The organism is Achromobacter sp. 1011811831 (assembly GCF_059760905.1).
In genome coordinates this window covers 1-55,226 of the sequence record NZ_JCBANG010000014.1, presented here as the reverse complement: position 1 = coordinate 55,226, position 55,226 = coordinate 1, and the positions used below count along the sequence as shown (strand labels likewise).

Annotated in this window: 56 protein-coding genes and 1 pseudogene (1 of these 57 running past the window's edge); 19 read left to right on the top strand and 38 right to left on the bottom strand. The window is 68.8% G+C overall.

Features of this window, described 5'->3' with window-relative positions:
- Positions 1-584, top strand: the 3' portion of a protein-coding gene (locus tag AC6LJ9_RS08110; RefSeq protein ID WP_498147159.1) for a C45 family autoproteolytic acyltransferase/hydrolase. 553 nt of this gene lie to the left of the window's left edge; only the last 584 of its 1,137 coding nucleotides appear in the window; its start codon lies beyond the left edge, outside the window; its stop codon occupies positions 582-584.
- Positions 585-610: 26 nt separating this feature from the next.
- Positions 611-2,165, top strand: a pseudogene (locus AC6LJ9_RS08105) (ABC transporter substrate-binding protein).
- A gap of 8 nt (positions 2,166-2,173) precedes the next feature.
- Here AC6LJ9_RS08105 and AC6LJ9_RS08100 read toward each other — a convergent pair.
- On the bottom strand, positions 2,174-3,061 hold the full coding sequence (locus AC6LJ9_RS08100) for a LysR family transcriptional regulator (RefSeq protein ID WP_498147158.1): 888 nt from the start codon (positions 3,059-3,061) through the stop codon (positions 2,174-2,176).
- A gap of 147 nt (positions 3,062-3,208) precedes the next feature.
- Between AC6LJ9_RS08100 and AC6LJ9_RS08095 the strand changes: the two genes are divergently transcribed.
- A complete protein-coding gene (locus AC6LJ9_RS08095) occupies positions 3,209-4,420 on the top strand; it encodes an MFS transporter (protein WP_498147157.1) in 1,212 nt (403 codons plus the stop codon).
- Positions 4,421-4,483: 63 nt separating this feature from the next.
- Here the strand turns inward: AC6LJ9_RS08095 and AC6LJ9_RS08090 are convergent, their stop codons facing one another.
- From AC6LJ9_RS08090 to AC6LJ9_RS08060, 7 genes are all read right to left on the bottom strand, one after another.
- Positions 4,484-6,043: an ABC transporter substrate-binding protein gene (locus AC6LJ9_RS08090; protein ID WP_498147156.1), complete on the bottom strand. Its 1,560-nt coding sequence runs from the start codon at positions 6,041-6,043 to the stop codon at positions 4,484-4,486.
- Positions 6,044-6,279: 236 nt separating this feature from the next.
- Entirely contained in the window at positions 6,280-6,900 is a 621-nt protein-coding gene (locus AC6LJ9_RS08085; protein WP_212317571.1) for a GntR family transcriptional regulator, read from the bottom strand.
- A gap of 79 nt (positions 6,901-6,979) precedes the next feature.
- The gene (locus AC6LJ9_RS08080; protein WP_498147155.1) at positions 6,980-8,629 is read right to left on the bottom strand and encodes an ABC transporter ATP-binding protein; all 1,650 of its coding nucleotides are present in this window, start codon (positions 8,627-8,629) and stop codon (positions 6,980-6,982) included.
- Entirely contained in the window at positions 8,626-9,447 is an 822-nt protein-coding gene (locus tag AC6LJ9_RS08075; protein WP_498147154.1) for an ABC transporter permease, read from the bottom strand. Before AC6LJ9_RS08075 ends, AC6LJ9_RS08080 begins: the two co-directional genes overlap by 4 nt.
- Positions 9,444-10,388: an ABC transporter permease gene (locus tag AC6LJ9_RS08070; RefSeq protein WP_498147153.1), complete on the bottom strand. Its 945-nt coding sequence runs from the start codon at positions 10,386-10,388 to the stop codon at positions 9,444-9,446. Before AC6LJ9_RS08070 ends, AC6LJ9_RS08075 begins: the two co-directional genes overlap by 4 nt.
- Before the next feature lie 61 nt (positions 10,389-10,449).
- Positions 10,450-11,313 (bottom strand): alpha/beta hydrolase family protein, encoded by an 864-nt coding sequence (locus tag AC6LJ9_RS08065; protein WP_498147152.1) that lies wholly within the window; start codon positions 11,311-11,313, stop codon positions 10,450-10,452.
- Positions 11,314-11,503: 190 nt separating this feature from the next.
- On the bottom strand, positions 11,504-11,929 hold the full coding sequence (locus AC6LJ9_RS08060; RefSeq protein ID WP_212317554.1) for an Lrp/AsnC family transcriptional regulator: 426 nt from the start codon (positions 11,927-11,929) through the stop codon (positions 11,504-11,506).
- A 126-nt stretch (positions 11,930-12,055) separates the two neighbouring features.
- Between AC6LJ9_RS08060 and ocd the strand changes: the two genes are divergently transcribed.
- Positions 12,056-13,138: an ornithine cyclodeaminase gene (gene ocd / locus AC6LJ9_RS08055; RefSeq protein WP_498147151.1), complete on the top strand. Its 1,083-nt coding sequence runs from the start codon at positions 12,056-12,058 to the stop codon at positions 13,136-13,138.
- Between the two features lie 292 nt (positions 13,139-13,430).
- Entirely contained in the window at positions 13,431-14,210 is a 780-nt protein-coding gene (locus tag AC6LJ9_RS08050; RefSeq protein WP_498147150.1) for a putative nucleotide-diphospho-sugar transferase, read from the top strand.
- A gap of 117 nt (positions 14,211-14,327) precedes the next feature.
- Here AC6LJ9_RS08050 and AC6LJ9_RS08045 read toward each other — a convergent pair whose 3' ends face one another.
- Genes AC6LJ9_RS08045 through AC6LJ9_RS08035 form a run of 3 tightly spaced genes read right to left on the bottom strand, consistent with a single transcriptional unit; the run spans position 14,328 to position 18,254 of the window.
- Positions 14,328-15,749 (bottom strand): hypothetical protein, encoded by a 1,422-nt coding sequence (locus tag AC6LJ9_RS08045; RefSeq protein WP_498147149.1) that lies wholly within the window; start codon positions 15,747-15,749, stop codon positions 14,328-14,330.
- Positions 15,746-17,884 (bottom strand): hypothetical protein, encoded by a 2,139-nt coding sequence (locus AC6LJ9_RS08040; protein WP_498147148.1) that lies wholly within the window; start codon positions 17,882-17,884, stop codon positions 15,746-15,748. Before AC6LJ9_RS08040 ends, AC6LJ9_RS08045 begins: the two co-directional genes overlap by 4 nt.
- Positions 17,885-17,894: 10 nt before the next feature.
- Entirely contained in the window at positions 17,895-18,254 is a 360-nt protein-coding gene (locus AC6LJ9_RS08035; protein ID WP_498147147.1) for an STAS domain-containing protein, read from the bottom strand.
- Between the two features lie 178 nt (positions 18,255-18,432).
- Between AC6LJ9_RS08035 and AC6LJ9_RS08030 the strand changes: the two genes are divergently transcribed.
- The 6 genes from AC6LJ9_RS08030 to AC6LJ9_RS08005 all read left to right on the top strand — a co-directional run bounded on the left by AC6LJ9_RS08030 (position 18,433) and on the right by AC6LJ9_RS08005 (position 25,394).
- A complete protein-coding gene (locus AC6LJ9_RS08030; protein ID WP_498147146.1) occupies positions 18,433-18,846 on the top strand; it encodes an ATP-binding protein in 414 nt (137 codons plus the stop codon).
- Positions 18,847-18,904: 58 nt separating this feature from the next.
- Entirely contained in the window at positions 18,905-20,014 is a 1,110-nt protein-coding gene (gene alr / locus AC6LJ9_RS08025; protein ID WP_498147145.1) for an alanine racemase, read from the top strand.
- Positions 20,015-20,022: 8 nt separating this feature from the next.
- On the top strand, positions 20,023-22,029 hold the full coding sequence (locus AC6LJ9_RS08020; RefSeq protein ID WP_498147144.1) for a SpoIIE family protein phosphatase: 2,007 nt from the start codon (positions 20,023-20,025) through the stop codon (positions 22,027-22,029).
- Complete coding sequence (locus AC6LJ9_RS08015) at positions 22,026-23,246, top strand: ABC transporter substrate-binding protein (RefSeq protein ID WP_498147143.1); 1,221 nt, start codon at positions 22,026-22,028, stop codon at positions 23,244-23,246. Before AC6LJ9_RS08020 ends, AC6LJ9_RS08015 begins: the two co-directional genes overlap by 4 nt.
- A gap of 531 nt (positions 23,247-23,777) precedes the next feature.
- Positions 23,778-24,449 carry a response regulator gene (locus tag AC6LJ9_RS08010; protein ID WP_498147142.1) on the top strand — a complete coding sequence of 224 codons (672 nt, stop codon included), beginning with the start codon at positions 23,778-23,780 and terminating at the stop codon, positions 24,447-24,449.
- Positions 24,450-24,788: 339 nt separating this feature from the next.
- The gene (locus AC6LJ9_RS08005; protein ID WP_498147141.1) at positions 24,789-25,394 is read left to right on the top strand and encodes a sigma-70 family RNA polymerase sigma factor; all 606 of its coding nucleotides are present in this window, start codon (positions 24,789-24,791) and stop codon (positions 25,392-25,394) included.
- Between the two features lie 35 nt (positions 25,395-25,429).
- On the opposite strand, the gene sctC is transcribed toward AC6LJ9_RS08005, so the two are convergent.
- The 23 genes from sctC to AC6LJ9_RS07890 form a co-directional block, all read right to left on the bottom strand.
- On the bottom strand, positions 25,430-27,406 hold the full coding sequence (sctC, locus tag AC6LJ9_RS08000) for a type III secretion system outer membrane ring subunit SctC (protein WP_498147140.1): 1,977 nt from the start codon (positions 27,404-27,406) through the stop codon (positions 25,430-25,432).
- Complete coding sequence (locus AC6LJ9_RS07995; RefSeq protein WP_498147139.1) at positions 27,403-27,774, bottom strand: type III secretion system chaperone family protein; 372 nt, start codon at positions 27,772-27,774, stop codon at positions 27,403-27,405. The genes sctC and AC6LJ9_RS07995 overlap by 4 nt, the downstream gene beginning before the upstream one ends.
- A gap of 31 nt (positions 27,775-27,805) precedes the next feature.
- Positions 27,806-28,867 (bottom strand): type III secretion system export apparatus subunit SctU, encoded by a 1,062-nt coding sequence (gene sctU, locus AC6LJ9_RS07990; protein WP_498147138.1) that lies wholly within the window; start codon positions 28,865-28,867, stop codon positions 27,806-27,808.
- Positions 28,864-29,664, bottom strand: coding sequence for a type III secretion system export apparatus subunit SctT (sctT, locus tag AC6LJ9_RS07985; protein ID WP_498147137.1), 801 nt, complete (start codon positions 29,662-29,664; stop codon positions 28,864-28,866). The genes sctU and sctT overlap by 4 nt, the downstream gene beginning before the upstream one ends.
- Before the next feature lie 19 nt (positions 29,665-29,683).
- Positions 29,684-29,950: a type III secretion system export apparatus subunit SctS gene (gene sctS, locus AC6LJ9_RS07980; protein ID WP_498141593.1), complete on the bottom strand. Its 267-nt coding sequence runs from the start codon at positions 29,948-29,950 to the stop codon at positions 29,684-29,686.
- Between the two features lie 28 nt (positions 29,951-29,978).
- Complete coding sequence (sctR, locus tag AC6LJ9_RS07975) at positions 29,979-30,665, bottom strand: type III secretion system export apparatus subunit SctR (protein ID WP_498147136.1); 687 nt, start codon at positions 30,663-30,665, stop codon at positions 29,979-29,981.
- Positions 30,662-31,843 (bottom strand): type III secretion system cytoplasmic ring protein SctQ, encoded by a 1,182-nt coding sequence (gene sctQ, locus AC6LJ9_RS07970; RefSeq protein ID WP_498147135.1) that lies wholly within the window; start codon positions 31,841-31,843, stop codon positions 30,662-30,664. Before sctQ ends, sctR begins: the two co-directional genes overlap by 4 nt.
- Positions 31,844-31,849: 6 nt before the next feature.
- A complete protein-coding gene (locus tag AC6LJ9_RS07965) occupies positions 31,850-32,425 on the bottom strand; it encodes a hypothetical protein (RefSeq protein WP_498147134.1) in 576 nt (191 codons plus the stop codon).
- Positions 32,412-32,930: a type III secretion system stalk subunit SctO gene (gene sctO / locus AC6LJ9_RS07960; RefSeq protein WP_498147133.1), complete on the bottom strand. Its 519-nt coding sequence runs from the start codon at positions 32,928-32,930 to the stop codon at positions 32,412-32,414. The genes AC6LJ9_RS07965 and sctO overlap by 14 nt, the downstream gene beginning before the upstream one ends.
- A gap of 13 nt (positions 32,931-32,943) precedes the next feature.
- A complete protein-coding gene (sctN, locus tag AC6LJ9_RS07955) occupies positions 32,944-34,311 on the bottom strand; it encodes a type III secretion system ATPase SctN (RefSeq protein ID WP_498147132.1) in 1,368 nt (455 codons plus the stop codon).
- On the bottom strand, positions 34,308-34,946 hold the full coding sequence (locus AC6LJ9_RS07950; protein ID WP_498147131.1) for an HrpE/YscL family type III secretion apparatus protein: 639 nt from the start codon (positions 34,944-34,946) through the stop codon (positions 34,308-34,310). Before AC6LJ9_RS07950 ends, sctN begins: the two co-directional genes overlap by 4 nt.
- On the bottom strand, positions 34,916-35,566 hold the full coding sequence (locus tag AC6LJ9_RS07945; protein ID WP_498147130.1) for a SctK family type III secretion system sorting platform protein: 651 nt from the start codon (positions 35,564-35,566) through the stop codon (positions 34,916-34,918). Before AC6LJ9_RS07945 ends, AC6LJ9_RS07950 begins: the two co-directional genes overlap by 31 nt.
- Positions 35,563-36,414 carry a type III secretion system inner membrane ring lipoprotein SctJ gene (gene sctJ, locus AC6LJ9_RS07940; RefSeq protein WP_498147129.1) on the bottom strand — a complete coding sequence of 284 codons (852 nt, stop codon included), beginning with the start codon at positions 36,412-36,414 and terminating at the stop codon, positions 35,563-35,565. Before sctJ ends, AC6LJ9_RS07945 begins: the two co-directional genes overlap by 4 nt.
- Entirely contained in the window at positions 36,414-36,857 is a 444-nt protein-coding gene (gene sctI, locus AC6LJ9_RS07935) for a type III secretion system inner rod subunit SctI (RefSeq protein WP_498147128.1), read from the bottom strand. Before sctI ends, sctJ begins: the two co-directional genes overlap by 1 nt.
- Before the next feature lie 17 nt (positions 36,858-36,874).
- Positions 36,875-37,288, bottom strand: a complete 414-nt coding sequence (locus tag AC6LJ9_RS07930) for a hypothetical protein (RefSeq protein WP_498147127.1) — start codon at positions 37,286-37,288, stop codon at positions 36,875-36,877.
- A 4-nt stretch (positions 37,289-37,292) separates the two neighbouring features.
- A complete protein-coding gene (locus AC6LJ9_RS07925) occupies positions 37,293-37,778 on the bottom strand; it encodes a SycD/LcrH family type III secretion system chaperone (protein WP_498147126.1) in 486 nt (161 codons plus the stop codon).
- A 29-nt stretch (positions 37,779-37,807) separates the two neighbouring features.
- Positions 37,808-39,034 (bottom strand): type III secretion system translocon subunit SseC family protein, encoded by a 1,227-nt coding sequence (sctE, locus tag AC6LJ9_RS07920; protein WP_498147125.1) that lies wholly within the window; start codon positions 39,032-39,034, stop codon positions 37,808-37,810.
- 35 nt (positions 39,035-39,069) lie between these two features.
- Positions 39,070-39,972 (bottom strand): hypothetical protein, encoded by a 903-nt coding sequence (locus AC6LJ9_RS07915; protein ID WP_498147124.1) that lies wholly within the window; start codon positions 39,970-39,972, stop codon positions 39,070-39,072.
- 10 nt (positions 39,973-39,982) lie between these two features.
- A complete protein-coding gene (locus AC6LJ9_RS07910) occupies positions 39,983-40,483 on the bottom strand; it encodes a SycD/LcrH family type III secretion system chaperone (protein ID WP_498147123.1) in 501 nt (166 codons plus the stop codon).
- A 32-nt stretch (positions 40,484-40,515) separates the two neighbouring features.
- The gene (locus tag AC6LJ9_RS07905) at positions 40,516-40,821 is read right to left on the bottom strand and encodes a hypothetical protein (protein WP_498147122.1); all 306 of its coding nucleotides are present in this window, start codon (positions 40,819-40,821) and stop codon (positions 40,516-40,518) included.
- Position 40,822: 1 nt separating this feature from the next.
- Positions 40,823-41,422: a hypothetical protein gene (locus AC6LJ9_RS07900; protein ID WP_498147121.1), complete on the bottom strand. Its 600-nt coding sequence runs from the start codon at positions 41,420-41,422 to the stop codon at positions 40,823-40,825.
- Positions 41,423-41,530: 108 nt separating this feature from the next.
- Positions 41,531-42,001 carry a type III secretion system chaperone gene (locus tag AC6LJ9_RS07895; RefSeq protein ID WP_498147120.1) on the bottom strand — a complete coding sequence of 157 codons (471 nt, stop codon included), beginning with the start codon at positions 41,999-42,001 and terminating at the stop codon, positions 41,531-41,533.
- 41 nt (positions 42,002-42,042) lie between these two features.
- Positions 42,043-44,745, bottom strand: coding sequence for an inositol phosphate phosphatase SopB (locus AC6LJ9_RS07890; protein WP_498147119.1), 2,703 nt, complete (start codon positions 44,743-44,745; stop codon positions 42,043-42,045).
- Positions 44,746-44,928: 183 nt separating this feature from the next.
- Between AC6LJ9_RS07890 and sctW the strand changes: the two genes are divergently transcribed.
- Genes sctW through AC6LJ9_RS07850 form a run of 8 tightly spaced genes read left to right on the top strand, consistent with a single transcriptional unit; the run spans position 44,929 to position 51,239 of the window.
- Positions 44,929-46,068 (top strand): type III secretion system gatekeeper subunit SctW, encoded by a 1,140-nt coding sequence (gene sctW, locus AC6LJ9_RS07885; protein WP_498147118.1) that lies wholly within the window; start codon positions 44,929-44,931, stop codon positions 46,066-46,068.
- Positions 46,065-46,433 carry a hypothetical protein gene (locus AC6LJ9_RS07880; protein ID WP_498147117.1) on the top strand — a complete coding sequence of 123 codons (369 nt, stop codon included), beginning with the start codon at positions 46,065-46,067 and terminating at the stop codon, positions 46,431-46,433. The genes sctW and AC6LJ9_RS07880 overlap by 4 nt, the downstream gene beginning before the upstream one ends.
- A gap of 37 nt (positions 46,434-46,470) precedes the next feature.
- Entirely contained in the window at positions 46,471-46,869 is a 399-nt protein-coding gene (sctX, locus tag AC6LJ9_RS07875; protein WP_498147116.1) for a type III secretion apparatus assembly protein SctX, read from the top strand.
- 11 nt (positions 46,870-46,880) lie between these two features.
- Positions 46,881-47,234 carry a type III secretion apparatus assembly chaperone SctY gene (gene sctY / locus AC6LJ9_RS07870; RefSeq protein ID WP_498147115.1) on the top strand — a complete coding sequence of 118 codons (354 nt, stop codon included), beginning with the start codon at positions 46,881-46,883 and terminating at the stop codon, positions 47,232-47,234.
- Complete coding sequence (gene sctV / locus AC6LJ9_RS07865; RefSeq protein ID WP_498147114.1) at positions 47,227-49,320, top strand: type III secretion system export apparatus subunit SctV; 2,094 nt, start codon at positions 47,227-47,229, stop codon at positions 49,318-49,320. The genes sctY and sctV overlap by 8 nt, the downstream gene beginning before the upstream one ends.
- Positions 49,317-50,660, top strand: coding sequence for a type III secretion system inner membrane ring subunit SctD (sctD, locus tag AC6LJ9_RS07860; RefSeq protein ID WP_498147113.1), 1,344 nt, complete (start codon positions 49,317-49,319; stop codon positions 50,658-50,660). Before sctV ends, sctD begins: the two co-directional genes overlap by 4 nt.
- Before the next feature lie 29 nt (positions 50,661-50,689).
- Positions 50,690-50,947 (top strand): hypothetical protein, encoded by a 258-nt coding sequence (locus AC6LJ9_RS07855; RefSeq protein ID WP_498147112.1) that lies wholly within the window; start codon positions 50,690-50,692, stop codon positions 50,945-50,947.
- 40 nt (positions 50,948-50,987) lie between these two features.
- Positions 50,988-51,239 carry an EscF/YscF/HrpA family type III secretion system needle major subunit gene (locus AC6LJ9_RS07850; RefSeq protein ID WP_498147111.1) on the top strand — a complete coding sequence of 84 codons (252 nt, stop codon included), beginning with the start codon at positions 50,988-50,990 and terminating at the stop codon, positions 51,237-51,239.
- A 90-nt stretch (positions 51,240-51,329) separates the two neighbouring features.
- Here the strand turns inward: AC6LJ9_RS07850 and AC6LJ9_RS07845 are convergent, their stop codons facing one another.
- The 4 genes from AC6LJ9_RS07845 to AC6LJ9_RS07830 form a co-directional block, all read right to left on the bottom strand.
- A complete protein-coding gene (locus AC6LJ9_RS07845; RefSeq protein WP_498147110.1) occupies positions 51,330-52,274 on the bottom strand; it encodes a hypothetical protein in 945 nt (314 codons plus the stop codon).
- Between the two features lie 14 nt (positions 52,275-52,288).
- Positions 52,289-53,275 carry a hypothetical protein gene (locus AC6LJ9_RS07840; RefSeq protein ID WP_498147109.1) on the bottom strand — a complete coding sequence of 329 codons (987 nt, stop codon included), beginning with the start codon at positions 53,273-53,275 and terminating at the stop codon, positions 52,289-52,291.
- A gap of 122 nt (positions 53,276-53,397) precedes the next feature.
- Entirely contained in the window at positions 53,398-54,675 is a 1,278-nt protein-coding gene (locus AC6LJ9_RS07835) for a hypothetical protein (protein WP_498147108.1), read from the bottom strand.
- Between the two features lie 21 nt (positions 54,676-54,696).
- Positions 54,697-55,158 (bottom strand): type III secretion system chaperone, encoded by a 462-nt coding sequence (locus AC6LJ9_RS07830; RefSeq protein ID WP_498147107.1) that lies wholly within the window; start codon positions 55,156-55,158, stop codon positions 54,697-54,699.
- Positions 55,159-55,226: the final 68 nt, after the last annotated feature.

The following is a 55,226-nucleotide window of genomic DNA, read 5'->3' as shown; positions in this document are numbered from 1 at the left end:
ACTACCTGGAATCGGACCGCGACTTCCAGCAACTCGGCGTGCCGCTGTCGCTGATCCGCCGCAAGGTGCTGGAACAGGAGCATTTCGCGCTGGCCATCAAGGCGGTCAGCACCACGCCGAAATCCTGCTCCAACAACATCATGCTGGGCATGGCCGCCGGTTTCGGCGTGGACTACGAGTGCACCACCGACGAAGCCTTCCCGATCTACCCCGGCGCGGACGACCTGATCGTCCATGCCAACCACTGGGTCAGCGAAGTCGCGCTGGGCAAGCTGCGCGACACCGGCCGCGCCAGCACGCCCGAAAGCGCCTACCGCGACTGGCGCGTGCGCCGGCTGCTGAACGAAGCGCCCAAGCTGACGCGCGAAGATCTCAAGCGCGCGCTGTTCGACGACTTCGGCGCGCCGTATTCCGTGTGCCGCCCGCCACGCCCCGGCAGCCACGACAATCTGTCGGCCACGGTGGCGATGGTGGTGATGGAACCCGCCGCCGGACTGATGGAGGTGGCCCCGCTGCCCGCGCTGAACCGCGTCTTCACGCGCTACAGCCTGCAGGACGAACCCCTGCTGCTGCCCGCCGCCTGAACGCGGCCGCCACCGGAAACCCGCCCATGAAGACCATCCTGTCCAGCGCCGCGCTGGCGGCCTCGCTGGCCCTGGCCGGCGCGGCCCAGGCCGGCGCGCCGCTGCGCATCTCGCTCACCGCCGACATCCGCTCCACCGAGCCCGGCGTCAACCGCGACAGCAACAGCGACGCCGTCGTGCTGCACATCGTCGAAGGCCTGGTGGCCTACGGCGAGGACGCCGAGGTCCGCCCCCCTGCTGGCGCAGTCGGTGGACATCAGCCCCGACGGCACGACCTACACCTTCACGCTGCGCGACGGCATCCGGTTCCACAACGGCGCGCCGCTGACGTCCGCCGATGTGCTGTGGTCCTGGCAGCGCGACACCGCGCCCGCCACCGGCTGGCGCTGCGCCAGCGAATTCGATGGCCGCGGCGCGGTCAAGGTGCTGTCGGTGCAGGCGCCGGACCCGCGCACGGTGGTGTACCGGCTGGAGCGCCCCAGCAGCCTGTTCCTGGCCACGCTGGCGCGCACCGACTGCGGCGGCACGGGCATCGTGCACCGGGACTCGGTCAAGCCGGACGGCGCCTGGGACAAGCCCATCGGCACCGGCCCCTTCATGCTGGCCGAATGGAAGCGCGGCGAGTACATCCGCCTGGCGCGCTACGCCGGCTATGCCAACCGCGACGGCAAGCCCGACGGCTATACGGGTTCGAAACGGCCGCTGATCGACGAAGCGCGCTTCGTGATCGTGCCGGACGATTCCACCGCCAAGGCTGCCCTGCAGCGCGGCGACATCGACATCATCGAGGACCTGTCCAACAGCGACGTGCCGGTGTTGCGGCAGGATCCCAATGTGCGCGTCGCCTACGCGCCCGTGATGAGCATGACGGCGCTGCTGATGCAGACCCGCGATCCCCTGCTGGCCGATCCGCGCCTGCGGCAGGCGCTGGCGCACGCCATCGATTACGCGCAGCTGGCCGCCGCCGTGACCGAAGGCCTGGCCCAGCCCAACAATTCGATCGTGCCGCTGGTGTCGTCCTATCACGGCGCGGCGCAGCGCCAAGGCTGGCAATACGATCCCGCGCTGGCCGCCAGGCTGGCGCGCGAAGCCGGCTACAAGGGCCAGGAGCTGACCATCCTGACGACCAGGCGCTATCCGCAGTCCTACAACTCGGCCGTCATCGTGCAGGCCATGCTGCAGGCGGCCGGATTCAACGCCAGGCTGTCGGTGCTGGAATGGGCCGCCCAGCTGGACCGCTACAACGCCGGCAACTACCAGCTGATGACCTTCCCCTACTCGGCCCGGCTCGACGCCGCGCTGAACTACGAGATGGTGACTGGCGACAAGGCCAGGCAGCCGCGCAAGGTCTGGGACAACCCGGAAGCCGCCAGGCTGATCGAGGCCGCCTCGGCGGAAACCGACCACGGCAAGCGACAGGCGATCTTCGATCAGCTGCACCGCCTGTTCCTGGCCGATGTGCCCTCGATTCCGCTGTACAACGGCCTGGACATCGGCGCCTTCCGCAGCGACATCAAGGGCTACCGGCCCTGGGCGGTGAAGAAGCCGCGCGCGTGGGAAGTGGAAAGAAGCGGCTCCTAGCGCGCCGCTCAGTCGGCGAACAGCTCCGCCGCGACGAAGTCCACGAAGGCCCGGATCTTGGGCGACAGCTGGCGGCTGGACGGCCACAGCACGTGAAAGACCATCTCGCGCTTGTTGTAGTCGTCCAGCACGGTGACCAGCCTGCCCTGCCGCAGTTGCTCGCGCACCGCGATTTCCGGCACGCAGGCGATGCCCAGGCCCTGCTCGGCGAAGCAGACCTGCGGGTCCAGCGTGTTGGTCACCATGCTGGCGGGCAGTTCCAGCGCCGGCTCGTCCGACGCGCGGCCCAGCGGCCAGACATCCAGCTTGCCGGTGCTGGGAAAGCGGTACAGCAGGCAGGCATGGCGCGTCAGGTCCCGGGGCTCGCGCGGCCAGCCCGCCGCCTCGAAATAGGCGGGCGCGCCCACGATCACCTTGCGGCAAGCGCCCAGCCGCCTTGCCGTCAGGCGCGAATCGCCGGGCTCGCCGGTGCGGATGACGGCATCGAACCCCTCTTCGATCACGTCGACCAGCCGGTCCGAGTAATCGATGTCCAGTTCGATGCCCGGATGGCTGCGCTTGAACTCCCCCAGCTTGGGCATGAACAGCGTGCCGACCGACGGCAGGCTGATGCGCAGCTTGCCGCGCGGCTCGCTGCGGGTCTGCAGCAACTCATCCTCGGCGGCCTCCATTTCGTGAAGGATGCGGCGGCAGCGCTCCAGGAACAGCGCGCCTTCCGGCGTCGGGTTGATCGTGCGGGTGGAGCGGTGGAACAGGCGCACGCCCAGCCGTTCCTCCAGCCGCACGATGGCCTTGCTGACGGCCGATGCCGAAATGCCCAGTTGCTGCCCCGTCGCCGTGAAGCTCCGGGTATCCGCGGCACGGACGAACACGTGCAGCGCGCTGATGTTGTCCATGCCTGCCCGCCCCCATTCATGACTACAGAGTCATTAGTGTTTGAAACTTTAGCCTGTTTTTCATTTATCGGCCGTCCCCCACACTGCGTCCCAGCTATGGGCCTGCCGCCTTCCGGCGCGCCCGAACCTCGATGAAAGGACGAGAGCATGACGACGATGACCGCGCGGACCGCCGCGCATCCCGACGCGGACAAGCTGCCGCTGGGCGCGCTGCTGGCGCTGGCGATGACGGGCTTCCTGGCCCTGCTGACCGAGACCCTGCCCGCTGGCATGTTGCTGCGCATCAGCGCGGGCATGGGCATATCGGAAACGCTGGCGGGCCAGTTCGTGACGCTGTACGCCATCGGCTCGGTGGCCGCCGCCGTGCCGCTGACGGCGGCCACGCAGGGCTGGCGTCGCCGCCCGCTGCTGCTCGCGGCGCTGGCCGCGATCCTGGTGTTCAACACGCTGACAGCGCTGACCGACAACTACATCACGGCCCTGGCCGCGCGCTTCCTGGCCGGCATGGCGGGCGGCCTGATCTGGGGCATGCTGGCCGGCTATGCGCGCCGGCTGGTGGCCGATCCGCTCAAGGGCCGCGCGCTGGCCATCGCCGGCGTGGGCGCGCCCATCGCCCTGTCGCTGGGCGTGCCGCTGGGCACGCTGCTGGGCGATGCGCTCGGCTGGCGCAGCGCGTTCGGCGCGATCTCGCTGCTGACGCTGGCGGTCATGGCCTGGATCCTGGCGAAGGTGCCCGATTTCGCGGGACAGCCGGCCGGCAGGCGGCAGGGCGTCGGCCCGGTGCTGCGCAGCCCCGGCCTGCGCCCGGTGCTGGCCGTGCTGGTGCTGTGGGTGCTGGCGCACAGCATTCTCTACACCTATGTGGCGCCCCTGCTCGGCCCGGCCGGCCTGTCGGGACAGACGGACCGGGTATTGCTGACGTTCGGCGTGGCATCGCTGGCCGGCGTCTGGATCAGCGGGCTGCTGATCGACCGCAGGCTGCGCGCGCTGACGCTGCTGAGCCTGGCCGGTTTCGCGCTGGCCGTGCTGGCGCTGGGCCTGGCGGGCACGCATGCGCCGGCGGTCTATGTGGCGGTGGCGGCCTGGGGCGTGGCGTTCGGCGGTTCGCCGACCCTGCTGCAGACGGCCTCTGCCGAGGCGGCCGGCCCCGGGGCGGATGTGGCGCAATCGATCCTGGCCACGGTCTGGAACGTGGCCATCGCGGGCGGCGGCATCGTCGGCGGACTGCTGCTGGACGCCTCCGGCGCCGGCGCCCTGCCCTGGGCCGCGCTGGGACTGGCGATCGCCGCGCTGCTGCTGGCCGGATCGGCGCGCGCCCATGGCTTTCCGGCGGAGCCGCGCCACGCCCGGCGCGCATGAGAAGAGGCGCCGCATCCCGCCGGACGCCGGTGGCCGGCATGCCGGCCGGCCACCGTGTCGCGGTCAAGGCTTGATCGACGTGCCCCAGGCGCGCGGCTTGCCCTCCCAGACCGAGAAGCCCTGCACGCGCTTGCCGGTGGCCCAGGCATCGGCGCCGTTGTAGAGCACCAGCAGCGGCGTCTGCTCCAGCATCAACGCGTGCAGCTGGTCGAACAGGGCCTGGCGCCTGGCCGGATCGGATTCCAGGAAGCTCTCGTCGATCAGCTTCTGCGCCTGCGGATCGTCCCAGACCTTGCGCGGCTGCGCGGTCTTGTCGCCGGAGAACTGCTCGAAGCTCAGCGCGGGATCGATGCGCGAGGAGAACGTGAAGGAGCTGATCTGGTACTTGCCGGTGTTGTAGCGGTCCAGCTGCGTGGCCCACTCCAGCACTTCGATGCGGGCGTTGATGCCCACGGCCTGCATCATGGCCTGCGCCATCACGGCCACCTGGTAGCTCGGCACGTGGGCGCGCTTGTTGGCATAGATGACGATGGGCTCGCCCTTGTAGCCCGCTTCCTTCAGCAGCTGCTGCGCCCGCGCCGGATCGTGGCGGTAGGCGCGCTTCTCGGCCTCCTTGTAGTAGGCCGAGCCGGTGTGGACGGCGGAGTTGTTCAGCTCGCCCAGCCCTTCCGACGCCGCCGCCACGACCTGCGGAATGTCCAGCGCGGCGGCGATGGCCTGGCGCAGCTTGACGTTCTTGAGCACCGGATCCTGCGTCTGGAACAGCAGCGTGTGCTTGGTGGCGTCGTGCGGGGTCATGACCGCCACGGCGGGATTGCCCTTGAGCTCGGCCACGTCGGTATTGGTGATCTGGCTGGCGTCGATGGCGCCGGACACCAGTCCCGCCTTGGAGCTGGACGCGTCCGGCACCACCAGGAACTTGACCTCGTCGGCCAGCGCGCGCTTGGCGCCCACGTAGCCGTCCGGCTTGTCGCCGGCGCCAGGGGGGTGCGCGTAATCCTTGAAGGCCGTGAGCAGCACGTATTCGCCGCGCTTCCATTCCTTGAACTGGTAGGGGCCGGTGCCTATGGGCTTGTCCCAATTGCCATCGGCGCCCACCGAGTCCTTGTGCACGATGGCGGTCATGCCGCAATCGGTGCGCGCCAGCGAATCCAGGAACACGGCGGACCGGTGGCTGATCTTCATGACCACGGTGCGCGCGTCGGGCGCGGACACGTCGGTCACCTTCAGGCCGTTGCGCCCGTCGAAATCGCTGCGGCAACGCCAGTCGCTCTTGGGATCCATGTAGCGCTGCCAGTTCCACAGCACGTCGGCGGAACTCAGCGTGGCGCCGTTATGGAACTTCACCCCCTCGCGCAGCGTGAAGGTGTAGGTCAGCCCGTCCTCCGACATGCTCACCGATTGCGCCAGCAGCGGCGCCACGGTGCCATCCTCGCGATAGCCGACCAGGCCTTCCACCATGTGCAGCACCACGCCATCGGTGGTGTTGTCGCGGTTCACGCCCGGATTGATGGAGCGGATATCGGCCGGCTGCGCGATGGTCAGCACGGCCGCCGGGGCGGCGCCCGCCCAGGCCAGGGCAAGGCTGAGCGCGAGCGTTCGGGAAAGGGAAGGATGAGGCATGTGGGGCTCCGGGGCTTGCGGCGCCGGCTCATGCATTTTTGGCGCCAAAATTTGATGCACATTATGGATGCATCGAATCATGGCGCCATCGGGAGTATCCCTGAAGCGCGGCGGCAAGGCGCGCAAGACGGCCGGCCAAAAAGCACCACGGCGGCGATCCGTTGCCGGATGGCCGCCGCGTGCCGGGGGCGACAGCCCGCCGGATCAGGGAATGAGGCCGCGATTCGCGGCCGCGCTCAGGAAATGTCCTGGCCCACGTGCGCCGCGATGATCTTCTGCAGGCGCTTGACGTCGCGCGCCTCGAGCGCGTCGACCATGTCGAAATGCTCGCGCGCGGAGATCTCGATGCGCGCGCGCGTCACCCATTCCTTGGCCGGCGCCGCCGGCCCGCGCGCGCGCGTTTCCTGGATCAGCGCAACCAGTTCGCGGTTGCTGCACAGGTCGTACAGCGCCGCGTGGAAGGCCAGGTTGACCTCGTACTGTTCCAGCAGCGTGCCGTCCTGCAACAACTTGGCGAAACGCTCGGCCAGCGCGCGCAGCGCGCGCACCTTGGCGCTGGTGACGTTGGGCATCAGGTCGGCCGCCGCGCCGGTCTCGAGCAGGATGCGGATGTCGCGGATCTGCCCGTGCACGTCCGGATCCATGGCGTACACGTGATAGCCCCGGTTCGGGATGTGCGCGATCAGGCGCTTGGCCGTGAGCTGGTCCAGCGCCCGGCGCACTTCCAGGCGCGTGCAATCGTAGCGCTCCTGCAGATCGATCTGTTTCAGCCAGGCGCCGGCGCCATATACGCCCGACTGGATGTCGTGGGCGATACGGTCGACCAGGCCCGGCTGCGTCGCCGCCGCTTTCGGCATGGACCACTCCCGAGAATCAAATCCAAAGCGCGTATTTTATGCACACTCCCCGCCGGACATCGATCCCGGTTTCCCCCGTTCAGGCCCGGGCCGCCGCCGGCTCGTCCAGCCGCCAGCGCAGGCGCACGCCGCCCGACGGGGTGGACTCCAGCGCCGGGATCGCGGACAGCAGCTTGCGCGTGTAGTCCTCGCTCGGCCGGTCGAACACCTCGTCGCGCGCGCCCTGCTCCACAATGGCGCCGTCGCGCATGACCACCACGCGATCGGCCACCTGCTCCACCACGCCCAGGTCGTGGCTGATGAACAGGCAGGAAAAGCCGTGCCGCTCCTGCAGGTCGGCGAACAGGTCCAGCACCTGCGCCCTCACGGTCACGTCCAGCGCCGACACCGGTTCATCCGCGATCACGAAGGCCGGCCGCCGCACCACCGCCCGCGCGATCGCCACGCGCTGGCGCTGGCCGCCCGACAGCTCGTGCGGATAGCGGCCGGCGTATTCCGAACCCAGGCCGACCTCGGCCAGCACCTCGTCCACGCGCCGGCGCTTGTCCTGGACGGACAGGCCGCCCAGCATGCGCAGCCCTTCGCCCACCAGTTCGCCGATGGTCATCCGCGGATCCAGCGAGGAATACGGATCCTGGAACACCATCTGGCAATTGAGCCGATAGTCGCGCCAGCTCGCGGCGCGCCGGTCCACCGCCGCCCCGCGAAACAGGATCTGGCCGGACGACGGCGCCAGCAGCCCGGCGATGGCGCGGCCCAGCGTGGTCTTGCCCGAGCCGGAGCCGCCCACCACCGCCACCACCTCGCGTGGCCGCACCTGCAGGTCGATACCGTGCAGCGCGCGCTTGGCGCCGGTGCGCGAGAACAGGCGCTGGCGGCCGGCGTAGTCGATCACCAGCTCCTTGACCTCGACGATGGGGGCTTCCCGGTTGACCGCCCGCGCCGGCTGCCGGCGCGGCATGGCATCCAGCAGCTTGCGCGTGTAGGGATGGGCGGGCCGCTCCAGGATGGCGGCCGTGGCGCCTTCCTCCAGCACGCGCCCGTGCTGCATCACCACCATGCGTTCGGTGTAGCGCGCCACCATGGGCAGGTCGTGGCTGATCATCAGCACGGCCGTGCGATGCTCGCGGGTCAGCGCCACCATCAGTTCCAGCACGTCGCGTTGCACCACGGCGTCCAGCGCCGTCGTCGGCTCGTCGGCGATCAGCAGCGCCGGCTCCAGCAGCATCACCGAGGCCAGCATCATGCGCTGGCGCATGCCGCCGGAAAACTCGTGCGGCCAGGCCTGGACCGCCGCCTTGGGATCGCGTATGCCCACGCGCGCCAGCATGTCCAGCACCCGTTCGCGCCGCTCGGCCGCGCCCAGGCGGTTGCGATGCAGCTTCAAACCTTCCTCCAGCTGGCGGCCGATGGACATGGACGGGTTGAGCGACGTCATCGGCTCCTGGAACACCATGCCGATGCGCGCTCCGCGCAGCCCGCGCAACGCGGCGGCGCTGGCGCGCAGCACGTCCACGCCCTCGAACAGGATCGAACCGCCCGCCACCTTCAGGGGCGAGGGCGTCAATCCCATGATGGCGCGCGCCGCCTGGGTCTTGCCGCTGCCGGACTCGCCGACGATGCCGACCATTTCGCCCGGCGCGACCGAGAAGGACACGTCGCTGACGATTTCGCGCCCGCCGGCGCCCACGGTCAGGGTCAGCCCCGACACCGATACCAGTGCGCTCATTGCACGCCCCTCATGCGCGGATCGAAACGGTCCCGCACCGCGTCGCCCAGCAGGTTGATGCCCAGCAGCGCCAGCGCGATGGACAGCCCGGGAAAGATGGACAGGTAGGACGCCTGCGCCATGAACGGCCTCGCGGCGGCCAGCATGTTGCCCCAGGTCGGCGCGGGCGGCGGCACGCCCAGGCCCAGGAAGGACAGCGCGCTCTCGGCCAGGATGACCCAGCCGAACATGGACGTGGCCAGCACCGTCAGCGGCGCGATGCAGTTCGGCAGCACATGGCGCCACATCGTGTACAGCTCGGAATTGCCCAGCACACGCGAGGATTCGATGAATTCCTTTTCGCGCAGGGACAGCACCGTGCCGCGCACGATGCGCGTGACCGACGGCGTGTACGCCAGGCCCAGCGCCAGAATGATGCCGTACTTGTTTGCCCCCACCACCGCCAGCAGTCCCAGCGCCAGCAGCAGGCCCGGGAAGGCCAGCAGGGCGTTGTTGAGGGCCATGATGATGCGGTCGGTCCAGCCGCGCACGAAACCGGTCAGCGTGCCGATCAGCGTGCCGGCGACGATGGCCAAGCCCACCGTCAGCAGGCTGATCCACACGCTGCTGCTGGCGCCCGCCAGGAGGCGCGACAGCTCGTCGCGCCCGAACTCGTCGGTGCCGAGCAGGAAACCGCCGCCGGGCGGCTTGAGGCGCGCGGCGAAATTGATCTTCAGCGGATCATGCGGCGTCCACACCTCCCCCATGACGGCGGCCAGAAGGATCACGCCGACGATCAGGCCGCCGATCAGCGCGTTGGCTGGAATCTTCTTTTTCATTCGGCGGTCACCCTTGGGTCGAAAATGGGATAGCACAGGTCGATCAGCAGGTTCACCACCACATAGACCACGCCCACGAACAGCAGGCAGCCCTGGATCACCGGATAGTCGCGGGCGAAGATCGCGTCCACCAGCAGTCGGCCCAGGCCGGGAATGGTGAACACGGTTTCCACCACGGCGATGCCGCCCAGCAGATTGCCCAGCACCAGCCCGATCAGCGTCCAGGTCGGGCCGAAGGCGTTGCGGAACGCGTGGCGCATCAGCACCGCCGATTCCGGCAGGCCCTTGGCGCGCGCGTGCGTGATGTAGTCCAGCCGCAGTACTTCCAGCGTGCTGGCCCGCGCCATGCGCAGGAGCACGCCGATCTCGTGCAGGAACAGCGTGGCGATGGGCATGACCAGATACAGCAGCCCCGCCTTCCAGTCCTCGCCGACGGACACATAGCCGACCACCGGCAGCCATTGCAGCTTGAGGCCGAACAGGATCAGCATCAGCAGGCCGAGCCAGAACGTGGGGATGGACACCAGCAGCGTGGCCGTCGACACCAGCGCCAGGTCGGCGGCCTGGTTCTGCTTCCAGGCGGCGATCATGCCGGCCGGCACCGCCACCAGCGCGGCCAGGATCACGGCCACCACCACCACGCGGCCGCTGACCAGGAAGCGGTCCCATACCAGCGACAGCACGGGCTGGCCGGTATTGATCGACGAGCCCAGGTCGCCGTGCAGCATGTTGGAGAACCAGATGCCGAACTGGGCGGCCCAGGTCTGGTCCAGCCCCAGCCGCGCCCGCAGGTCGGCCAGCGCGGCCGGCGTGGCCAGATCGCCCAGCAGCAGCTGGGCAGGGTCGCCGGGAATCAGGCGGATCATCACGAATACCGCCACCGCCACGATCAGCAGCGTGGGCACGGCCATGACGATCCGGGACAGCGCAAAACGCAGCATGGCTCGCTCCTCTCAGTTCCGCCGGCCGGCGACGGTCCGGACGCGCCGGACAGATCCGGCCTTATTCATTGCGCAGCCGGCGCAGCGTGGCGGCCAGGAAATCCTGCACCTGCGGCACGCACTTCAGGCCGTCGTGCGGCACGTTGTCCACCAGGTCCAGCACCGCGTGCACGCCGGCCGCCTCGAACGAGCGACGCAGCGATTCCAGCCGTTCCGGACGGGTCCGCCCGGCCGAATTCGCGCCCGACATGTGGAACTTGCCGCCTTCGCGGTGCGTGATCTCCCAGGTCTCCAGGTCGGCCTTGCCCACGATCATGTGCACGGCCACCTTGCGCAGCGCCCCGGCGTCGACGGCCTTGCCGAAGCGCGCCTGCGCATCGCGCACGCCGACCCACCAATCCTGCTCGGGATCCAGCAGCGTGACCGAGCCCGGCGCGCCGATGGAAACGGCCCACAGCGTCTCGGGATGCAGCAGGGCGTAGCGGTTCACGAACTGGCCGCCGCCCGAGTAGCCGAACAGGCCGAAGCGCTCGAAGCGCCGGCCGAACTTCTCCCCAACCTCGGCCACCATGTCCTGCAGCACGTGGTCGTAGCGGATCTCGCCCTCGCGCAGCTGCTTGAAGCCGTCGCGGTTGCCATCGCCCAGCACGCCCACCGGAAACAGCGGGCACAGCACGATGCAGTCGTTCCAGCGCGCGAATTCGGCGAAGGCGTCGCGGTATTCGACGAAGGCGCGGCCGGTGCCATGCATGACCACCACCAGCTCCACCGGATGGCGCGCGCTGTCGATGTGCGGCGGCACGTACATGCAGTACGAGAAGCGCGGATCGCTGCGAGCCGCGAAGATGGTGCTGTGCCCCAGGTCATAGATGGCCCGGGCGCGGGCATTGTCGGAAGGAACGGCGGTGGCTGCGCTGGACTGCATGGCTCTCTCGGTTGGCCGGCGGCAAAGGCCGCCGTCCGCGATGGCGCGGAAATTATGAAACATAAATTGGCGCCAATTTTAGGAATGAGCAAACCCGCCCCACAAGGCTGGGAAATCCCTAGGTCGATCAGGAATCGTGGGAGGAAAGGGCGGGAATCGGGGCCAGACGCCCGCCGCCGGGCGGCCGCGCTCAGTCGAGCTTGTAGCTCTTGAGGTGGATGCTGGTCTCGGTGGCGGAGATCGCCTTGATGAGCCGGACGCGGTCCAGCGCCTGGGACATTTCCTCGATATTGGCCACGCTCAGCTCGGCCAGCAGGTCCCAGCGGCCATTGGTGTCATGCAGGCCCACCACGGCGGGGTCGCCCAAAAGCAGGCTGACGACGCGGCGGGTTTCGTTGCCGTCCACGGCGATGCTCATCCAGGCGCCGATGCGGTTGGGCTCGGATTCCGGCCGCAACCGCACCGTATAGCCCACGATGACGCCGGCGTCTTCCAGGCGCGTGATGCGGTTGTTCACCGTGCCGCGCGAGACGCCCAGTTTCTTGGCCAGCGTGGCCACCGTGCTGCGGGCGTCGGCGCGCAACAGGCTGAGCAATTGTTGATCCAGAGTGTCCATTGTTGTCATTTCGACAGGCGATTGGCGCCAATGTGAAATCTTATACGTGTTTTCCTGCCGAAATGGCAGCTTCCGGCTGACGTCGCCTTTGGTCAGAATTTTCATCAGAACAGAAGGAGACTCATCATGACCACGCTGCTCACCACCAAAGACGTCGCCACGCTCATCGCGACGCGCACCCTGCCCCGCTGCCTGGAAGACCTGGCCGCACGCATCCGCGCCGACTTCCTGCGCTGGCCGGAATTCGACAAATCGGCGCGCCTGGCCAGCCATTCCAGACTAGGCGTGATCGAACTCATGCCCGTGGCCGACGCCCAGTTCTACAGCTTCAAATATGTCAATGGCCACCCGCAGAATCCGCATGTCGGCCTGCCCACCGTCATGGCCCTGGGCGTGCTGGCCGACGTGACCACCGGCACTCCCCTGCTGGTGTCGGAACTGACCCTGACCACCGCGCTGCGCACGGCCGCCATGTCCGCCGTGGCCGCGCAGGCGCTGGCCCGTCCCGGCGCGCGCAGCATGGCGTTGATCGGCAACGGCGCGCAGAGCGAATTCCAGGCCCTGGCGTTCCATCACCTGCTGGGCATCACCGACATCCGCGCCTACGACCTGGATCCGGCCGCCACCCGCAAGCTCGCCGCCAATCTGGCGCGGGTTCCCGGCCTGCGCCTGCGGCCCTGCGCCAGCGCGGCCGAAGCGACGCGCGGCGCCGACATCGTCACCACGGTCACGGCGGACAAGGCCTACGCCACTATCCTCACCGCCGACATGGTGGAGGACGGCATGCACCTGAACGCGGTGGGCGGCGACTGTCCCGGCAAGACCGAGCTGCACCGCGACGTGCTGCTGCGCGCCAGCACCTTTGTCGAATACGAGCCGCAGACCCGCGTCGAAGGCGACGTCCAGCAGATGCCCGCCGACTACCCTGTCACGGAACTGTGGCGCGTGCTGGCCGGACAGGCGCCGGGCCGCCGCGACGCGGACGAGGTGACGCTGTTCGATTCCGTGGGCTTCGCGCTGGAAGACTATTCGGCGTTGCGCTACCTGGCCGACGCGGCTCGGGAGCTGGGCCTTGGCCAGCCGGCCGGGCTGATACCCGAACTGGCCGATCCGCGCGACCTGTATGCGCTGGTCGAAGCCAACCGGACGGCCGATGCACAGGGCGGGCTGGAGGTACAGGCCCGCGACAGCCACGCGCTCTGCGCCTAGCCTGGCTGTCCGACCTCGGGATGCCGAGAGAACCCGCCAGCCTCCTTGGCTGGCGGCCGCGCGGCCCTGGAATGCGCCATCCCGGGCCGTCGCGACGCGCATGCGAAGCGCCCACGCAATGATGTTCCAATGCATTGCCTCGCCGCAGACGCCAGGAGGGCGCGCGATATACTCGGCCACCGCGAGCCATGCCTCGAAGGCCGGCCCGGCGCACAGCACACGCGTTCTGCGCGCCCGCCCCTCCCCGAGCGCATCGGCACACTCATGAATTTCGGATTGTCACGACAAGCCCATGCTGCAATGGCTCAGACGCAAACTGTCCCCATGGTCGCCGGAACATCAGCGCTCGGTCGCGAAGTTTCCCGGCCAGGCTGAACTCGACCCGCCATCCGCCGCCGACCTGGCCGCGATGGGCATGACCGTGGCCTTCTTTACCCGCGACAGCATCTACGAAACGGAAAAGAACCGGCTGGTCCGCTCCGCTGAAAGACTCCAGCTCCCCATCGACGCCCAGGCCATCGACACCACCGGATCCTGGGTGCGCAACGCCGCCATGAAGCCCGGCGTGCTGGTCGGCATGCGGCGCAAGCACCGCGGCCCCATGCTCTATGTGGACGTGGATGCGGTGTTCCACCGCAATCCCTGGCCCAGCCTGGCCGCGCTGGATTGCGACATCGCCGCCTACCACGAGCCCGATGGCCATCTGCTGAGCGGCACGCTGTACATCAACGACACGCCGGCGGCGGGAGCCCTGCTGGACGAATGGGCGGCGGCTTGCGGCGCCAATCCCGATGAATGGGACCAGCTCGTGCTGGAACGCATCCTGACCGAGGATGCCGCCCGCGCCGAACCGCGCTATCGCCAGGCGCGGCTGCCGGTCGCCTATTGCTGGATCTTCGACAAGATCGACAACGTGGCATCGGCGCAGGTCTATATCGAACACCTGCAGGCCAGCCGTGAGAACAAGCCGCTCAAGGGGCTGCTCCGCAAGCCCGGCCGCAACGTGCGGCGGCGCCGCGACCGGATCCGCACGATAGAGAAGATTCTGTTCACCGGCGCGCGCGGCCGCTGACAGGCGGCCCGGACCGCTGATCGCGGACGGCCTCCGGTGTCCCATGACACGGGGCCCAGGCTCAAAAGACAGGTCATTCGCTCATGCATGGCCGCACCGCCGTCGCGTGATCCGCATCTACGAAGCGCGTGCGCCCTGCCCTGCGCCGTCGTCCTGCAGATCCTGGAAACGCGTCTGCCATATCGAGATCAATCTGGCCGCCTCCGCGAGCGTGCAGACATCAAGCAGATTCGGATCGTCCGGCACCACGGGCAGCAGGTCGGCCTCGAGCAGCAGGTGGTTCATGACCAGGAAGGCGATGGTGCGCAGGTTTCCATCCGCGTACAGGTGATGCTGCTCCAGCGCCAGGCAGCACTCGGCGATCGACTGTCGCGCGAGCAGGTCGCGCGCTTCGCCCGCTTGGCCGGACAAGCCGGACATCCGTTCATAGTGCGCGCGGATGATCTGGTCCGCCTTCTCCCGACACTGCGTCCGCGACTGCCGGGACGTCATGACATAGAGCCCGTCCATTCCCTGCTGCAGCCGGCTCCATTTTTCGCTGCCGGGATGGCGGTCCAGGCGCGCCTCCCATTCATCACGACGCATGGCGCTCAGCTCGCCTTCGCCAAAATCCACGCCGTAGCACACCGCCACGCCATCCCGATAGCCGGCATGCATGGGCTGGCCTTTCCTGTCCTGTACCCCCACCACCGCATGGCCGTGATACTGCTCGAACAGTTCGCCGTCCAGCGGCTTGCGCGCCCGCACCTGTTCCAGCATCCGCGCGAACGCGTCCATCATCGCGGCCATGTAGCCCCTTTCATCTTCGTACAGCGCGGGATTGCAGCGGTCGCCGTCATCGCCATCCATCAGCAGCCGATAGCCGTCCCGCAGCGGATTGCGCATGCGCTCGAAGCAGGCAAAACCACTGTCGCCCAGCGTCTGCGCGAACGCCAGCCTGGCCGCCTCCAGGCGGAACAGCTGCCGCACCACCTCGGCGTACTCGCCACCCAGCGATTCCGGCAGCGTTTCCGCATCGCGGCCCAGCCGCGCGACGGCCGCCCGCTGCGCGGACAGGTCCGCATCCGCGGGCAGCTCCGCATAGGCGTCGGATATTTTTTTCTGCACCATGGCCTGGATCCAGTCAAATGGCCCCGGAGAATCGGCGCCGCGCTCAGGCGCGATGCGTGCTTGCTCATCGAGACCCGGCAGCGTCGGCCAATCCGGTCCAAGCGACTGGCCGGACCAGAAATCGATATGCTGCCAGCAGGTTTTCACCGTGGACAAGCTCAGGCTGGACGCCGTCTTCTCGTTGAAGCCGACATCGCGCTCCACCATCAGCGCGGCCACGTCGTGCGAGGCCCCCCTGATCTGTCGCAACAAGTGCTGATACGGCGTTGTCCTGTCCGGACTCTGCCTGGCATCCACCCTTGGAGGCGGGTTGGCAACGATATGAGGAAAGCCCTTATCCGAGACGCCAACCCGTTCCGACCCGCGCCTGCAGAGCATCGCCAGATCGTGCCAGGGACGCAGGCCGGGCTCGCCGGTGGATTGCGTCATGAGGCGCCCTCCAGGCGCACGATGGCGCGCTCGAATTCCGCCTGCAGCCGGGGATCGGCAGCCAGTCCCTCCCGCTCTCCAGGCCGCGCCAGGCTGCCGCAGCGTTCCAATGCCGTCGCCAGCAGCGCCGACAGCAGGGTCAGGCGCTCGATCAGCGCGGCGCTGTCCGGTCCCACATCGGCATCCGCCGCGGCTCCCAACGCCGTCACGCAGCGGTCGAGCAGGGACGCCATGTGCTCGATCGCCGCCTTGCCCGGCTGCGCGCGCCGCGACCACATATCGCCCGCCGCCGCATCGACCAGCCCGGCATAGGCCTGAAGGCGATCATCGGCGCCGAACATCGGCTGGTCCCGATGCCGCAGGCGCATCCATTCGATGGCCAGGACGACCGCGCGCGCCCAGGCGTCCAGCAGCGGCCCGGATTCAGGCAGGGGCGCGCGCCCAAGCTGCTCGAATTGGACGCGCAGCTGGTCGACCGCCGCGCCGCGCGCCTCCAGGATGCGCAGCGGCAAGACCGCGCGCAGCGCGGCGCGGTCCATGTTCCAGCCATGGCGCCCGGCGGGCTCGGCCAGATCCAGGACGGCGGTCAGCACCGCGACGGGCCACACCCCCGCGTCCTGGGCGCCCAGCTCGCGCCGACCGCCTCGCGGCCCATGCTGGCATGCCCATAGCGCGTCGTCCAACAGGCGCTGCAGGGTCAGCCGCATGCGCTGTTCGGCGGCGTCGCCCGACGCCAGATCGGCGCCTTCCTCATGCGCGGCGGCCAGCTCGAGCATCCTGGCCACGGCCCGGAGCCGGTCGGCCAGGGGAAGAGCAGGAATCGCCCGCCCGCCGGCATCCAGCGTATTCGCCATGGCCTGCAATGTCGCCAGGCGGTCTTTCCGGCGCATCAGTTCCCGCTCGATCGCGCTGTCCACGCTGGACGCCTCGATGACCACGCCCGGCGGGGTCGTCGGCGTATCGATCTGATCCCTGACGGCCCCGTCCAGGTCCGCCGCCGCCCCCATGCCGAGCATGCGTTGCAGCGCCGGCGTATCCAGGTGATGGATGATCCCATCCCTGTCACCCCGCTCCAGGCGCGACAGCTCGTGCGCGGCCAGGATCGAGAACGCGCGTTGCGCGCCCAGCTCCCGCTCGCCGGAAAAATCCGTGTAGTCCCCGGACGCGATCTGCTTGCGCAGGGCCTCGCTCCAGGCCCGCGCGGCCTGCCTTCCCGCCGTTGCCGTGGCGTCCTGCCTGAATGCGCCGAGCAATGCCTGCCGCGCCCGTGGCGCCAGGGCCTTGCGGCACACGACTTCCTGCTGCGTCGCCATGCGCAGGCAGGCCCGCGCATGGGCCAGGTCCCTGTCCGCGCCGGCCGCCGGGGAACCGGCCGCCATCCGCAGCGTTTCCAGGACCGGCGCCGGCATGTCCTTCAAGGCCAGAAGCATCATCTGCTGCAGCGGCAGGCGCGTCTTGCCCAAGCCGCCGAAGGCCCGCCGAAACCGGCTCGCGGCCTCTTCCGGCCGGGCCGCGCCCGCGTCGGCCTGGCCATTGGCCCAATCCCGCATGGCCGTCCTCAGCGCCGGAACGCATACCTGATCGGCATACGTCTTCTCGACGCAGGCCATGACCTGCTTCGCGAAAGCGCGTTCGGGCAGATCGGGCCATGCGCCGTCGCTCAGGTCCACCGGCGCGCCCGTGGCGATCTTGCGCCGGTCGTAATCCGTCAGGCGTTGCAGGTGGCGCCGCAGCATGGGCGCCACCAGCGCCTCGATCTCCGCGCTTTCGCGTCCGTTCCCGGGAAGGACCGCGTCCAGCCTGGCGCAGGCTGCCCGCAGCGCGCGACGGCCATGCTGGCCCGCGTCCGCGCCGCGCTTCATCGTCATGGCGCCCAGCAGGTCGGCCATGGCCCGGCTGAGTTCGCGCACCTGCTGCCGGGTTTGCAGCGACGAAGGCGCGCAGCGCGCCAGCAGGCTCCAAGATGCGCCGCGCAACCGTTGCCCCCACCCCGCGGGCGCCGTCGCCGCGCGCGCGGACGGCGATTCGCCGCGCCGCGCCTGCAGCCCGGCTCCCCATCGCCGCAGATTGCCGACGTAGCCCAGCGGCGCGTCGCCGTAGTCGCGGGCGGCGAGCCTGCGCAACGAATCGCTCAACGGCCGCATCTCAGGCTCCCGACGCGGCGCGCGGCGGCGCCTTGACGTTCAACGCGCAGGTCCTGTCCTCGCGTATCGGCAGGATGTCCAGGAAGCCACTGACCTCGAACACCTCGTGCACGGCGCCGCTCAGGCCGCACAGGATCAGGACGCCCCCCTGCTCCCGGACCTTCTGGGCGGCCACCAGCACCACGCGCAGTCCCGCGCTCGATATGTAGTCCAGCCCCGCCAGGTCCAGTATCAGCCGCGCGGGTCCCGTCGCCAGGCGCGCGAGGACGTCGGCCTCGAATTCCGCCGCATTGGCGCTGTTGAGCTGTCCCCTGGGACAGACCACCAGCGCGTCGTCGATGTGCTCCACGTACAAGTTCATGCCGTGCCGTCCTCCTGCCATGCCGATAAGGTCGTTCCAGGCATGGGTAACGCGCTCGGCCCGCGCGGTTCCTCGCGAACCCGCGCGCGGCGGTGAACTCTTTGCCGCCTGGCGGCCACACAGGCTGTTCCATCCCTCGCCGCCTTTCCCTATGCAGATCGACGCCCGATGCCCCTCCATGCTTGCGCTGGCTCCATCCGACGACGCGCTGGCCGACGCCGTCACCTGGCTGACCGGACTTTGCCTGCGCGACGGCTGGCCCGCCCTGGACTCGCTGGCGGCGACGCTCGTCCTGGAAGAGGCGCTGACCAACATCCTCAAGTACGGACTGGCCTCGTCCGCGCAAGACCATGCCGCGCTCGTGCGCCTGCGCTTCACCCGAGGCTGCGGCATCGCGGCCCTGCGCATCATGGACAACGGTCCGCCGTTCGATCCACTGGCCGCGCAGCCGCGCCCTCATGCTCCGTCGCTGGACCAGGCTCGACCCGGCGGGCAAGGCTTGCGCCTGATGCGCCATTACACGCGCGCGATGCGCTACCGGCGCCGCCACGGCCAGAACGAGCTCACGCTGTTCTTCCAGCCCGGGCGTTGAGACCCCGGCCTCGGAACCATTGCCTGGCCACGGTCACGTATGCCCCATGTGCACCGACATGCTCACCCGGCCAAACACCGCGCGCCCGCTGCGTATCGTCATCGACCCTTCGGCGCTGGCGCACAACCTTAGCCGCCTGCGCCATGCGCGCGGCGGACGGCCGCCACGGGTCTGGGCCGTGGCCAAGGCCGATGCCTACGGCCATGGCCAGGCCCATCTGCTGGCGGCGCTGGCCAAGGCGGACGGCCTGGCCGTGCGCGATCTCGCCGAAGCCCGGCGCGTAACCGACCTGGGGTGGCGCGGCCGCATCCTGGTCCTGGGCGGCTTGTTCGACCGGCACGAGGCCGGCCATCTCGCCGACATGTCGCTCGACCTCGTGGTCGGCGCCATGGACCAGCTGGACTGGCTTGCCGCGTCCCGCGTCTCGCGGCCGCCGGCCATCTGGCTGCGCTGGTCGGGCGACCTGGGCCATGCCGGCTTCGATCCCCGCGACTACTCCGACGCCTATCGCCGCGCCCAGGCGCTGGCCGCCCAGGGACGCGCATCGACGGTCGGCCATCTGCTGCATTACGCGAACGCCGAGGAACCCGATAGGCGCTACCTGTGCGACCGCGCCTTCGACCTGGCGATCCGCGGCCTGCCCGGTCCTGTCAGCCGTAGCAACTCGGCCGCGCTGCTGACAGCGGGACGAAGCTCGCCGCCGGAAGACTGGATCCGACCCGGGCTGGCGCTCTATGGCGCCAGCCCCTTGGCGCAGGTCGACGCCGCCGCGCTCGGCCTGCGGCCAGTGATGGCGCTGTATTCGGCGATCACCTCGGTGCGCCGCCTGGAAGCGGGCGCCACCGTCGGCTACGGCGGCGACTTCATCGCGCCCGCGCCCATGCGCATCGGCATCGTGGCCGCCGGCTATGCCGACGGCTATCCCCGAAACGCGCGCACCGGCACGCCGGTCCGGGTCGGAACATGCCCGTCCCGCGTGCTGGGCCGCGTCGGCATGGACACCCTCGCCGTCGACCTGTCCGCCCTCCCGGCCGCCGGCGTCGGCTCGCCGGTCACGCTGTGGGGCGACCACGGCCTGTCGGCCGAGCGCGTGGCGCGCGAGGCCGGCACGGTGGCCGCGCAATTGTTCACCGGCCTCGATCCGCGCCTCGCGGTGCAACTACGCTGACTCCGGCCATGATCCTGTCTTCCTTGCGCGGCAAGATCTTCCTCCTGGTCGTCGCCATCCTGCTCAGCCTGACGACCACCATGATGCTGGTCACGCAGCGCGACGTCACCTCGACCGTCGCCGCCGGCGAGCAGCACGCCATCGGCAACGTCATGGACCTGCTGCGACGCGACCTGGACAGCCGCTGGGCCACGCTGCTGCAGGAAAAGGTGGAAATCGTGTCCGGCGGCAAGCAGGATCTGCGGCGCATGGGCCAGACCCTGCAGGCCATGGCCGAAGCCTATGCCGACCTGGCCCGTCGGGGCGTCGTCGGCGAAGGCGCCGCGCGCGGCCTGGCGCGGGCCTGGATCAACCGCATGAGCCTGGACACGCCCCACGACGTGTACGTCTACGACGCCGGGCTCCACGTCCTGGCCTCCAACCGGCATGAGCTGATCGACGCGGACCTGTCCGGCCTGAAGGACATCAAGGGACATGCGTTCGCCGCCGCCATGCTGGCCCGCGACCGCGCGACGAGCATGGACTACACCTTGTTCCGCTGGCCCGACGACGGCTACAGGGGCGGCGAAACCCGCTATGCCTACTTCACGCAGTTTCCCGCTTGGCAATGGATGCTGGTGGTCGACGACGGCACGCAAGGCGCGCTGCAGCGCGCCCGCTGGCGCCGCGAGCAGATGGAGCAGGCCTTGAAGGAGACGCTGTCCCGGCTGACGCTGGCGCAATCCGGCTTCGTCATGATCCTGGACGACCAGGGCCGGGCCATCGCGCCGGCCCCCGCGCGCTTCGCCGGCATACTCTCCAGCCCGGACCTGCAAACAGGCAGCCCGCTGGCCGCGCTGTTGCGCCGCCAGGACGACGCCAGTCCCTCCAGCCGCGTGCCCTACGCCAACGAGCACGGCGCCTGGCTGATCGAGACCTCATACTTCGCCCCCCTGAAATGGACGCTGGTCGGCGCCGTTCCTGAGCAGGATCTGAAATCGCCGGCCCAGCGCCTGATGCAGCGCCAGGCCGCGGCCTTCGCCGCCACCCTGGTGCTGGCGCTGACGCTGGCATGGCTGCTGGCCGCGCGGCTTGCCCGGCCCTTGAACCAGCTGGCGCGCTATGCGCTGCAGCTGGCCGGGCAGGATCTCGCCCGTCCCCAGCCCGTCCCGCCCGAGATCAAGGCGCTGCCACGGCGCAACCGCGACGAGACCGGCCGCCTCGCCGCCTCGTTCCTGCACATGGCGGACCGGCTGTCCCGGAACGTCCGCCAGCTGCTGTCGGAAACCGCCGCGCGCGAACGCTTCGAAAGCGAGCTGAACGTCGCCCGCGACATACAGCTGGGCCTGCTGCCCGCTCCGTTGCCCGACGCCGCGTGCCGGCGCATGGACCTGCACGCCCTGATGGTGCCCGCCAAGGAGGTGGGCGGCGATCTCTACGACTACTTCCCCATGCCGGACGGCCAGCTGTGCCTGGTAATCGGGGACGTGTCCGGCAAGGGCGTTCCGGCCGCGCTGTTCATGGCGGTCACCCGAACCCTGATCCGCACGGTCGCCGAAGACGAAAGCGACCCGGCCATGATCGCGGCCCGGGTCAACGACAGGCTGTCCCAGAACAACCCCCGGCTCATGTTCGTCACGCTGATCGTCGCCACGATAGATCCGGCCACGCGCCAGCTGCGCTGGGCCAACGCGGGCCACCCGCCGCCGCTGCTCTGCGTCGCGGACGGCGATATCTGGCCCCTGGCCGGCCGCAGCGGCCCCGCCTGCGGCATACAGGCGGGTATTCCCTATCGCGGCTTTTCGGCCCGCCTGCAGCCCGGCAATCTGTTGCTCACCTATACCGACGGCGTCACGGAAGCCATGAATCCCGAGTCGCTGCAATACGGCGAGACGCGCCTGCAGGCTTGCCTGGAGGCCGCGCGGGCACTGGCCTGCCAGCCGCTGCTGGAAGCCGTGCTCGCGGACGTCAAGGCGCACGCCCGCGCGGCCGAACAGTCCGATGACATCACCCTGGTCGCCGCACGCATACGATGAATCCGATCGCGCCCCTGATCCTCGCCGCCCTGTTCCTCATCGCGCCCGCCGCCGCCCAGGACGAACCCGGCGCGCCGTCGACGCCGGCTCAAGCCCCCGCCGTCCAATCCGCCGACGCGCTGCAACCCCGGCCCGGGCCGGGCGGACGCCGCTGGCGCCTTGGCTATGTGCAGAGCGGCGACTACCAGGAGTACCCGCGCACGCTGGCCGCGCTGGTACAGGGACTGCGGCAGCTGGGCTGGCTGAGCATCGGCGAGATCCCCGCCGGCCTGGACGGCAGGCAGACCTGGAACTACATCGCGGAGCACGCGCGCAGCGATACGCTCAGCTTCGTGCGCGACGCATGGTGGCAGCCCGGCGACTTCGATGCCAGCGCGCGGCCCGCGATGCGGCAGGCGATCCAGGACCGGCTGACGCGCAAGGGCGACGTGGACCTGATGATCGCGATGGGCACCTGGGCCGGACAGGACATGGCGGCCATCGGCCCGCCGGTGCCCACCGTGGTGGGCTCGGCCAGCGATCCGGTCGGCGCCGGCATCGTCGCCAGCGCGGCCGACAGCGGGCGCGAGAACCTGCACGCCCGCGTCGAGCCGGAACGCTATGAACAGCAGATACGCCTGTTCAACAGCATCGTTCCCTTCAGGACGCTGGGCGTGGTCTACGAGGACACCGCCGAGGGGCGTGGCTACGCCGCGCTGGACGCGCTGCGGCGCGTCGCCGGCGAGCGCGGCTTTCGCGTGGTCCCGTGCCAGGCAAGAACATCGGGCGTCGGCGCGCCGCAGGCGCAACTGAACGTCCTGACCTGCTACAAGCGCCTGGCCGCGACGGTCGAGGCCATGTACGTGACGGTCAGTTCGGGACTGACCGCCGACATCACGCGCCGCCTGGCGGCGCTGCTGCGGACGAGGCGCATTCCCAGTTTCGCCATGCTGGGCGCGGAGGAGGTGCAGAACGGCCTGCTCCTGAGCATGGCGCGCGCGGACTATGCCTCGGTGGGCCGGTTCCACGCCGCCATCATCGCCCGCATCCTGCGCGGCGAATCGCCTCGCCGCATCAGCCAGCTCTGGCGGGAACCCGCCAGGATCGCCGTCAACTTCAAGACCATGCGCCTTATCGGCTTCGATCCGCCCATGGAGTTGCTGCTGGCGGCGGACGATATCTTTGAACTCGCGAACGGGCCTGGCCCCGCGCAATCTGTGACGTTTATCCAACATTGAAAAACAAATGCGTTTCTACCCGTTTTTATTTCGCAATTTATGGGAATAATGTGTCGGAAAATTGCCACTGCGCTCCTACTATCCACTTCATACAGTGATGGAAACACTGCGCATTCCGACGACAGGATGGACAAGGCGATGATCCAACAACCGCAGCCCGCGCGCCGTCCGCCTCAGCGGCCCACGGAAGCGCGCCCGCCAGCCTGCATGCCCGCCCCGGGATCCACTCTAGGGATTTCCCCGATACGCAACGCACCGGCCGCGGCCGATGACGCTTCCCGCCCTTGATCACGACCCGCCGCGCGCCACGCGCGGCAGCCATGCCAGCGGTCGCTACCCGGACGCCGGCAACCCGCCTTTCCACAACCGCATGCGTCACCGCAGTTCCACAAAGCAATCAGAAGAGCGCCACGCTCTCGCCCCCTGGTACTAAGAGTTGCGCCCGCCTATGCGCACAGGGCGCCCCCGGCAAACGTTGTATCTGTCCACATCGCCGATGGCCGATCGCCTGTCGCATCACGGAGGTAGCACATGAATGTTCCGATCGATCAACACGCCCATTGTTCCCGCCTGCGCATCCTGGTGGCCGATGACCATCATCTGGTGCGCGAAGGCGTCAAGCTCGTGCTATCGCAGCGTTCGCTGGAACACCTGGTGCAGGTGGTCGCGGAAGCCACCTGCGCGGAGAGCGTGCTGACGCAGCTGGCCGCCCACGAGATCGACCTGCTGGTGCTGGACCTGGGCATGCCCGGCATCACCGGATCGCGCTGGATACGCGCGCTGCGCGACGCGCATCCCGAGCTGCACATCATCGTCATGACCGCCAACCAGGACACGCACACGCGCGACGCTGTCCTCGCCGCCGGCGTAGAAGCCTATCTGCTCAAGCAGGGCGAAACGCAGACGCTGCTGGACGCTGTCAACGCGCTGGCGCTCAAGCGTGCAATGCCCGCCGCGCCGCGCGCCGCCGCGTCCAGCGAAGCGCCATCGGCCTCGCCCGCCGCGCCGGCGGAATCGCTGACCCGCCGCGAGCAGCAGATCCTTGCCCTGATCGCGGCGGGCGCGACCGGCACGGAAGTGGCGCGGCGTCTGTACATCAGCCCGCTCACGGTGCGCAAGCATCGCGAGAACCTGATGCGCAAGCTGGAGGTCCACAACACCGCCGAACTGGTCGCCTACGCGGTGCGACTCGGCGTTCAATAGGGTGCATCCGCGCCCCGTCATGGTGCACATCGCGGCCCTCCCCGCCCGTGGCCGCGAATAGGCAAAAAAATACGATGAACGTCGTATTGGTCGCTTAGAAGACGCTCGGTAGAGTCTCCATCCACAAGCTTTGGATTGATCGTGCTGGTGGAACTCGACGGCCTGTTCAACAGCAGGCCCGCGATCCGGCCATCAGCCGCCCGACCGCTTTCATCGCGACGCCCAGCCTCGGCGCAAGCCGCCGAAGCGCGGGGAGCCTTTTGCCCGCGCAATGAGTTCGGTCAACGGTAAGCCCGGCTCCGTGAGCCATGCCGGGTGCTGTCAAGAAGGCCGACCCTCATGCACACTCTCACGAAATCCGCCACGACTTCCCCGTCCGAGCACGCCGCCACGGCAGCCCCTGCCGCGACGCTGTCGCCCGTGTCGATGAACCGCCTCTTCAACGAACTGGTCTGCGAGCATGGCAGCCGCCTGCGCCGCTTCGTCAACCGCCGCATCGGCAACGAGGCCGACGCGGCGGACATCGCGCAACAGGCGTTCATCGAAGCCTCGAATGCCTATGCCGATTTCCGTGGCGACTCCAAGCTCTCGACCTGGCTGTACGGCATCGCATTGAACCTGGTGCGCAACTACCTGTCGCGCGCGCCCGAGCAGCGCTACAACTTTGTCTGCGAGACCGCGCTCACGCATCACGCCTGCCTGCAGCCGAATCCGGAACAGATCGCCGCGCAGCGCGAAATCATGCAAGTGCTGAGCTCGGCGCTGGAATCGCTGCCCGAGAACATGCGCCAGATCCTCAACCTGGCGGGCATGGAGAACCTCTCATACGAGCAGATCGCCGACATCCTGGCCGTGCCGCTGGGCACCGTGCGCAGCCGCCTGTCGCGGGCCCGCGCGGCGCTGCGGCAACGCATGGAAGAGCAAGGGGCCGTGCTGCCCTTCTGAAGCGGTTGCGGGGCCCCGGCCCCGCAACCCGATCATCACGCGCCGCTATACCAGGGCGCGTTCCAATCCCGGCCGGATGAGTCCCGCGATGCGCCTGCAGGCGGCTTGGAAGGCCGCGCGGCGGGGATGGCGCCGCCGTCCCGCAACGGGTTCAGCAACGCGGGATCCTGCACCTGGGGCACCGGAATGGCCAGCGGCGCGGAATCGCCCGCGGGCGCGGCGGGCCATGACGGCGCTGTGTTCCCGGCCTGCGTATCCTGGATCACCGCCCGCCTGCCGTCGATGGCCCGCAGGCCGCTGCCGCCCTGTATCCGCTCCAGGAACTGCGCGGCCGACGCCGCCGGCTTTTCATCCCATGGCGCGGCCACGGCGTCGCCGAACGAAGGATTCGCCACCGTCACGATATTGGCGGGCGTCGCCACCGTGACGCCGTTGATGGACACCAGCCTGGGCCGGATCAGGAACAGCCGCTCGCGCCGCTGCACGGTCTTGGATTTGCTGGAGAACAAGGCCCCCAGGAACGGAATGTCGCCAAGCAGCGGCACCTTGTCGACCTGCTCGGTATTCTGGCTGCTGTTGTATCCGCCGATCAGCAGGGTCTGCTGGTCCCCCACGACGGCCAGCGTGCTGATATTGCTCTTGCGCACGGTCGGCAGGCCATCGATCTCCACCTCGCTCTGGACGCTGCCGTCCTCGATGTCGACGGTCAACTCAACCTGCCCGCCCTGGGCGGCCGCGATATAACGCGGCGTAACCCGCAGCGAGGTGCCCACCGTCACGGGCGTGACCGTCGCGACCCGCTCGCCGCGCAGCGAAATGTAGAAGGTCTCGGACAGGTCGATCATCGCCCCCAGGTTGTCGGCCGTGAGGATGGACGGCTGCGACAGGATGTTCGCGGCGCCCCTGCTCTGCAACGCCCGCACCCTGGCCGCCAGCGAGGTTCCCAGGCTCAGCCCCAGCGTGCCGGGGTTGAGCTTGGCCGCGCTGTCCACCGGCAAACCGCCGGAAGGCTTGAGCGCCAGATCGCCATAGCCGATGCTGGACCGGCCGACATTGGCGCCCCAGTTGACGCCCAGCTCGCTGATTGCCTCGGAATTCACGTCCACGATCATCGCCTCGATCTCCACCAGGGTGCTGGGCACATCCAGCTGTTCGATCAACTGCCGGTAGACCGGAATCCGGTCGGGAATGTCCTGCACCACGATGGCGTTCAGCCGCGTATCGGCCTGGATCGAGGGCTCGCGCGTCCTGGCGCCGCGCGGCGCTTCGGCGGCATTCCTGGCGACCGGCGCGGCCTCGCTCTTGGCCCCCTCGGGCTCCAGCACCCGCGGCGGATTGTCGCGCAGCGGCGCCGCGATCTCCGCCAGGGCGGCATTGCCGCCGGCGCCGCTGCCCTGGATCAGGTTGCGCAGCACGGTCGCCAGCCCGGGCGTGGCGACCTGCTGGTTGCGGTAGCTGATCACGCGGTCGTTCACCGATGCGTGCTTGAGGCGGAACACCGCGACCTGCTGCCCGCTGGCCCCGACCGGCAGGGCCGCCACGGTGCGCTCGACCAGTTCCACGTAGCCAGGCGGCCCGGAGACCAGCGCGACGCCCTGGTCGGGCAGCTCGCCCCAGCCGAAGCGCGCATCCAGCACGCCCAGCTGCGTCAGCGCCTGGCGCAGATTGCCGATGGAACCGCCCATGGCGCTGACGGTGCGCGTGGCCATGTCGCTGGCGCGGCTGACGAACAGCGTGCCGGCATACACGAACCAGTTGAAGCCATAGACCCCGCCCAGCTTGTCCATGAAGTCGGTGGGATTGGAAGCGTTGAACTTGCCGCTGACGGTGCCTTGCAGGCCCGGCGTCATCTGCAGGGCCAGGCTGAAGCCGCCGGCGAAATCGCGCAGCACGTCCTGCACGCTTTCGCCCTTGGCGTAGTAGCTGTAGGCCGCGTTGGGCCAGGAGGGCGCGCACCATGCGGACGCCGCGGGGACCAGCGCGCAGGCCCCGGCCGCGATCAGTCGTTTCACAATGATCCTCCCGAGCGGGCGATGGTGCGCCACGCCGACAAGGCGTTGACGAAATCCCCCAACAGATCTGGAAAACCCTTGGCCCGGCAGTCGGGCCGCAGGATCATCTGCAGGAGCAGGCTTTCCCCCGTGGCGTCGATCGTCATCGAGCCGGGGGAGTTGCGCAGCATGCCGAACGCGAACCCGCCGCAACGCAGCATCAGCTCATCCCTGTCGTCGCCCGGCGCAGGCAAGGGACACAGGCGGCTCTTCACGCCCAGCCATCCCTGCGCCAGCGGCACCAGCCGCAGGCTGTAGACCTCGTCCACCGTGATGGCAATGCCTCCGTCATGGGCCAGCGCGCTTTCCGGAATGTCATAGGCGCTCATGCAATGCGCGACGAGCGGGTGTATAGGCGGTCTATCCATGGTCATGGGTTCCCTGGTCGTTCAGCTGGCGCAACAGGCGCAGCAGTTCCGCCGTGGGCACGACGAGCTCGGCGGGTATGTATTGGTCGACGCTGCCCTGCGCCATCAGCGCGCGCGCCAGTGGAATGTTCTGCATCACGGGGATGCCTTCCTCGCGCGCGGCCTTCACCATGGCGGCGGCGAGCGCGCCCTCGCCCTTGGCCAGCACCACGGGCAGCGGCACCTTGTCTTCCTCGTAGAAGAGCGCGATGGCCAGGTGCGTCGGATTGGTCACCACCACCGAGGCCTTGCGGGTGTTCTGCACCGTGTCGTTCATGGCCATTTCCTGGTGCAGGTGCTTGCGGGCGTGCTTGATGTGCGGATCGCCCTCCATTTCCTTGTATTCCTGCTTCACTTCTTCCTTGGACATCATCAGCCCCTTGCGGTATTGCATGCGTTGCCAGCCCAGGTCCGCCACCGAAATGACGAAGTACGCCACGGCGATGTTCACCACCAGCGTGCGCATCATGCTGCCCATCGCGGCCCCCATGCCGGCCAGGCCGCTGTGCGGGACCTTCATCAGCTCGGGCATGGCGTCCTTGATCACCTGCGTGACCAGGACCGACAGGAACACGATCTTGGCGGTGGATTTCAGGAACTCCACCAGGTTCTTCTTGGAGAAGATGTTCTTGAGGTTCGCCATGATGTTGATCTTCTTGGCGGACGGCAGCAGCTTCTGGAACGCCAGCACCAGCCCCACCTGCATGGCGTCGGCGAAGATGCCCATGCCGATCACGATGCCCAGGTACGGCAAGCTGATGGCGATCAGCTCCTGCAGCAGGATGTCGAGCACGGTGTTGATGGCAGCCCCGAAGGGAATGCCGGTGAAATTCGCCGGCGTCAGGATGATCCGGCCCAGCGCCTCGAAGATCGCGCCGGCATTGCCCAGCGTGTAGCCGAACAGCGCCAGCACCAGCACGGTCTGGGTAAAGTCCTTGCTGTAGGCGACATCGCCCTTCTTGCGCGAGTCCCGCAGCCGCTTCTGGCTGGGCGGTTCGGTTTTCTCGCCGCTCATTGCGGCGCCCATTCCCGCCGCAGGAACGGCAGGATGTCGTTCACGCCCGCCACGCTCTCCCAGGCATAGCCGAACAGCACCTTCATGTAGAGAATCAGCACCAGCAGCGCCAGCGCGCTCTTGATCGGCATGGCCAGGAAGAAGACCTGCAGCTGCGGCGCGAAGCGGCTCACCAGCGCCAGCCCGACCTCGGCCAGGAACATGGCGACCACCGCCGGGGCGGCGTACAGCAGGGTCATCCGCATCAGGGTGTCGAGCATGTCGAGCATCAGCGGCGCCGATGACGGGCGCAGCGTCGGCCACCAGGTCCAGATGCTCCAGACCTGGAAGCTGTTCACGATCAGGGTGACCAGCAGGAACCAGCCGCCGCTGATCATGAAGAAGACCATGAAGGCCTGGTTGAACAGGATGCCCATCGGCGAGGATTCATTGCCCGTGCCCGGATTCAGGGTCGAGCCCAGGCTGGCCCCGCGCTGGTTGTCGATGACGAAGCCCGCCGCCTCGAAGATCCAGAACGGCAGCGCCACGATGAAGCCCATCGTCATGCCCACGAACGCTTCCTTGGCCACGATCAGCAGCGTCTCGCCGATCCCGCCGCTCCAGCTGGCGTAATCTGCCGCCAGCGCGGGCACCAGCACCAGTCCCAGCGCGGCCGCCACGCCATAGCGCAGCAGGCCGGGCAGCAGGCTGCGGTTGAACAGCGGCAGCATCATGCACAGGCCCAGGATGCGCGGTTGCGTCATAGCCAGCGTTCCCAACAGTATTTTTGCTTCCTCGTAGGTGACGCCGGCGGCCATGTGGTTCCCTTCCCGCGCGTCAGCGGATATGCACGAACGCGCCGAATGTGCTGACGGTGAAGTTGTACAGTTCCGTCCCCACCCAGCGCGCCGTGAGCAGGATCACGCCGAACACCACGATCATCTTGATGGCGAAGGACAGCGTCTGCTCCTGGATCTGGGTCAGGGCCTGGAACAGCGAGAACAGGGTGCCGATGATCGCCGCGGCGGCGATCGGCGGCAGCGACAGCCACAGCACCAGGTACAGGGACTGCGTCATGTAGGAAACGAGATCGCTCGTGCTCATGCCTGCTTCCTTCTTGTATCGGCGTGCCCTAGGCGTAGGACAGCACCAGGCCCTGGATCAGTCGGCTCCAGCCGTCCACCATGACGAACAGGAACAGTTTCAGCGGCATGGAGATGGTCACGGGCGACACCATCATCATCCCCATGGCCATGAGGATGTTGGACACGATCAGGTCGATGATGACGAAGGGCAGGTACAGCAGGAAGCCCACCTGGAACGCCACTGTCAGCTCGGACAGCAGGAATGCCGGCACCAGCACGATCAGGTCCGTTTCGCGCAGCGCGGCCGCCTGTTCCGGCCCCCAGAGCTGGCGCGCGGTGCGCACGAAGAAATCGCGCTGCTCCGCGCGGCTGTTCTTCAGCATGAAGCCGCGCATGGGCTCGGCGGCGCGCTCGGCGACGCCCAGGAAATTCTCCAGCGAGCTGCCGGCCTGGACGCCCGGCGTCCCCGCCGCGCCCGACTCGGCCGCCGGCGCGGCGGCGCGCAGTTCCGCCGAGATCTGGTAGCCCACCGGCGCCATGACATAGGCCGACAGGATCACCGCCAGCCCGTAGAGCGCCATGTTCGGCGGCGCCTGCTGGATGCCCATCGCATTGCGCACCAGCACCAGCACCACGCTGATCTTCAGGAACGAGGTCGTCATCACCACGGTCAGCGGCACCAGCGCCACCATGGACAGCGCCAGCGCCAGGGTGATGGGATCGTAGCCGCTCATGAGTCGCCCAGCCTCAGGGCCTTCAGCCGCACGCCGATGTTGCCGTCCACCTCGACCAGCTCGCCCAGGCCCACGTCCATGCCATTGGCGCGGATGCGCACGCAGCCGTCCGCCACCGGCCGGTCCAGCTCGAACACTTCGCCCGGGGCCAGCGTGCGCAGCCTGTCCAGGGTGATCAGGCGCTCGCCCAAGTCGAAGCCCAGCCGCACCGGCACCTGGCCGAAGTCCGCGCTCGCCTCCTGGCCATCTCCGTCCTCGTCCGCGCCGGCCTGCCCGCCCGCGTCGCGCGGCGCCAGCGCGCCGAAGCGCCGCGCGCCCGCCGGGAATACGCCGTCCTCATCGCTGACGGCCACCGATTCATCGCTCATGATCTTCTCCCAGGCTTGCGCCACCACCAGTTTTCCGTCCTGCGCGCGCAGGCCCAGGCCCCACCGGGTATCGAGCCGCATCCAGAGCAGGCCCTGGCCGTCCACCCGATGCTCGTCGAGGAACACGACATCGCCTTCGGCCAGGCCGCGCAACTCCGCCAGGGACAGCGTGCAGGCGCCGACCTCGGCGCGCATGCGCACCGGCACCGCCGCCGGATCCAGCGTCTGCGGCGCCGACAGGCGCTGGCCCAGCGCGCCGGCCAGCAGCATCAGCCCCAGCCCGTCGCAGGACAGGATGACAAAGCCCGTCATGCCCGACTCGGCATTGCGCAGGCGCAGCGTCCATTCATGCTCCAGCCCGGCCGCCGCGTCGCCGTCCAGCGCCAGGTCCACCAGCCGCGCCGGTCCGTTGCCCAGCGCGCCGGCGGCGTCCAGCACCTCGTCCACCAGCGCCTCGACGGCGGCCGCGTACAGCGGCTCGGGCAGCTCGTCCAGGTCCAGGTCCGGCATGCGCGCGGACAGCCAGGCGCGCATGCCAGCCGGCGGCAGACAGCAGCGCAGGCGCGCGCCGGCCCATTCCAGCGTCACGACCACCCGGGCCGAGGCGCGCAGCGTTTCCTCCATCTCCTGTCGGAAGCCCACCTCCCAGCGGGTTTCCGGCAGCGCGCCTCCCGGGCCCGTGGCGGGCAGGGTCACCGGGAAGCTTCCCCCCAGGCGCGCGATCTGCGTGTAGGCGCGCGCCGTCTGGCGATCCAGGCGCAGCAGGGACAGCGGTATCTCGACAGGCCGGTTCATGGCGATGGCATCCATGGGCGCTCAGGGAACCGAACCATCCGCCAGCCACTGGCCGGGATGGACATCGGCGCCGTCGCGGTCCTGCAGATTGATCCGGACCAGCCGCCGCAGGCTGGCGGCCAGGCCGTCGGCCAGGCCCTGCGCCAGCGCGGACACGCGCCGCTGCGCGCGCTCGGTCGCGCAGCGGAACAGCACCGCCAGCGCGCCGCCGTCCTCGAACACCGATACGCTCACCCCTTCCATGAAGCCCTCGTCCAGTTCGACCCTGACCTCGCGCCGTCCGCCGCCGTCCTGGTCGGACACCAACAAGCGCCCGGCCGCCAGGCGCAGCGATTCCTCCAGCCCGGACGCGGCATCCGGGGCGGCGGGCGCCTGCGGCGGCGCCGCGCCGAACAGCCCGAAGGGCGTCAACGGCGCCGACATCCGCGCCGCGTCCAGGGATTCCTCGCCCGCGCCCTTCAAGGCGCGCGCGAAGGCCTGGCTGTCGGCCTCGTCCGCGTCGCGGCGGCGCTCGGCGTCACCGCCCTGGCGCGCGTCCCATTCCGCGCCGCCTTGCGACAGGCCGATCTCCAGGCCTATCCGTCTATCCGTGCTCATCCGCCGTCTCCTCGATTTCCTCGTCCCATTCGCGCGGCCGCCATGCGGTCGATGCCGCTTCCTCGACTTCCGCGTCCTCCTTGTTTTCCTGCTCCTTGAGCGCCTCGGCCTGGTACACGCCGGCCAGGTCCACGAACTTGTCGCACTGGCGCAGCGCGTGCTGGTGCGCCAGCCGCGCCCCGTCCAGCGCTTCCCGCGCCTCGACTTCCTTCCTGAGCGCATCTTCCCGCGCCGCGTCCCGGCGTCGCTCGCCTTCCTTCAGCCCCGCCACCTGCTGCAGCACGTCGTCGATCTCGCGCACGCGCACCAGCCGGCTGCACAGGTCGTCGTACATGCCATCCTCCCGTCTGCGCGCCTCGCCCCGGTACTGCTCCAGCGCCTCCTCGGCCTCGCCTCGGACCTGGACGGCCCGCGCCATGTGCCGGCGCGCGCGGCCCACCCCCAGCTCCGCCTGCTCCTCCCGGAAGCGCTTGATCCTGAGCAGCTCGTCGAACAGCTTCTTCATGGCGGGCCATGCCTCATTGCTCCGCGATGTCCGTCATGCCGCCGACCGCTTCCGCCAGGGTCGAGCGCTCTTCCGTGCGCTGGCGCAGGAAGCCGCGTATGGCCTCGATCTTGCGCAGCGCCTCGTCGGTCGCGGCGTCGCCGCCGGGCTTGTACTCGCCGATCTTCACCAGCAGCTCCACCTCCTGGTACTTGGCCATCAGCTCGCGGATCCGGCCGGCGGCCGCCTTGTGCTCGGGACGCACCACGGCATTCATCACCCGGCTGGCCGACGCCAGCACATCGATGGCCGGATAGTGGTTGCTGGCGGCCAGCTTGCGCGACAGCACGATGTGCCCGTCCAGGATGGAGCGGGTCTCGTCCGCCACCGGCTCGGTCATGTCGTCGCCCTCGACCAGCACGGTGTACAGCGCGGTGATGGAGCCCTTGTCGTTCATGCCCACCCGCTCCATCAGCCTGGGCAGGGTCGCGAACACCGACGGCGGATAGCCCCGGCGCGTCGGCGGCTCGCCGGCCGCCAGGCCGATCTCGCGCTGCGCGCGCGCGAAGCGCGTCACCGAATCCATCAGGAACAGCACCTTCTTGCCCTGGTCGCGGAAGTACTCCGCGATGGCGGTGGCCACGTAGGCCGCCTTGGCGCGCTCCATCGAGGACTTGTCGCTGGTGGCGCAGACGATCACGCTGCGCCGCCTCCCGTCCTCGCCCAGCTCGTGCTCCAGGAATTCGCGCACCTCGCGGCCGCGCTCGCCGATCAGGGCAACCACGGTGACATCCACCGCCGCGCCCTTGACCAGCATGCCCATCAGCGTGGACTTGCCGCCGCCGGCCGCCGCGAAGATGCCCATGCGCTGCCCTTCGCCGCAGGTGAGCAGCCCGTCCAGCGCGCGCACGCCCAGCTCCAGCGGCTCGTGGATGATGCGGCGGGTCAGCGGATCCGGCGCGTCCGCGAACACGGGGTAGAACTTGCTGGCCTCCAGCGGTCCCAGCCTGTCGGCGTCCAGCGGCCGGCCCAGCCCGTCGAGCACGCGGCCCAGCAGGCCCGCGCCCACCGGCACCATGTGCGAGCGGCCGGTGGGAATGACCTCGGTCGACGACGAGATGCCGTGCATGTCGCCCACCGGCGTCAGCAGGGCGGCATCCTTCACGAAACCCACCACCTCGCCCTTCATCTCGAAATCCTCGCCCGGATTGCGCAGCAGGCAGACCTCGCCCACCTTGACGGCCGGCACCACCGCCTTGATGATCGTGCCGATCACCTGCGTCACCCGGCCGCGCACATGCAGGACCGGCGTGTCCTGCAGCGCCATGCCCATCATTTCCGTGATGTAGCTGAACTCGCGCGCGCGCCGCCCGCCGGTTCCCGGCGCCAGATCCGGCTTCATATGCGGCTCCCCAGCACGCGCTCGAAGGCCTGCCGCAGCGCCGCCAGCTGGCGTTCCAGGCTGGCCTCGACCAGGCCGATCTCGCTTTCGACGATGCAGGCCCCCGGCGCCAGGCGCGGATCGGCCACCACGTCCACATAGCCCATGCGGGGAAAGCCCGCCAGCCAGTCGTTCATGCGTTCCTCGGCGATGGGCACATCGTCGGGATGCATGCGCAGCGTGACCTGCTTCTGGTTACGCACCACCGACAGCGCCCCGTGCACCACGGCGCCAACGCGCTCGCGGTCGTCGAAGCCGGCGATCAGCTTGCGCACCGCCTGCATCACGATGTCGATGACCGCCGACTCCACGCCGGCGAAATACTCCACCGTCCGTCCGGCCGCCTCCAGCATGTGCTGGGCGGCCTTGAGCTGGGCCTGATCGCGGCCGTCGGCGTAGCCGCGCTCGCGCTCGGCCTCGTAGGCCGCGCGCGCGTCGGCCACGATGCCGTCCGCCTGCCGCGCCGCCGCCGCGATCAGCGCCTGCGCGTCGCCCAGCGCCGCGTACTCGGACGCGCGCAGGATGCGCGCGCCGGGCGCGACGGAACCGGCCAGCCGACGCGGCGTCAACGGGTCTGCGGGAATAATGAAAGCCATTCTGGGTCCATTTTCTCGATGATGCGCAGTTCCAGTTCCAGCGCGTCCTCGGGCGACAGCGGCGCTTCGCCTTCGGACACCCGGGGCATCTTCAGCTCCACGCGCCGCTGGATCGCGGGTCCCGCGCCCTTGAGGGAAGCCAGCACGGTGCGCCGGCCCAGCTCGCAGGCGGCGCGCAGCACCTCGTCCAGGCTCCAGTCGCGCGAGTCCGGCAATCCGGGATGCAGCGCCTCGGCTTCACGCACGAAAGCCAAGACCTCCGCGCCGAATGCCTCCCGCAACGCCCGCACTTCCGCGCCCACGATGCTGCGACGCAGCCTCGGGCCGCACAGCAGGGCGCCGGTGCGCAGCGCCAGCCCGTCCAGGCTTGCCGTGGGCAGCAGCGCGACGGCCAGCTCCCGCCGGTTGACATCGCCGGACGGCGCCGCCGCCGGCCCCAGGCCCTTGAGGATCTGCCGCGACCAATGCCGGTGCAGCGCCGCGCGGGCCTTGGGGTGCGACTGCAGCACGACCAGATTGGCCCCGCCGGCGAAGTCAGGTTGTTGCGACGGATGCAAGGTCTCGCTGGGAAGCTGGAAGAACCTCAGCATCCGGCCGACCAGTCTGGGATCGACGCTCATGCCACGGGCCCATTCGGTTCGGTCCTGGCCGGCTCGGCGCGCTTGCCCGGCGTCAGCCGGTCGCGCAGCGCCTTCGGCGCGCGACGCCATGCGAACCAGCCGCCCGCCGCGAGCAGCGCCAGCAGCAGCGCGGCGCCCACGCCCACCAGGGCGCCGACCAGGAGCGGCGAGGCGTTGCGACCCTCGTCGCCCGAGGCCGTCGGCGCCTGCGCGCGGGCGGCGGGCTGCGCATTGATCAAGGCCACGGACACCTTGTCCTCGCTCAACCCGGGAATGGCATGTATCACCAGCCTGCGTATCTGCGGCAGCAAGGCGTCCAGCGCGTAGCCCGGCTGGGTCTTGATGAACACGGCGGCGGTGGACGGCGTCGCTTCCTCGCCGACGCCGCCGCGCTCGGGCAGCACCACGTGCACGCGGGCCGTGATGACGCCATCCATCTGCGACAGCGTGTTGGCCAGCTCCTGCGACAGGGCATAGATGTAGCGCGCGCGCTCTTCCAGCGGCGACGAGACCAGCCCTTCCTTGCGGAAGATCTGTCCCATGCCGTCGAAGCGCTCGCGCGGCAGGCCCTTGGCGCGCAGCACCGCCAGCGCGTGGGCCACCTGGTCCGCCTGGACGCTGATGGCGACGCCGGCCTTGCCGGCGCTTTTCTGCGCGGCGATGCCGGCGTCCAGCAGCACCGACAGCACTTCATTGGCCTCGCCCTCGGGCACGGCGGCCAGCAGATCCACGCGCGCGCCGCAGCCGGCCAGCATGGCCAGCAGCAGCAACAGGCAGCCGATCAGCCCGGCGCGCCGGTAACCCCGGCGCGCGCCCGCTCTCTGGAGTTCATGCGTGTACAGGCTCATCAGTTCATCCTGACCAGCGTGTCCAGGTTCTGCGTGCTCCGGGTCACCGCCTTGCCCACCACTTCGTACTGCACCGACAGCTGCAGCATGTCGGCCTGCAGGCGCAGCAGATTGCCCAGCTCCGGCTGCTCGGCCACCGCGTTCAGCCTGGCGGCCATGCCGGTCCATTTGTCCGAGAATTCGGCAACGCCCGAGCGCAGCCCGTTCAGGATCTGGCTGCCCAGCGTCGGCGTCGCGTCGGTCGCGACCAGCGTTCTTTCCAGGAACGAGGCCGGCGCGGCATCCACGGCCGGCGTCCTGGCATCGTCACCCGAGCCAGACCCGAAGACGGCGGCGAACTGCTCCATGGCGCGCACCGAGGCCGGCGACCGCGCCGGCCCGGCTTGCGTCGCCCCCGTCGCGCCCGTCGCCGCGAGCGCCTGTCCCACCATTCCGATTTCCATGCCCGCTCCTGTTGCTGTCAACCCAGGCCCAGCAGCCCCTCGGCCAGCTCGGCGGCCCGCGTGCCGTTCCCCGCGATGCGGCGCAGCAGCTTCACGCTCTCCGCCCGCCGCCCGGCGACCTGCAGGGCGACCCCGCGCCATACGTCGAGCAGGCCCGCTTCCTCTTCATCCATCGCCTCGGCCTCCCGCTCCAGCGCGCGCACGGCGGCCTCGGCCTTGCCCGCGTTCATCAAGGCCACGGCTAGGCCGATCCGGGGATAGGCCCGGTCAGGCCTGAACAGCCGCAACGCCTTGAAGATCGGCTCGGCGTTGGCCATGTCGCCGGTCGCGGCGGCCAGGAAGCCCACCTCGGTCAGCAGATGCGCCGCGTCGGCGGCAAGCGCGACGCCCTGCGCGCGTTCCCGCGCCTTCAGTCCGAACAGCTGCTCCATCGCCTCACGCCGCCGCGACCATGCTGCCCGTCAGCTTCAACAGGGCCTGCGCGCGCTGGCAAAGGTTGTCGTGCGAGGCATCGCCCTGCGTCCGCCGCAGCACGGCCGACAGCGTGTCGCGAGCCTGCTCCACCCGACCGGCGGAGATCTGGCATTCGGCCATGTGCAGCGCCGAATCCGGCGACGCCGGGAACAGCAGGTCGTTCAGGCCGTAGATCGATTCCGCTTCTTCATGGCGGCCGATCATGTTCAGGCACAGCGCCATGCCCGCCCAGTAGTGCTTGCGGGTCGGCCCGTACTGCGCCAGGAACGAGAAGATGGGCAAGGCCTGCCGGTACTGCTTCTGCACCACATGGGCATAGGCCATGCCGTAGATCACTTCCAGCTGCTCGCCGCTGAACCGCTGGGAAGACGGCAGGCCGGCAAGCGATTGGTACACATGGGCCCCGAGTGCTCCCCGGGTCTGCTCTTCCCTGTCATCCTGATTCATGGTGTTCTCCCTTTTTTTTCTCGCGGCGCTCAGATTGCCTGGCGCTTGCCGATGTTGGCCGCGACCTGCACCATGCTGTCGGCGCCGTCCTTCAGCATCTGCGAGACGAGCTGCATGGCCTCGTCCATCGCTTCCATGATCTTCTTCAGCTCTTCCATGCCTTGCTCCAGGCGGTTCTGCAGTTCGAGACAGATGGCCTGCAGCTTCTGCTGCTCGGCCCTGGCGTACTCGGCATCGTGCTGCAGGTCCGCCACCTTGAGATCGTTGGCGCCCTTGGCGATGCCCATCGATCCCTGGATGATGGCGGAGCTGGCGCCGATGATGGTGGTGGCGATCTTGGCCGCCGTGCCCGCGGTCGAGGCGCCGCCCGTCAGGATGCCGCTGACGATGCCCACGGTCAGGGCCGTGGCGATGGTCACGACCATGGCCGCCAGCGCGGCCTGGTTGGCGTCGGCACCCGCCAGCTCGGCGATGCCCAGCGCCATGGCGCCCAGCATGCTCGGGTCGACCACCAGGACAACCGGGAACATGATGGCCACCGCGCCGGCCGCGATCTTGCCGATGCGCTCGGCCGTCTCGGCATCGACGCCGCAGGCTTCCAGCGTCTTGGCCACCATGGTGGTGACCATATTCGTCAGGCTGATTTCCGGACCGCCGCACTCGCGCGAAATCTGGTCCGCCAGCGCCATGCTCGAACCGATCAGGGCCAGGGTGGCCAGCGCGATCATGGGGGCTCCCAGACCCCCGGTCAGCCCCGTCAAGCCGGTGGCCACGACCAGGAACAGCGCCGAGGCCACGACGGCGACGATCTTGCCGATCCAGCCGAAGATCTTGCTGAGCGCGCTCTGATTCTTGGCTTCCTGGCACTTCTCGATCCACTCTTCGATCTTCTTGTTCTGCGTGGCGTTGTTCTGCTCCTTTTTCGTCAGGTCGTTCTGGATGCCTTCCTTCGCGGTCTGCGACTGGACTTCCTGGTTCTTGCTCTGCATCACGCGCAGCAGATCCACCATGTCATTCATGGAAAACGACTTGACGAACCCAAGCGCCGGCGCGCCGTTGGCGTTGAACACGCCATCCCCGCCGGCGCCCTCTTTCAATTCCTTGGCGATCAGCCGGGCCAGGTCCTCGCCCGACATCTCCTCGACGCCCGACGGGACCGGGCCTGTCCTGCCCGCTCCCGTGGCCTCGGCGGCGGAACCGTCCGTCCATGCCGGAACAGCGGCCTGATTCGAATTTGCAACGCTGGTAGTCTGCATGATGGCTGTCTCGTCCGTGATGATGGCTGGCGCGCTCAGATGTTGCGCGCGATGCGGCTGTTGGTCTCGATCCTCGACAGCTGGATGGCGCTGAGCTTGTCGCGCAGGTCGCGCATGATGTCGTCCTTGCCCTTCATGTCGTCGCGCGCGGCCTCGGCGGCGCTTTCGAAGGCCGCGCGCACGGCCTCCCACTTCATCTTCTGGGCATCGATATTGCTGGCTTCGTGTTCCTTTTCCGCCGCCGCCATCTGGCCCGCGCCCGACACGGCCTGCGCGCTGCCCGGCGCCGACGTGATGAACGCCTGGCTTCTCGAACCCAGCGTGGCCGATCGCTCACTGTGAACGGCGAATTCCGCTCTGGCCGTGGTGTATTCGGCCGACGTCTTGTCGCCGCCGGCCGTCTTCCACCGGGTCTGCGCGTCCGTCGCCATCTTGCCTTCCCGCGCGCCCTTGATGCCCAACGCGCCGCCCACCACGCCCCCGCCCGCCTGCAGGGCGCCGCCGGCGATCGACGCCCCGGCCGACATCCGGGTGCTGGCCCGACGCTCGTCGGCGGCGGAACGAATGTTCGCCGCCGCGCTCATCCCGGCGTCGAATCCGGCTCTGGTCGCGGCGGTCGCGTTCTCGCGCCGGGTTTCCTTGTTGGACTGCTGGATCATGTAGAACAGGCGCATCACCTGATCCAGATCCGCCGCCGCCGCGTCGGGGTACTGCTCGACCAGAGAGTCCAGCAGTTCGATCACCTCATTCTCGAGCGCCTTGCCGGCCTTGGGCGCGGGCAGTCCGCCGGCGTCGGCGATCTCCTTTCCGGGCGCGGCCTGCACGGCCTCGGCCATCAGCGACGGAATCCTGCGCTTGCGCGTGGCGGGCTCGTTTTCCTCGGACGCCGGCGCCGGTCCGATCACGTTGGCGCTCGCAGGATTAATGACGACGGTCATGGAAAGCTCCTCAGTTTCGGTCGCCCCGCAGGCGCTCGATCAATTGTTGAATATGCCCGGCGAAGGGCGCGTGCTCATCCTCGACGCATAGCGACAAGGCCAGTTCCAGCGTTTCCAGCGCCATGTCCGCGTGTCCCAGCTCGATCAGGCACTGGGCGCTGTGGAACACGGGTTGCGGATGGCCCATCATCAGGGCCGACGCGGCCATGTACTGCGTCAGGGCGTCCCGGTGCCGGCCTATCATCTGTCCGGCCGCGCCCAGCGCCATCACGTAGCGCCCGTCCGTATGGTCGTTGGCCACGAGCATCGAGAACAGCTTGAAGGCCTCGGCATACTGCTGCTGGTCGTAGTGCTGGCGCCCGAGCGCGTACAGCGCCTCGTTCTCGTCATCGCCGATGCCGCGCAGCGCGCCCAGGGTGCCGCCGCCCTTGAGGTACTCGCCAAAGGCCCGGGTATTGGCCGACAGCGTCTCCCAGGTCATCGTGTCATCGTCCGCGGTGTGTAGGCTCATTGCTGATTTCCATGAATGTTGGCAAGCGTGTCTCAGATCATCTTCCTGCGCCCCGGCCTGGACGGCGCCGCCCCTGCCCGTCCCGACATGGCGCCGCCCTGCTCCAGGCGCACCCTTACGCTTTCGACATCCTTGCGCACCTCCGCCATGTCGGCGTCGAACAGGGCCTGGGCATGCTGGCGCTGGCTCTCGGTAAGCAGGCCATCCGTGGCGATGCCGCGCAGCCCGCCCGCGATGCCCAGCTGGCGCAGCACGGACTCCTGATCGCTGGATTGCCGTTCAATCTGTTCCAGCAGGGCGCGCGATTCGGCCAGGATTTCTTGAGATGTCTTGTTCATGTCAGCGCATGTTGCTCAGGATGCTCGACCGGCCGTCCTGCATCTTCTTGATGAAGTTGGTCATCACGTCGAAGGATTCGTTGCGCTTGTTGCTCAGCGACTGCAGGGCCATCATGTCCATCTGCTGCGTGCTGTTGAGCGAATCCAACTTGCCCTGGATGAAGCTCTGCATGCCCTTGATGTCGCCCAGATTGCGATCGCCGTGGAATGCAGCCTTGCACGTGAACATTGCCGTGGTATTCGGCAGTTGCCCGCCGCCGACACTCCATGAGGGAATATCGGTGATTCCAGCATCCTTCAACGCCTGGTTCAGCGGCATTTCGTACTTCACCACCTTGTCTTGATTCCAATCCTTGATCGTGGCGTCGCTGTCGCCATCCTTCGGGTACTGGGCCATCACGGTATTGATGGCCGACATCACCGCGTTCAGCTTCGCGGCCTGTTCGTTCTTCTGCTGCACCGCCTCGATCTGCGACGAAAGCTGCCTGTCCAGCAATTGCGTGCGGTTGGTCTGCACCGCCAGCAGCGCGGTTTCTATGTCGCCGGACAGCAGCGCCTGGCTGACGGAGGAAGCACTCATTACGGCAACGGCGGCAGGCATGGCATGACCTCTCTGAAAATAAAAAATGGACTCCGCTGGGTGGCTGGGAACGCCTCCGGGTTCCATCCGGAGGACGAAAATTTCGCAACGTCCCCGCCTGGCCCGGGTTCAAGCCAATCCCTCGCCGAAGGACGCGAATTCATGGACCGCCATGCCGCCCTCGCCCTCATACAGCGGGCCGCCGTCGTTCACGACATCCAGCCAGCGGCTCCAGTGCGCGGCCGCGTCGGCGAAATTCCCCAGGGCCGTTTCCAGCGCCGCCAGGTCCAGCCCGACCAGGGGCACGGCGCGGCACAGCAGCACATGCCCCGACGCCTCGTCCAGCGCCAGCGTCGCGCCGCCGGTCTCGCGCCAGAAGGCGTTGGCCGTCAGCAGGCGCGCGCAGACCTCCAGCAACCGCGCGTCCTCGATCTCTTGCAGCACCGCATACAGGACGATCGCGCCCGCGCCGGCGTCGTCCTGGAGATGGATGATGTAGCCGTCCACGTCCAGCGCCACATAGCCATCCTCGTCCGCTTCCATATCCGGTATTGCCAGGCCCGCGCCCAGCCCGGCCACCAATTCCCTGAACGTATGCATATCGCCTTCCTTTCCAAAATCAGGAACCGCCGCGCGGCCGCTCAAGCCTGGGCGTAGGCGCCCAGGCCCGACAGATACTGCATCGCTTTCAGGTCGACGATGCGGTCCTCCATGTGCGGCGTCTCCTTGCTGCCCCCCAGGCTCGCGTTGCGTACCTGGTTCTCCAGCTGCCCGGACTGCGCGGCGACCTGCAGATAGATGCCGCGGTCCTGCTCGTCCATGGGCCGGTCATGGCGCAGATCGCCGCCCAGGTCCCGCAGCACCAGCTTGGCCTTGAGTTCCGTGTCCAGCACGCCGCCCCGGTCCTTGTCGGACTTGCAGCCCTTGGACACGGTCGCCGCCATGTCGTCCACGCCCGCCCGCTGCAAGGCCTGGTCGGCCAGCGTCTGCAAAAAGACGATCTCCCGCCCCATCTTGGCCGAGTCGCCGTCGGCCTTTTCATAGGCGCGATCCAGGAACATGCTTCTGACCAGCCCGGTCTGTTCGCGCAGATCCGCGATCAGGTCCGTCAGGCGGTCCCGATCCTCGGGCGCCAGGTCCGGCGAATCCAGCTTTTCCGACACTCTGTCGATCGCCCTGCCGATGAAGCCACCCGGCGCGGCGCCGCGCATATCCGCGCCGCTGCTGCCCGGCGCGCCCAGGTCGCCGATCAGCTTGATCATGTTCCGCGTGTTGTGGTCCTGCACGTTGCGCCACACGCCGCCGATCATCCCCAGGAAGGGCGAGGTCGCCAGCTTGTTGATGCCGAAGGAAAAGGTGATGGCGTTGATGTCCACGCCGGCTTCGATATCGCCGCCAGCGACGCCCGGGCCGGAGCCGCTGATGCTCAGCTTGCCCTGGCCGGCCGCCTCATCGAACGCCCGGAACTGATTGCGCGTGAAGGTCAGCTCATCGAATTTCGGATTGAGGTTCCGGATCAGCGGCAGATGGCGGATGCTGTCCGGCGTGATCAGGTTGACGCTGACGTGCGTGAGCCGCGCCGGCGTCTGCGACGGCTGCGCCATCCGCGCCATGAAGGCGGCGTTGCCGGTCACGGCGGCCTCCAGCACCTGCCGCGCGCCCTCGGCGTTGGCGGCGTGGCGCGCATCGTCATCCGGGATGTCCCACATGTCCAGCACGCCGTGGCCGACGATATGCGCCAGCCGCTCGCCATCGGCGCCCCGCAGCTCGCTGATCTTCAGGTTGCGCACGCCGTCCGCGCCATCGGTCACCTTGGAGCTGACCATCGCGCTCTCATAGCGTCGCGCCAGGGGCGCCTGGATCCGGTTGGCCGGGGTGATGACGCTGTCATAGCTGCGGATCACGCCATTGCGGTTGAACACCATGCTGCGCGAGGTCTGCTGCCACTTCCCGGCATCGGCCAGCAGGTCGCGCTGCAGGTCCGCCAGGGCCTTCTTGGATGTGAGCTCGGCGACCTGCCGCTCGCTCAGGCCGGCGGACTTCAGGTCCTGCCGCAGCGTCTTCAGGATGGCGGCCTTGCCCGCGACGACGGGATGCGTGGAATCCTTCTTGCCCTTCGGCGCGCCGATCTGCTCGGAAAAGATGCCGCAATCGCGCAGCTTTCCTTGCGCCACTTCCTGACGCGCCTGCCATTTTTCGCTCAGGCCCGCCAGTACGCCCTTGCGGGCTTCTCCGGTTAGACCTCTCGGAATGTCCGAAGACGACGTGCCAGCGGACGGGTTAGGTTCCGCCTCGGACGCGGACGCCATGATGCTTGCGCCGATGCTGGCCCATTGCAGATTGCTTTCCAGCACGGCCCGTCGTGACAGGGGGTTGGTCATGGCCATGGCGACGACGCCGTCCATCTTGCGTTCCACCAGGCCCTTGAGCGCGTCCAGGTCCTTCAGCACCGCCGTCGTCAGGCTGGGTTCGGCGACCGTCTTGCCCGCGCCGATCTCCGCCTGCGCGATGCCGTCCCTGAGCGTTTCGAGCTGATCCCGGCTGGCCGACAGGGCGCCATGCAGCGCCTGCAGACCTTCCTGCTGCCAGGCCGTCTTGCCCAGCAGCTCCGACGCCCGTCCCAGCGACGCCAGGACCTGCTTCACATTCTCGGGGGTCAAGGCCTCGCCGCAACCCGCTTGCTGGACGCTTGCCTCGGTCAGCATGCCGCGCGGCAGGCTTTCCAGCGGCTTGCCGGCAGTCTCGGCGAATGCGATCCCGTTGGCGCGGGCATAGGCCGCCAGGCCCGGATAGCGCTGCTGCGCCCGTTGCTCGCGCGTCGCCGCGACCTTGTCATCCGCCCGCTGGCCCAGCGCCTCCATGTGGGCGTCCGACAAGCGGCCCGACCCGTACCCTGGGTCCGTGCGCACCAGCCTGGCGAGCGCCTGCCTGACCTCGGCGTCCGCGATCTTCCCGCAAGCCGCCGAGAGCTTGTCCTCGTTCGCGCGCACTGCGCCCAGCCGGTACTGATCCGCGATCGCCAGCGCGCGCGTGATCTGCCGCGACGTCAGTGGACGACTTTCCTTGATGCCCGCGCCCGCCATGGCGTAGCGCGTCGACGTTTCCCCGATCGATCGCTCGAGCGTCTGCCGCAACTGGCCGAGCACCTGCTCGGATGCCCCGCCCCCCGCCCTGCGCTCCTGCCCGCCGAAGTGGCACGCCAGCTTGTTGGCCCAGCCCTTCACGCGCTGCGCCAGGACGGATTCGCCGCGCTGCAGACCGCCGTCCCGCGACAGCGCCACGGTCCTGTCCAGGTCGTAGCGGCCCGTGCCTATGCCACGAAACTGCTCAATGCCCAGATTCATCGGAACTCACCTCGCGCCTCGACCGACATGGCCGACATAGCCACAGCGCGACTGCGTAACCGCCCGGGCCTGGAAGGTTCCATGCCGTGAACGGGAACTCGCCGGCCCCGGCCGTTACTACAGCTCCCGTATTCCGATCGCCATGCCGCGGCATGGGCGGCGGCCTGTTTGACGGGATCCGATATGCCTACACTGCAAACCCAGCCCAGGATGCCAACGCCGGCGTCCGGCGCGGCCGGCGGCGCCGCCGTCGCCAAGCGGGCCGACCTGGCCCCCGCCTTCCCGGCGCCGGGCCAGGCGGGCCAGGTGGCGCCATCGGGCGCTTCGCCGGCCGTCGACGCCGCCGCCTTCAGCCTGACCAACGCGGCCGAGGAACTGAGCCTGGGCATGGCTCACAAGGTCGAGGAAAAGCACCATACCGAACGCAAGTTCGCGCCCGAGCGGGCGCGTCGCGTCGTCCACGCGGACGAGGTCGTGGACGCGATGCAGCAATCGCACGAACCCGACGCGCATGCCAAGCTGGTCGAGCTGACCAAGCATCTGCTGGCCGGCCACGATGGCCCCAGGAAGCTCGTCACGCAGTCGTACCGCGACGTGACCCAGCAATACCTGGCCCTGCAGTACGCGCTGCGCCAGGGAGAGCGCCAGCAAGCGCCCGACAGCAAGCTGGAACAGCTGCGCACGGCCATCGCCGACATCGAGTCGGACCACGGCCCGAGCATCCGCGCCGGCCTGAACGCCCTGCCCGCCGCCTCCGACTTCGCGCGGACGGCCGAGGGCGTGAGCACCTTCCTGGACACCTACCGCGACATCGTGCTGGGTGAACCCTCGCTGTCGCAGACGCTGGCCACCAGCCTGGAGCGGTTCGGCGGCGACAACATCGAAAAGGCCATCCGGCAGCTGACCAGCGCGCTGGGCGCGGACCTGGCCGCCTCGGAGCCATCGGCGCAGCCATCGCGCCTGAATGCGCTGGTATCCGACCTGTACAAGCTGGAGGTCATGATCACGGCGCTGGAAAGCTGCGCCGAGATCGCCAGCACCATGAACAGCCGGGGCTACACGGCCGTGGCCAGGGACCCCTTGCTGACGGACATCGTGGCCATCACGGACAGCCGATGGGTCGACGCCAACACCATAGAGGGGCTGGCCGCGAAACGCGCCGTGGACCCGTTGCCCGACCGGATCGACTTTCTCAAGTCCGTGCGGAGCATCTTCCGCCAGTTCCCCGTGCATTCCTATCCCGACAAGGAAACCCGCGACGCCGTGCTGGACGCCAATCAGGCGGCGCTGGACATCAACATCGCCAAGGAGGACGAGGCATGAGCCTGGAGCTGAATCTGCTGGATTTCTCCCGCGAACTCGGACTGCCGGACTGCCGGTTGAACCACAACGGCGAATGGCTGGCCGCGCTGGCGAACCAGCAATACCTGGGCGTCCAGGAGCGGGACGAAGCCGTGCTCGTTTTCATCCTGCACCCGCTCGGTTACGACGGCCTGGACGTCTTCGAGCGCGCCTGCAGGCAGGCGCATCTGTTTCATCTGCGCGAAGACACCGTGCAACTGGCGCTGCGCGAGCGCGACCATCAGCGCTGGCTGGTCGCGCTGAGCCGCATTCCGCGCGCTGAATTCTCGGGGCCGCGCGGCGCGCGGGCCTGCGCCGACCTGCGCCAGTGGCTGCAGACGCTCTGATTCCCCGCAACGCAACCCTCCGCCCACAGGAACCTCCATGGCCAATCTTTCCTTCAACAGCTCGCTCAGCCTCGACCTCGGCCTGAGCGGCATCAGCTACCAGGCGCGCGAGAGCATCCAGGAATCGCTGCCCGCGCTGCGCGAGATCGCGCCGCTGGAAGAGGCCGCCAGGAACAACCTCGAAGTCCTGCTGGCCAAGCCCAACCTGGCCTCCTTCATCACGACCCACCTGCGGCCGGACATCGCCGACAACGATGCGCTGACCCCGGTCCGTTTCAACAAGGGGCTGCAACGCGCCTGCGCCGATCTGGCGGGCCTGCGGCCGGCCGACAGCGAGACCGCCGCGACGGTGCAGCGCGCGCAGCGCACCCTGAGCGACGAGACCCGCCTGCGGGATCTGGTGGCCATGTACCGCAACGCGCTGCTGCAGGGATGAGCGCGCCCGCCATGCTCAGCGACGAAAGCCGCGAACTCATTTCGCTGCTGGCCTTCATCTATCTGGAAAACAACCGCCCGGAGCGGGCCACGGCCCTGCTGCACGCGCTGGAGGCCGTCAAGGCCAGCGACAACCGCAACCGCTGCGCGCTGGCGCTGGCCCAGCTGCGCAGCGGCAAGCCCAAGGCCGCGCTGGCCACGCTGGACGCGCTGGCCATGAAAGCGGCCCCCACGGCCGTGTTCCACCTGCTGCGCTCGGATTGCCTGCAGGCCCTGGAGCGGCACGAGGAAGCCATGGCGGCGATGCGCGCCTTCGTCGCGCTGCGTCAGCAGGCCGTCCCGGCCCGGGAGACGGATCATGCATAACCTGCTCAATCGCGGCATCGCCGCGCTGACCAGCCGCAACGACATCATCCTGGCGGTGATGATCGTGGCCATCATCTTCATGATGATCCTGCCGCTGCCGACGCTGGCGGTGGACGCGCTCATCGGCGTCAACATGACCATCTCCGCCACGCTGCTGATGGTGGCCATGTACCTGCCGTCGCCGCTGGCGTTCTCGTCGTTTCCATCCGTGCTGCTGGTCACGACGCTGTTCCGGCTGGGCATCTCCATCGCCACCACGCGGCTCATCCTGCTGCAAGGCGACGCCGGCCACATCATCGAGACCTTCGGCAACTTCGTGGTCGGCGGCAACCTGATCGTCGGTCTGGTGGTGTTCCTGATCCTGACCATCGTGCAGTTCGTGGTCATCACCAAGGGCGCCGAGCGCGTGGCCGAAGTCGCGGCGCGCTTCTCGCTGGACGCCATGCCCGGCAAGCAGATGTCGATCGACGCCGACCTGCGCGCGGGCACCATCGACATGGACCAGGCCCGCCAGCGCCGCTCCGTGGTCGAAAAGGAAAGCCAGCTCTACGGCGCCATGGACGGCGCGATGAAGTTCGTGAAGGGCGACGCCATCGCCGGCCTCATCATCGTGGCCGTCAACCTGCTGGGCGGCATCCTCATCGGCACGCTGCAACGCGGCATGACGGCCGGCAACGCGGTGCAGGTGTATTCGATCCTGACCATCGGCGACGGTCTGATCGCACAGATTCCCGCGCTGTTCATCGCCATCTGCGCCGGCATCATCGTGACGCGCGTGCAGACCGGCGACGGGCCGTCCAACGTCGGCCGGGACATCGGCTCCCAGGTGCTGGCGCAGCCGCGCGCGCTGGTCATCGCCGCCGCCATCGCCCTGGGCATGGGCCTTATCCCCGGCATGCCGATCCTGGTTTTCGTGGCGCTGGCGCTGGTCGTGGGCACGGTGGGCCTGGTGTTGCTGCGCTCCACCCGCAAGGTGGTGGACGAGAAGACCGGCGTGATCACCGAGATCTCGTCCCTGGCCCCGGACGGCCAGAAACCCGAAAAGCCCAAGACGGACGGCAGCGCGGAGTTCGCGCCCTCGGTGCCGCTCATGCTGGACGTGGCGGCCGGATTGCAGCGCAGCTTCAACGCGGAAACGCTCAACGCCGAACTCATGAAGATCCGCCGGGCGCTGTACTTCGACCTGGGCGTGCCCTTCCCCGGCATCCAGCTGCGCTTCAACGAGACCCTGCCCGACGAGCACTACACCATCCTGCTGTCGGAGGTGCCCGTGTCGCAGGGCAGGCTGCGGCCCGGCCATGTGCTGGCCCGCGACACCGAGGCGCATCTGCAGGCGCTGCAGGTGCCGTTCGAGGCCGACAAGAAGTTCCTGCCCGACCTGTCCACCCTGTGGGTCAGCGACACCCTGGCCGACACGCTGCGGGAGGCGGGCGTGCCGACGCTGGACAGCAACCAGATCCTGGCCTGGCACCTGGCCTTCATGCTGAAGAAATACTCGTCGGATTTCATCGGCATCCAGGAAACGCGCTTCCTGCTGACCGCGATGGAAGAGCGCTTCCCGGAACTGGTCAAGGAGGCCGGCCGCATCATGCCGGTGCAGAAGATCGCCGAGATCCTGCAGCGCCTGGTGTCGGAGGACATCTCGGTGCGCAACCTGCGCGGCGTGCTGGAGGCGCTGATCGAATGGGGCCAGAAAGAAAAGGATTCCGTGCTGCTGGCCGAGTATGTGCGCATCGCGCTCAAGCGCCACATCAGCCACAAGCATTCGAGCGGGCAGAACATCCTGCCGGCCTACCTGCTGGCGCCCAATGTCGAGGAAACCCTGCGCGGCGCCATCCGCCAGACCTCGGCCGGCAGCTATCTGGCGCTGGACCCCGCCGCCGGCAAGGCGCTGCTGGAGAACATCAAGCGCACCGTGGGCGACCTGGGCAACGCGGTGCAGAAGCCGGTGCTGCTCACGTCCATGGATATCCGGCGCTACCTGCGCAAGATGATCGAGCAGGACCTGTATGAGCTGCCCGTGCTCAGCTATCAGGAGCTGACCCAGGAGATCAATGTGCAGCCGCTGGCGAGGGTGGATCTGTGAACGCGGCCGGCCTGGAGCTGCGCGTCCTGTCGGGCCTGCACCGTCGTGCCTGCGCGCCGATCGGCGCGCAAGCCTCGATCGGCGCCGATCCGGACTGCGACATCGTGCTGGCCGACGATGGCATCGCCGCGCGCGCCGCGCGGATCCACGGCGACGCGACGGGCTGGACCCTGACGCCGGAGGACGGCGGCGCCCCGGAACGACGCCAGCCGGGCGAACCCGCCCGGCTGGGCCCGGTATGGCTGACCCTGGCCGCCACGGACGCGCCGTGGATCGAGCCCCCCTCGGAGGAAGACGCGGCGGCCGAAGGCCAGGCCCTCCTCGATCCGGCCGACGACGCGACGGACGACGCCGACGCATCCGCCGGCGCCGCGCCCGGCCCCGCCGCGCAGACGGCCGGTCCGGGCCCCGTCCTGCCGCCCCGGCCCGCGCGCAAGAGCCGCGAGGCGCTGTATGTCTACGCGGGCATGGTCGTGATGCTGCTGCTCTGCGTGTCCGGCATCGTCTACATCATCCAGCCCCAGCCGACCGCCCTGGCCGCCGCCGACCCCATGCGCCTGGCCATCGAGGAATCCCTGCCCGCCATCCGGCGGGTGCTCGAGCAGCAGGGCCTGGCCGAGCGCCTGACGATCGGGCGGCGTCCGGACCATTCCATCATCATCACGGGCTGGCTGCACGACGCGGCCGAGCAGGAACAGGTGGCGACGGCCATGGCGCGGATCTGGCCCATGCCGGCGCTGCGCCTGAGCAATGAAGCGGACCTGCGCGCCACCGCCCTCAGCGTGCTGCAGGCCTACCCGATCCGTTACGACGCGCGCTACCAGGGCGACGGCGTGCTCGCCATCCAGGGTATCGCGCCGGACGCCGAGCAGCGCGCCCGCACCGGCGACATGCTGCGCGCGGCGCTGCCGGGCGTCAGGCTGGACCTGGGCGCGGTGCTGCTGGCCGACGAAGTCAGCCAGCGGCTGGCGGCCGCCGCCGCGCAGGCCGGCCTGCCCGAGCCGCAGGCGAAATGGAACGGCGCGCGGCTGGAGATCACGCCGCCGGACGAACCCGAGCAGGCCCGCCGCCTGGCGCGCGTGATCGAGGAATTCAACCCGACCCACCTGCGGGTCGCGACGCTGCTGCCCGCGACGCCCGCGGCCGCGCCGCGCCGCGCCGTCGCCACCACGGTGCCGTTCGCGATACGCAGCGTCATGAGCGGCGCGCAACCCTTCGTCGTCCTGGGCGACGGCACCAAGCTCGTTCCCGGCGGCACCTACAGGCAGTACCGCCTGGTCTCGATCGACAACGGCAAGGTCACGTTCGACGGACCGACCTACGCCGTCGTCAGCCGCTGACGCGCGCTCACTGACTCAAGAGGCAATCCATGGCCGCTCCCGCGCTACGCGTCACCGATCTGGAAGAACGGCTGGCCGGCCCCCAGGGGCCGGCGCTGCAGCTGGCGCTGATCAAGAGCCTGAAGGAAATCGAAGCGCTGTACCGGAGCCTGGCCGCGGGCGGCCCCGACCGCGCGGATTTCGTGTTGTGCGAGGCGGCCGCGACAGCCGCCGCCTGCGCGATCGCGGTGCTTGCCCGTTATCCGACAAGCGCCGATGTCCCCCCCGCGAAGACGCTTCTGCATTGAATCGCGGCTTTTCCCACCATGTCTCGACAAAGGACACCGCATGGCATCGACCAACTCCGTCAGCTACGGCTACATCAACGATACGATATCCACGGGCATCTCCACCTTTGAATCCAAGCTGCGATCGACCATGGCATCCATGGCCGACAACACCGAAGGCGCGCTCACGTCCGCCCAGATGCTGCAGATGCAGCAGCAGGTCCAGCAATGGACCATCATGGTGGAAATCCAGAGCACCATCGCCAAGCAGCTGGCGGACTCGCTCAAGTCCGTGGTGCAGAAATCGGGCTGAAACCCGCGCGGCGCGCCCCGGCAACGGGCGCCGCGTCGCGCGCGAGCGCCAGGGTTGGATTTCGTGCGGGTGTATTGGCGGGAAAGCACGCTAGGCAGGATGCCTCGCGGCCTCGGCCAGCAGCGCGAGCAGCAGCCGCCCCTGGCGCAGGCCCGCATCCTGTGTTGCCGCAGGCGCGTTCGCGCCCGCTTCGGATGACATCCGGCGCGCCAGGTCCTGCAGGCGCTCGCGGGCGTCCGCATCCAACCTGCCAGTCAGCGCGCCCGCCAGGCGTCGCACGGAGCTGTCCTGGGACGATGGCATGGCCAGCGTCTGCTCGATGAGCGCCGCATTCTGATCCCTCGCCCGGCGCTGCACCTGGCTCGGCGCGGCATCCCAGATGCCGACCCGTTCCGCATCGCCGGCGGGCACCAGCCTGCGCAAGGGAATCTCGTCCAGCACCGACGCCAGGCCCCGTGCGACCGACTCGGGGGTCTCCCGCGCCAACGCGCCCGCCAGCGCCAGCTCGCAGCTTCTCAATAGCGCTTCCTCGGCGACCAGATTGCCCAGCTCCCGCTCCCGGCCCAGGCGCGCGCCGTCCGTGCCGCGCCCGCGCATGTGATAGAAGTCCGCGTTGCCGCCGTTGAAGCGCCGCAAGGCCTGCAGCGTCGGCCCGTCCACGTTGCGCAGGTATGCCCGCGCGCCCGCCTGGAGACGCGCCCTGGCGAGATCCGGATCGCCGTGGCGACGCACGGCCTTGTCCAAGCCGCGCAGCCTGGCGGGAATGCGCTTCACGATGTCGTCATGCGTGCTTTTTGCCGCTGCGCGCAGCAGGTTCACAAGGGCCTGGTCCAGCACGCGGTCGCGGCGGCGGGGAGGCTGGCTGTCGCCGCGTCCCGGCAACAGGCTTGCCAGGCTCGCGGCCGCCCGATGCAAGAGGCGCGGAATCACCCGCGCGCGCGGCGGCGGCGGCAGGCGTATCCCCGGGAGCGGCCTGGGTTCATCCCGGGCCAAGGTTGCCACGCGGACGCCGCCGGACCGCTCAATCCCGCCCATCATCCGCTCCCGAGCTAATGGACGTCGGCGGCGCCCGCCCATGACGGCTGGGTCGACGCCAGCGCCGACTCCAGCGCCTGCAGCATCGCCGTCGATCGATCGCGCCACTGCTGCGTGCCGCCCTGAACGCGCTCGTCCGGCAGGCTTGTCGTGTCGATCATGGTCCTGAACGCCTCCGATTTCGACAACACGCCGGAGTCCAGCAGATTGTGGCGCAGGTCACGCTGCTCCTTGCGGCTCATGTCCTTGACGGCAAGGGTCAGGAAGTCCGCATCGCTGATGTCGCCGATCTTCTTGCCCATCGCCTCGTTCAACTTGTCCAGCGTGCCGTTCAGGAGTATTTGCCTGGACAGGTACGTCTTGTCTTCCATCCGGCCGCACAGCTCTTGCAACGGCTCCTTGAACAGCGTCTTCGCCAGCGCCCCGTTGACGTTCACCTGCAAATGCCGGGTCAGCGTCGTCATGAGCCCGTCGGCCAACGCCGGACTGCGCTCCCGCAGGGCGTCCGCCAGCTTGGGGTTTTGCATCATGCCGCTGCCCAGCTCCGCGAAGACATCGCCCAGCCCGTGCTTGGGATTGCCCAGCTCCTGGACGTGCCGCTTCAGGACCTGGTCGAGTATCTGGATTTCGTCGCGTCCCGTCTTGCGGGACAGGGCCGAGGCATGCTTGAGCACGGCGGCCGCCTGCTCCGCCACTTCGCCCACGCCGCGATCCTGCTTGCCAGGCCGGGTCATCAGCGCCAGCAGATTGGCGACGTCGCGGCTGAGCGCCTTGGTCTGCCGGCAGACCTGGTTTTCGGCCCGCGCCTGCGGCGACAGCGCGACGTCCCGCAGCGGGGACAGCTTGGCCAGCGCCCACTTCCTGAAACTGCCGTCGGTGCGCGGAGCCGGGTCCTGCGCGCGGGAGTAATACAGCGAGCCGATCTTGCCCAACGGCGCATCGCCGATCTTCTGCAATGTGTCGGAAAAGGTTTTCGAAAGACTGGACGAGTCGATGCGCACGGGAGCGCTCCAATGAAAGTTCGCCATGTCCGTCCGGCTGCGAGGCCGGAAGAACATGGCGGGATCGTTCAGAACATGGATTCAGGAAGAGACGCCGCGCCCGCTGGCAGGCGCGGCTGCCCTCAGGAAATGCGCGTCGTTCCCCGCCGGATGGTCGAGGCGACCGGCGCCCCCAGTTCCTCGCGCTTCGCGGATGCGCTTTCCGACGTGGGCCCGGACGGGGCTTTCGACATCGGCGTCTCGGGACTGTCGATCACGCGCTTCTTGGCGCGCCCCTTCAGCTGGGAAGGACTCAGGCCCTCGGTGCCCTTGATCTCGTCCATCAGCCCCCCATGCAGGCCGCCGAACTTCTTCTGCTCCGGCGAGAGCGCCTTGTCCTTGGCCGCGTCCACTTTCTCCTTGTCCTTCTCGACGATCTTCTTGAAGATCTCGTCCGTCTGCGCGAGCGGCCTCAGCTGGGGATTGCGGATGGCGTCCAGCAGGGCGTCCTGATGGCTGGGCTTCGCGCCCGCCTCGCCCGGAAACGGCGCGGCCTTGCGCAGCTGCGGATTGCGGATCGCATCGGCCAGCGCATCGTTATGGCTGCGTTCGTTGGCCGCCTGGTCCGGTCCCGAGGGTGGCGGAGGCTTGGCCGCCGCCGATTTCGCGACGGGCGGCGGAGGCGGGGGAGGAGGAGGCGGAATCAGCCCCTGCGGAGGATTCGGCCCGGCGCCTTCGCCCGTCGCGGACACGTCCGGCGGCAGCGCGGATAGGGGCGTGGGCGTGGTCTTGGCCATGGATTCAGGCGTAGGCGTGGACGCCGACGGCTCCTCGGCGGCCTGCGCGGAGACAGGACTGGTCCCGGGCGTCGCGTCTCCGGCCGGGGCGAGCATGCTATAGAGCAGGACACACAGGGCGCGGACGTTGTCCGGCGGCAGGCCAACCCGGACAGGATAGGCCTGCTCCAGGTCCTGCATGCCTTCACGCATCGCCTCCAGGTCCTTCGCATTGACCTTCTTCAGCGCGTCCTGCAACGGTCCGCGCCATTTCCCATCGACGTCCCCAGCCGGCATCCTGTCCGTCATGCGGCGCAGCGTCTTGTCCACGCTGGCGACGCTGGCGCCGTCGGCCATGGACGCCGTCAGCTTGCCGAACAAGTGGCCGCAACGCTTCTCGGCGCGCAGCGCCTCGCCTTTCGCCCGCATGTCCGCGCGCTGTTGCGACGTACTGAACAGCACATCCTTCAGCGCGCCCAGGCGTATCCGGATCTTGTCGAGGAAGTCCGCGCGCCGGGACGGCGCCGTGCCGCCGACGGCGGCGAACTTCAGGTTCCCCAGCGTGCCCATCGCGCCATGGGAATCCAGCTTCAGGTCATGCCGGCGCGCCAGCGACGCCGCGTGCAGGGTGGAAATTCCGGTCATTGCTTGATCTCCTTGCAGCGCTCAGGCGCGCATGGTGAAAGGAAGCGGCTCCGCCGGGCCCGCCGGCGCGACCGCCTCTTCCGACATCGCCGCGCCGGCGATCTTGGATTTCCATTGCATGGCGGCGGCCACCAGCGTTTCAATGGCTTCCGACAGGTAGCCCACGTCGGCCACCACCAGCTCGACGCGCCGGGTCAGCAGGATCTCGCCCGTCGCGTCGTCCAGCCCCAGCGAGCCGCCGCCCGTGTCGTGGCAGAAAAGATTCGCCTCCAGCATGCCGCCATAGAGCGCGAGGCGCTCTTCGTCGTCATAGGGGTCCTCGCCCACGATGGCATAGAGATGCAGCGCATCCTCGGAGGACGCATGCTCGAGGTTCAGGATCACGTCGTTCTCGAACTGCAGCGCCAGCGTGCCCGCTTCGCTCAGGCTCAAGGGAATCCCGGCGCGGTCGCCGAGCAGGGAAACTAGGGTGTGCACGTCCATGCGGCGTCACTCCGGTTGGGTTGTGAATGGCGATAGGCGCCGATAGCCCCGCCAGGGCTCGCCCTGGC

Coding starts and splice junctions, on each gene's coding strand:
- AC6LJ9_RS08100 (WP_498147158.1), bottom strand. CDS start 3,061: ATGGACAACATCAGCGCGCTGCACGTGTTCGTCCGTGCCGCGGATACC.
- AC6LJ9_RS08095 (WP_498147157.1), top strand. CDS start 3,209: ATGACGACGATGACCGCGCGGACCGCCGCGCATCCCGACGCGGACAAG.
- AC6LJ9_RS08090 (WP_498147156.1), bottom strand. CDS start 6,043: ATGCCTCATCCTTCCCTTTCCCGAACGCTCGCGCTCAGCCTTGCCCTG.
- AC6LJ9_RS08085 (WP_212317571.1), bottom strand. CDS start 6,900: ATGCCGAAAGCGGCGGCGACGCAGCCGGGCCTGGTCGACCGTATCGCC.
- AC6LJ9_RS08080 (WP_498147155.1), bottom strand. CDS start 8,629: ATGAGCGCACTGGTATCGGTGTCGGGGCTGACCCTGACCGTGGGCGCC.
- AC6LJ9_RS08075 (WP_498147154.1), bottom strand. CDS start 9,447: ATGAAAAAGAAGATTCCAGCCAACGCGCTGATCGGCGGCCTGATCGTC.
- AC6LJ9_RS08070 (WP_498147153.1), bottom strand. CDS start 10,388: ATGCTGCGTTTTGCGCTGTCCCGGATCGTCATGGCCGTGCCCACGCTG.
- AC6LJ9_RS08065 (WP_498147152.1), bottom strand. CDS start 11,313: ATGCAGTCCAGCGCAGCCACCGCCGTTCCTTCCGACAATGCCCGCGCC.
- AC6LJ9_RS08060 (WP_212317554.1), bottom strand. CDS start 11,929: ATGGACACTCTGGATCAACAATTGCTCAGCCTGTTGCGCGCCGACGCC.
- ocd (WP_498147151.1), top strand. CDS start 12,056: ATGACCACGCTGCTCACCACCAAAGACGTCGCCACGCTCATCGCGACG.
- AC6LJ9_RS08050 (WP_498147150.1), top strand. CDS start 13,431: ATGCTGCAATGGCTCAGACGCAAACTGTCCCCATGGTCGCCGGAACAT.
- AC6LJ9_RS08045 (WP_498147149.1), bottom strand. CDS start 15,749: ATGACGCAATCCACCGGCGAGCCCGGCCTGCGTCCCTGGCACGATCTG.
- AC6LJ9_RS08035 (WP_498147147.1), bottom strand. CDS start 18,254: ATGAACTTGTACGTGGAGCACATCGACGACGCGCTGGTGGTCTGTCCC.
- AC6LJ9_RS08030 (WP_498147146.1), top strand. CDS start 18,433: ATGCTTGCGCTGGCTCCATCCGACGACGCGCTGGCCGACGCCGTCACC.
- alr (WP_498147145.1), top strand. CDS start 18,905: ATGCTCACCCGGCCAAACACCGCGCGCCCGCTGCGTATCGTCATCGAC.
- AC6LJ9_RS08020 (WP_498147144.1), top strand. CDS start 20,023: ATGATCCTGTCTTCCTTGCGCGGCAAGATCTTCCTCCTGGTCGTCGCC.
- AC6LJ9_RS08015 (WP_498147143.1), top strand. CDS start 22,026: ATGAATCCGATCGCGCCCCTGATCCTCGCCGCCCTGTTCCTCATCGCG.
- AC6LJ9_RS08010 (WP_498147142.1), top strand. CDS start 23,778: ATGAATGTTCCGATCGATCAACACGCCCATTGTTCCCGCCTGCGCATC.
- AC6LJ9_RS08005 (WP_498147141.1), top strand. CDS start 24,789: ATGCACACTCTCACGAAATCCGCCACGACTTCCCCGTCCGAGCACGCC.
- AC6LJ9_RS07995 (WP_498147139.1), bottom strand. CDS start 27,774: ATGAGCGCCTATGACATTCCGGAAAGCGCGCTGGCCCATGACGGAGGC.
- sctU (WP_498147138.1), bottom strand. CDS start 28,867: ATGAGCGGCGAGAAAACCGAACCGCCCAGCCAGAAGCGGCTGCGGGAC.
- sctT (WP_498147137.1), bottom strand. CDS start 29,664: ATGGCCGCCGGCGTCACCTACGAGGAAGCAAAAATACTGTTGGGAACG.
- sctS (WP_498141593.1), bottom strand. CDS start 29,950: ATGAGCACGAGCGATCTCGTTTCCTACATGACGCAGTCCCTGTACCTG.
- sctR (WP_498147136.1), bottom strand. CDS start 30,665: ATGAGCGGCTACGATCCCATCACCCTGGCGCTGGCGCTGTCCATGGTG.
- sctQ (WP_498147135.1), bottom strand. CDS start 31,843: ATGGATGCCATCGCCATGAACCGGCCTGTCGAGATACCGCTGTCCCTG.
- AC6LJ9_RS07965 (WP_498147134.1), bottom strand. CDS start 32,425: ATGAGCACGGATAGACGGATAGGCCTGGAGATCGGCCTGTCGCAAGGC.
- sctO (WP_498147133.1), bottom strand. CDS start 32,930: ATGAAGAAGCTGTTCGACGAGCTGCTCAGGATCAAGCGCTTCCGGGAG.
- sctN (WP_498147132.1), bottom strand. CDS start 34,311: ATGAAGCCGGATCTGGCGCCGGGAACCGGCGGGCGGCGCGCGCGCGAG.
- AC6LJ9_RS07950 (WP_498147131.1), bottom strand. CDS start 34,946: ATGGCTTTCATTATTCCCGCAGACCCGTTGACGCCGCGTCGGCTGGCC.
- AC6LJ9_RS07945 (WP_498147130.1), bottom strand. CDS start 35,566: ATGAGCGTCGATCCCAGACTGGTCGGCCGGATGCTGAGGTTCTTCCAG.
- sctJ (WP_498147129.1), bottom strand. CDS start 36,414: ATGAGCCTGTACACGCATGAACTCCAGAGAGCGGGCGCGCGCCGGGGT.
- sctI (WP_498147128.1), bottom strand. CDS start 36,857: ATGGAAATCGGAATGGTGGGACAGGCGCTCGCGGCGACGGGCGCGACG.
- AC6LJ9_RS07930 (WP_498147127.1), bottom strand. CDS start 37,288: ATGGAGCAGCTGTTCGGACTGAAGGCGCGGGAACGCGCGCAGGGCGTC.
- AC6LJ9_RS07925 (WP_498147126.1), bottom strand. CDS start 37,778: ATGAATCAGGATGACAGGGAAGAGCAGACCCGGGGAGCACTCGGGGCC.
- sctE (WP_498147125.1), bottom strand. CDS start 39,034: ATGCAGACTACCAGCGTTGCAAATTCGAATCAGGCCGCTGTTCCGGCA.
- AC6LJ9_RS07915 (WP_498147124.1), bottom strand. CDS start 39,972: ATGACCGTCGTCATTAATCCTGCGAGCGCCAACGTGATCGGACCGGCG.
- AC6LJ9_RS07910 (WP_498147123.1), bottom strand. CDS start 40,483: ATGAGCCTACACACCGCGGACGATGACACGATGACCTGGGAGACGCTG.
- AC6LJ9_RS07905 (WP_498147122.1), bottom strand. CDS start 40,821: ATGAACAAGACATCTCAAGAAATCCTGGCCGAATCGCGCGCCCTGCTG.
- AC6LJ9_RS07900 (WP_498147121.1), bottom strand. CDS start 41,422: ATGCCTGCCGCCGTTGCCGTAATGAGTGCTTCCTCCGTCAGCCAGGCG.
- AC6LJ9_RS07895 (WP_498147120.1), bottom strand. CDS start 42,001: ATGCATACGTTCAGGGAATTGGTGGCCGGGCTGGGCGCGGGCCTGGCA.
- AC6LJ9_RS07890 (WP_498147119.1), bottom strand. CDS start 44,745: ATGAATCTGGGCATTGAGCAGTTTCGTGGCATAGGCACGGGCCGCTAC.
- sctW (WP_498147118.1), top strand. CDS start 44,929: ATGCCTACACTGCAAACCCAGCCCAGGATGCCAACGCCGGCGTCCGGC.
- AC6LJ9_RS07880 (WP_498147117.1), top strand. CDS start 46,065: ATGAGCCTGGAGCTGAATCTGCTGGATTTCTCCCGCGAACTCGGACTG.
- sctX (WP_498147116.1), top strand. CDS start 46,471: ATGGCCAATCTTTCCTTCAACAGCTCGCTCAGCCTCGACCTCGGCCTG.
- sctY (WP_498147115.1), top strand. CDS start 46,881: ATGCTCAGCGACGAAAGCCGCGAACTCATTTCGCTGCTGGCCTTCATC.
- sctV (WP_498147114.1), top strand. CDS start 47,227: ATGCATAACCTGCTCAATCGCGGCATCGCCGCGCTGACCAGCCGCAAC.
- AC6LJ9_RS07855 (WP_498147112.1), top strand. CDS start 50,690: ATGGCCGCTCCCGCGCTACGCGTCACCGATCTGGAAGAACGGCTGGCC.
- AC6LJ9_RS07850 (WP_498147111.1), top strand. CDS start 50,988: ATGGCATCGACCAACTCCGTCAGCTACGGCTACATCAACGATACGATA.
- AC6LJ9_RS07845 (WP_498147110.1), bottom strand. CDS start 52,274: ATGGGCGGGATTGAGCGGTCCGGCGGCGTCCGCGTGGCAACCTTGGCC.
- AC6LJ9_RS07835 (WP_498147108.1), bottom strand. CDS start 54,675: ATGACCGGAATTTCCACCCTGCACGCGGCGTCGCTGGCGCGCCGGCAT.
- AC6LJ9_RS07830 (WP_498147107.1), bottom strand. CDS start 55,158: ATGGACGTGCACACCCTAGTTTCCCTGCTCGGCGACCGCGCCGGGATT.